This window comes from Cobetia sp. 1CM21F (assembly GCF_023161745.1).
GTDB lineage: Bacteria > Pseudomonadota > Gammaproteobacteria > Pseudomonadales > Halomonadaceae > Cobetia > Cobetia amphilecti.
On the sequence record NZ_JALNTQ010000007.1, the window covers coordinates 57,672 to 115,342 of the forward strand.

General features: G+C 65.3%; 44 protein-coding genes and 1 pseudogene (2 of these 45 cut by a window edge). 21 read left to right on the forward strand and 24 right to left on the reverse strand.

The genetic code is table 11. The annotated features are described in order from the left end of the window. A protein-coding gene (ptsP, locus tag MSG32_RS16735) for a phosphoenolpyruvate--protein phosphotransferase (RefSeq protein WP_248380889.1) crosses the window boundary here: on the reverse strand, nucleotides 1-3,026 show its 5' portion. It extends 31 nt beyond the left edge of the window; only the first 3,026 of its 3,057 coding nucleotides appear in the window; the start codon lies at nucleotides 3,024-3,026; its stop codon lies beyond the left edge, outside the window. A 387-nt stretch (nucleotides 3,027-3,413) separates the two neighbouring features. On the opposite strand from ptsP, the gene cra reads away from it, so the two are divergent. Continuing rightward, on the forward strand, nucleotides 3,414-4,421 hold the full coding sequence (gene cra / locus MSG32_RS16740) for a catabolite repressor/activator (protein ID WP_248380891.1): 1,008 nt from the start codon (nucleotides 3,414-3,416) through the stop codon (nucleotides 4,419-4,421). A 69-nt stretch (nucleotides 4,422-4,490) separates the two neighbouring features. Here cra and MSG32_RS16745 read toward each other — a convergent pair whose 3' ends face one another. After that, nucleotides 4,491-7,229, reverse strand: coding sequence for a sensor histidine kinase (locus tag MSG32_RS16745; protein ID WP_248380894.1), 2,739 nt, complete (start codon nucleotides 7,227-7,229; stop codon nucleotides 4,491-4,493). A gap of 51 nt (nucleotides 7,230-7,280) precedes the next feature. Next, a complete protein-coding gene (locus MSG32_RS16750) occupies nucleotides 7,281-7,937 on the reverse strand; it encodes an oxidoreductase (RefSeq protein ID WP_248380897.1) in 657 nt (218 codons plus the stop codon). A 260-nt stretch (nucleotides 7,938-8,197) separates the two neighbouring features. Here MSG32_RS16750 and MSG32_RS16755 point away from each other — a divergent pair, with 260 nt between their 5' ends. Continuing rightward, nucleotides 8,198-10,363, forward strand: a complete 2,166-nt coding sequence (locus tag MSG32_RS16755) for an alkaline phosphatase family protein (RefSeq protein ID WP_248380900.1) — start codon at nucleotides 8,198-8,200, stop codon at nucleotides 10,361-10,363. Then, nucleotides 10,347-11,321: a histone deacetylase gene (locus tag MSG32_RS16760; RefSeq protein ID WP_248380903.1), complete on the forward strand. Its 975-nt coding sequence runs from the start codon at nucleotides 10,347-10,349 to the stop codon at nucleotides 11,319-11,321. Before MSG32_RS16755 ends, MSG32_RS16760 begins: the two co-directional genes overlap by 17 nt. Nucleotides 11,322-11,444: 123 nt before the next feature. Here MSG32_RS16760 and MSG32_RS16765 read toward each other — a convergent pair whose 3' ends face one another. The 4 genes from MSG32_RS16765 to modA all read right to left on the reverse strand — a co-directional run bounded on the left by MSG32_RS16765 (nucleotide 11,445) and on the right by modA (nucleotide 15,363). Continuing rightward, the gene (locus tag MSG32_RS16765) at nucleotides 11,445-12,260 is read right to left on the reverse strand and encodes an MOSC N-terminal beta barrel domain-containing protein (RefSeq protein ID WP_248380906.1); all 816 of its coding nucleotides are present in this window, start codon (nucleotides 12,258-12,260) and stop codon (nucleotides 11,445-11,447) included. 63 nt (nucleotides 12,261-12,323) lie between these two features. Then, nucleotides 12,324-13,562: a molybdenum ABC transporter ATP-binding protein gene (modC, locus tag MSG32_RS16770; protein WP_248380909.1), complete on the reverse strand. Its 1,239-nt coding sequence runs from the start codon at nucleotides 13,560-13,562 to the stop codon at nucleotides 12,324-12,326. Beyond that, a complete protein-coding gene (gene modB / locus MSG32_RS16775; RefSeq protein ID WP_043334370.1) occupies nucleotides 13,555-14,247 on the reverse strand; it encodes a molybdate ABC transporter permease subunit in 693 nt (230 codons plus the stop codon). The genes modC and modB overlap by 8 nt, the downstream gene beginning before the upstream one ends. A 174-nt stretch (nucleotides 14,248-14,421) precedes the next feature. Further along, nucleotides 14,422-15,363 (reverse strand): molybdate ABC transporter substrate-binding protein, encoded by a 942-nt coding sequence (modA, locus tag MSG32_RS16780; RefSeq protein ID WP_248380911.1) that lies wholly within the window; start codon nucleotides 15,361-15,363, stop codon nucleotides 14,422-14,424. A 446-nt stretch (nucleotides 15,364-15,809) separates the two neighbouring features. Here modA and MSG32_RS16785 point away from each other — a divergent pair, with 446 nt between their 5' ends. Beyond that, the gene (locus tag MSG32_RS16785; RefSeq protein WP_248380913.1) at nucleotides 15,810-16,724 is read left to right on the forward strand and encodes a LysR family transcriptional regulator; all 915 of its coding nucleotides are present in this window, start codon (nucleotides 15,810-15,812) and stop codon (nucleotides 16,722-16,724) included. 106 nt (nucleotides 16,725-16,830) lie between these two features. On the opposite strand, the gene MSG32_RS16790 is transcribed toward MSG32_RS16785, so the two are convergent. Together MSG32_RS16790 and MSG32_RS16795 are read right to left on the reverse strand one after the other, a co-directional pair. Continuing rightward, nucleotides 16,831-17,520, reverse strand: a complete 690-nt coding sequence (locus tag MSG32_RS16790; protein WP_153636974.1) for a glutathione S-transferase C-terminal domain-containing protein — start codon at nucleotides 17,518-17,520, stop codon at nucleotides 16,831-16,833. Between the two features lie 86 nt (nucleotides 17,521-17,606). Continuing rightward, the gene (locus MSG32_RS16795) at nucleotides 17,607-18,326 is read right to left on the reverse strand and encodes a glutathione S-transferase N-terminal domain-containing protein (RefSeq protein ID WP_166020010.1); all 720 of its coding nucleotides are present in this window, start codon (nucleotides 18,324-18,326) and stop codon (nucleotides 17,607-17,609) included. Nucleotides 18,327-18,713: 387 nt separating this feature from the next. Here MSG32_RS16795 and MSG32_RS16800 point away from each other — a divergent pair, with 387 nt between their 5' ends. Both MSG32_RS16800 and MSG32_RS16805 read left to right on the forward strand, forming a co-directional pair. Then, entirely contained in the window at nucleotides 18,714-20,273 is a 1,560-nt protein-coding gene (locus MSG32_RS16800; protein WP_166020011.1) for a carbon-nitrogen hydrolase family protein, read from the forward strand. 4 nt (nucleotides 20,274-20,277) lie between these two features. After that, nucleotides 20,278-21,123, forward strand: a complete 846-nt coding sequence (locus MSG32_RS16805; protein WP_248380916.1) for a M90 family metallopeptidase — start codon at nucleotides 20,278-20,280, stop codon at nucleotides 21,121-21,123. A 266-nt stretch (nucleotides 21,124-21,389) separates the two neighbouring features. Here the strand turns inward: MSG32_RS16805 and MSG32_RS16810 are convergent, their stop codons facing one another. Then, nucleotides 21,390-22,313 (reverse strand): LysR family transcriptional regulator, encoded by a 924-nt coding sequence (locus tag MSG32_RS16810; protein ID WP_248380918.1) that lies wholly within the window; start codon nucleotides 22,311-22,313, stop codon nucleotides 21,390-21,392. Between the two features lie 199 nt (nucleotides 22,314-22,512). Between MSG32_RS16810 and MSG32_RS16815 the strand changes: the two genes are divergently transcribed. From MSG32_RS16815 to MSG32_RS16875, 13 genes are all read left to right on the forward strand, one after another. Next, entirely contained in the window at nucleotides 22,513-23,745 is a 1,233-nt protein-coding gene (locus MSG32_RS16815) for a TauD/TfdA family dioxygenase (protein WP_248380921.1), read from the forward strand. 131 nt (nucleotides 23,746-23,876) lie between these two features. After that, nucleotides 23,877-25,079: a GGDEF domain-containing protein gene (locus tag MSG32_RS16820; protein WP_248380924.1), complete on the forward strand. Its 1,203-nt coding sequence runs from the start codon at nucleotides 23,877-23,879 to the stop codon at nucleotides 25,077-25,079. A 181-nt stretch (nucleotides 25,080-25,260) separates the two neighbouring features. Then, nucleotides 25,261-25,818 carry a lipocalin family protein gene (locus MSG32_RS16825; protein ID WP_248380926.1) on the forward strand — a complete coding sequence of 186 codons (558 nt, stop codon included), beginning with the start codon at nucleotides 25,261-25,263 and terminating at the stop codon, nucleotides 25,816-25,818. Nucleotides 25,819-26,105: 287 nt separating this feature from the next. After that, nucleotides 26,106-26,924, forward strand: coding sequence for a DUF1338 domain-containing protein (locus tag MSG32_RS16830; protein ID WP_248380928.1), 819 nt, complete (start codon nucleotides 26,106-26,108; stop codon nucleotides 26,922-26,924). Beyond that, nucleotides 26,921-27,943, forward strand: a complete 1,023-nt coding sequence (locus tag MSG32_RS16835; protein ID WP_248380931.1) for a succinylglutamate desuccinylase — start codon at nucleotides 26,921-26,923, stop codon at nucleotides 27,941-27,943. The genes MSG32_RS16830 and MSG32_RS16835 overlap by 4 nt, the downstream gene beginning before the upstream one ends. A gap of 600 nt (nucleotides 27,944-28,543) precedes the next feature. Next, nucleotides 28,544-29,326 carry an ATP-binding cassette domain-containing protein gene (locus MSG32_RS16840; RefSeq protein ID WP_348983987.1) on the forward strand — a complete coding sequence of 261 codons (783 nt, stop codon included), beginning with the start codon at nucleotides 28,544-28,546 and terminating at the stop codon, nucleotides 29,324-29,326. Nucleotides 29,327-29,501: 175 nt separating this feature from the next. Next, nucleotides 29,502-30,326: a transporter substrate-binding domain-containing protein gene (locus tag MSG32_RS16845; RefSeq protein WP_043334394.1), complete on the forward strand. Its 825-nt coding sequence runs from the start codon at nucleotides 29,502-29,504 to the stop codon at nucleotides 30,324-30,326. Between the two features lie 41 nt (nucleotides 30,327-30,367). Then, a complete protein-coding gene (locus MSG32_RS16850) occupies nucleotides 30,368-31,084 on the forward strand; it encodes an ABC transporter permease (protein ID WP_043334396.1) in 717 nt (238 codons plus the stop codon). Nucleotides 31,085-31,125: 41 nt separating this feature from the next. Next, complete coding sequence (locus MSG32_RS16855) at nucleotides 31,126-31,878, forward strand: ABC transporter permease (RefSeq protein WP_043334458.1); 753 nt, start codon at nucleotides 31,126-31,128, stop codon at nucleotides 31,876-31,878. A 249-nt stretch (nucleotides 31,879-32,127) separates the two neighbouring features. Further along, a complete protein-coding gene (locus MSG32_RS16860; RefSeq protein ID WP_153636493.1) occupies nucleotides 32,128-32,892 on the forward strand; it encodes a transporter substrate-binding domain-containing protein in 765 nt (254 codons plus the stop codon). Nucleotides 32,893-33,191: 299 nt separating this feature from the next. After that, nucleotides 33,192-34,475 (forward strand): efflux RND transporter periplasmic adaptor subunit, encoded by a 1,284-nt coding sequence (locus tag MSG32_RS16865; protein ID WP_248380933.1) that lies wholly within the window; start codon nucleotides 33,192-33,194, stop codon nucleotides 34,473-34,475. Next, nucleotides 34,472-37,666 (forward strand): multidrug efflux RND transporter permease subunit, encoded by a 3,195-nt coding sequence (locus MSG32_RS16870; protein WP_248380936.1) that lies wholly within the window; start codon nucleotides 34,472-34,474, stop codon nucleotides 37,664-37,666. Before MSG32_RS16865 ends, MSG32_RS16870 begins: the two co-directional genes overlap by 4 nt. Before the next feature lie 214 nt (nucleotides 37,667-37,880). Continuing rightward, nucleotides 37,881-38,291, forward strand: coding sequence for a hypothetical protein (locus MSG32_RS16875; RefSeq protein WP_054555691.1), 411 nt, complete (start codon nucleotides 37,881-37,883; stop codon nucleotides 38,289-38,291). A gap of 123 nt (nucleotides 38,292-38,414) precedes the next feature. Here MSG32_RS16875 and MSG32_RS16880 read toward each other — a convergent pair whose 3' ends face one another. The 5 genes and pseudogenes from MSG32_RS16880 to MSG32_RS16900 form a co-directional block, all read right to left on the reverse strand. After that, nucleotides 38,415-39,029 (reverse strand): nucleotidyltransferase family protein, encoded by a 615-nt coding sequence (locus MSG32_RS16880; protein WP_248380939.1) that lies wholly within the window; start codon nucleotides 39,027-39,029, stop codon nucleotides 38,415-38,417. 34 nt (nucleotides 39,030-39,063) lie between these two features. After that, entirely contained in the window at nucleotides 39,064-40,089 is a 1,026-nt protein-coding gene (locus MSG32_RS16885; protein WP_248380941.1) for an XdhC family protein, read from the reverse strand. A gap of 103 nt (nucleotides 40,090-40,192) precedes the next feature. Next, the gene (locus MSG32_RS16890; protein ID WP_248380943.1) at nucleotides 40,193-42,577 is read right to left on the reverse strand and encodes a molybdopterin cofactor-binding domain-containing protein; all 2,385 of its coding nucleotides are present in this window, start codon (nucleotides 42,575-42,577) and stop codon (nucleotides 40,193-40,195) included. A gap of 133 nt (nucleotides 42,578-42,710) precedes the next feature. Further along, nucleotides 42,711-43,178 (reverse strand): annotated as a pseudogene (locus MSG32_RS16895) ((2Fe-2S)-binding protein); the annotation flags it as partial. A 457-nt stretch (nucleotides 43,179-43,635) separates the two neighbouring features. Next, the gene (locus MSG32_RS16900) at nucleotides 43,636-44,340 is read right to left on the reverse strand and encodes a gamma-glutamyl-gamma-aminobutyrate hydrolase family protein (protein ID WP_248380945.1); all 705 of its coding nucleotides are present in this window, start codon (nucleotides 44,338-44,340) and stop codon (nucleotides 43,636-43,638) included. A 229-nt stretch (nucleotides 44,341-44,569) separates the two neighbouring features. Between MSG32_RS16900 and MSG32_RS16905 the strand changes: the two genes are divergently transcribed. Then, nucleotides 44,570-45,763: an MFS transporter gene (locus tag MSG32_RS16905; protein ID WP_054555695.1), complete on the forward strand. Its 1,194-nt coding sequence runs from the start codon at nucleotides 44,570-44,572 to the stop codon at nucleotides 45,761-45,763. Between the two features lie 118 nt (nucleotides 45,764-45,881). Here MSG32_RS16905 and astB read toward each other — a convergent pair whose 3' ends face one another. The 7 genes from astB to fabV all read right to left on the reverse strand — a co-directional run bounded on the left by astB (nucleotide 45,882) and on the right by fabV (nucleotide 54,973). Continuing rightward, nucleotides 45,882-47,228 carry an N-succinylarginine dihydrolase gene (gene astB, locus MSG32_RS16910; RefSeq protein ID WP_248380948.1) on the reverse strand — a complete coding sequence of 449 codons (1,347 nt, stop codon included), beginning with the start codon at nucleotides 47,226-47,228 and terminating at the stop codon, nucleotides 45,882-45,884. 100 nt (nucleotides 47,229-47,328) lie between these two features. Next, on the reverse strand, nucleotides 47,329-48,828 hold the full coding sequence (astD, locus tag MSG32_RS16915; RefSeq protein ID WP_248380951.1) for a succinylglutamate-semialdehyde dehydrogenase: 1,500 nt from the start codon (nucleotides 48,826-48,828) through the stop codon (nucleotides 47,329-47,331). Nucleotides 48,829-48,979: 151 nt separating this feature from the next. After that, nucleotides 48,980-50,011 (reverse strand): arginine N-succinyltransferase, encoded by a 1,032-nt coding sequence (gene astA / locus MSG32_RS16920; protein WP_248380953.1) that lies wholly within the window; start codon nucleotides 50,009-50,011, stop codon nucleotides 48,980-48,982. Next, nucleotides 50,011-51,072 carry an arginine N-succinyltransferase gene (locus MSG32_RS16925; RefSeq protein ID WP_043334469.1) on the reverse strand — a complete coding sequence of 354 codons (1,062 nt, stop codon included), beginning with the start codon at nucleotides 51,070-51,072 and terminating at the stop codon, nucleotides 50,011-50,013. The genes astA and MSG32_RS16925 overlap by 1 nt, the downstream gene beginning before the upstream one ends. Before the next feature lie 23 nt (nucleotides 51,073-51,095). Continuing rightward, nucleotides 51,096-52,316, reverse strand: a complete 1,221-nt coding sequence (locus MSG32_RS16930) for an aspartate aminotransferase family protein (RefSeq protein ID WP_248380956.1) — start codon at nucleotides 52,314-52,316, stop codon at nucleotides 51,096-51,098. 156 nt (nucleotides 52,317-52,472) lie between these two features. Next, complete coding sequence (locus MSG32_RS16935) at nucleotides 52,473-53,474, reverse strand: GlxA family transcriptional regulator (RefSeq protein WP_172978721.1); 1,002 nt, start codon at nucleotides 53,472-53,474, stop codon at nucleotides 52,473-52,475. Between the two features lie 296 nt (nucleotides 53,475-53,770). Beyond that, entirely contained in the window at nucleotides 53,771-54,973 is a 1,203-nt protein-coding gene (gene fabV / locus MSG32_RS16940; protein ID WP_248380959.1) for an enoyl-ACP reductase FabV, read from the reverse strand. Between the two features lie 350 nt (nucleotides 54,974-55,323). Here fabV and MSG32_RS16945 point away from each other — a divergent pair, with 350 nt between their 5' ends. Then, on the forward strand, nucleotides 55,324-55,737 hold the full coding sequence (locus MSG32_RS16945; RefSeq protein WP_107336043.1) for a hypothetical protein: 414 nt from the start codon (nucleotides 55,324-55,326) through the stop codon (nucleotides 55,735-55,737). A 172-nt stretch (nucleotides 55,738-55,909) separates the two neighbouring features. Here MSG32_RS16945 and MSG32_RS16950 read toward each other — a convergent pair whose 3' ends face one another. Continuing rightward, a complete protein-coding gene (locus MSG32_RS16950; protein ID WP_248380961.1) occupies nucleotides 55,910-56,578 on the reverse strand; it encodes a transglutaminase-like cysteine peptidase in 669 nt (222 codons plus the stop codon). A gap of 22 nt (nucleotides 56,579-56,600) precedes the next feature. Then, nucleotides 56,601-57,671, reverse strand: the 3' portion of a protein-coding gene (locus MSG32_RS16955; RefSeq protein ID WP_153636504.1) for an EAL domain-containing protein. It continues 879 nt past the right edge of the window; only the last 1,071 of its 1,950 coding nucleotides appear in the window; the start codon falls outside the window, past its right edge; the stop codon is at nucleotides 56,601-56,603.

Here is a 57,671-nt window from a genome sequence, read left to right on the forward strand (position 1 = left end):
CTGTCCGGATTACTGGCCGCATCACTGGCCGCATTACTGGCCGCAGCGCCTGAGGTGGCCTCGGCAACCGAAGGCTCGCCCTGCTCGAGCAGCGCTTCCAGAGCACTGCGTACGTCTTCCGAGGTCGGCTGGGCCAACGCGACCCGCGCCTGCTCACGCGCCGTGGCCAGGTCCAGCTCGCGCACCCGCGCCTTGACCAGCGGAATCTGGCGGCTGGACACCGACAGCTCATCCACGCCCAGCCCGACCAGCACGCCGACGGCCTGGTCATCACTGGCCAGCTCACCGCAGACGCCGACCCAGGCACCGTGGGCGTGGGCGGCACTGACGGTCATCTCGATCAGGCGCAATACCGCCGGATGCAGGCCATCGGCCTGCGCCGAGAGGGTCGCATGGCCACGATCGATCGCCAGGGTGTATTGGGTCAGGTCATTGGTGCCCACCGAGAAGAAGTCGACTTCCGGCGCGATGCTGGCAGCAGTCAGCGCCGCCGAGGGGATCTCGATCATCACGCCGACCTGCACGTCGCGCACCGGCGGCTGGCCATGTTCGGCCGCGTAGGCGGCGTCCAGCTCGGCACGCACGCGATCGACGATGGCACGCGCGCCACGCAGTTCGGCCAGGTCCTTGACCATCGGGAACATCAGGCGAATCGGCCGCGCCCCGGCGGCCGTCAGCAGCGCCCGCACCTGGGTCTCGAGCACTTCCGGGCGCGTCAGGGCGAGGCGAATGCCACGCAGGCCGAGGAAAGGATTGTCCTCACGCGGCAGCGGCCAGTACGGCAGCGGCTTGTCGCCGCCGACATCCAGCGTGCGTGCCACCAGCGGCCGCCCCTCGAGCGCATCCAGCGCCTCACCGTACTGGGCGGTCTGGGTGGCGAGGTCCGGCGCCTGCGGGTGCGCCATGAACACGAATTCGGTGCGCAGCAGGCCGACACCCTCGGCACCGCGCTCGACGGCGTCGCCGGCATGGGCGGTGTTGCCCAGATTGGCGACTACCTCGACATGATGGCCATCCAGGGTCGTGGCGGGCGCCATGCGCGACTCCCAGGCGGCGGCCTGACGCTGCTCATGCCCGGCGATCGCCTCTTCGGCGCGCGCGCGGCGACTGGCCGAGGGCATCACGCTGACGCGGCCTCGTTCACCATCGACGATCAGCTCGCTGCCATCGGCGATCGCCAGCACGCTCGGGCCAGCCCCGACCACCGCCGGAATGCCCAGCGAGCGCGCCAGAATCGCGCTGTGCGAGGTCGCCCCGCCCAGCGCCGTGACCAGTCCACGCACGCGAGTGGTATCCAGGCGCGCCACATCCGACGGGCCGATGTCCTCGGTCACCAGCACATGCGGTGTCTCGGGGGCGCTGGGCAGCGGCGTATCGGTCAGCACGCCGAGCACCCGCCGCCCGACATCGCGCAGATCGGCGGCGCGTTCGGCCAGCAGGCGATCGGCGAGGTTCTCCTGGGCACTGGCGGCGCTGTCGATGGCCGACCACCACGCCGCTTCGGCGCTGTGGCCTTCATCGAGGCTTTCGCGCGCCGCGGCAAACAGCTCCGGATCGCCGAGCATCTCCTCGTGCATCGAGAGAATCTCGGCCATCTCGGCGCCTTCGGCGCGATTGACCAGCGCCAGCAACTGCTCGCGAGCGGTCTGGATACTGGCCACCAGGCGCTCGGCCTCACGATCGGCGCCGGCATCGCTGCGCGTCTCGTAGACGAAACGCGGCAGGCGCATCACCCAGCACGGCGCGATGGCCATGCCCGGCGAGGCGGCCACCGCGGGCACCACGCTGTCGGCGGCGGGAGCGGCCTGCTGGGTGTCGCCGGTGGCTTGCTGTTCGCCGGCCTCCAGCGGCGTGGCGGCGTCGGCGCGCCAATCGGCCAGCGGCTCCACCGCCTCGCCGAGACCGGCCTGCACCGCGCTCACCATCATGCTCAGCGCCGCCTGATTGGCCGCCGAGTCATCGCCGGAGGCGCTGAAGATCAGCGTCTGGCCGCGGCGTGCGCCCAGCCCCAGCACCTTGGTCAGACTGGCGGCACTGACCACACCGCTGTCATCGCCTTCCAGTCGCAGCGCCGGAATGACGCCATGCTGCTCTCCCGCCTCGCGCGCCGCCTGCACCAGCTGCTTGGCCGGACGCGCATGCAGGCCGTGGGCGTTGAGCAACACGACCTGAGCCAGCTGCGCCGTGGCGGATTCCCCCGACAGCCGCGCCAGCAGGGCGCTGGCCGACAGGCCCGGCAGGCTTTCGCCCGCACCCTCTTCCAACAGCGTCAGCAGGCGCTCCAGCAACGGCTGATGCTGGCCCTGCCGGGCATCGACTGCCAGACAGGCCAGCGCAGTGATGCGTCCGTGGCGCGTCTCCAGCGCCTTCTCCGGCGTGACGATGGCCAGCGCCGAGCGGGTGACATCCTGCTGCGACTGCGCCAGCCACACGCCCTGCCCCAGCGCTACCGGTTGGGCGGCGAGCATGGCCGAGATGAAACCATCACTGACACAGCCGGCCTGGCGCAGGCGCGCGGCCCCCGCCAGCACCAGCTCGTCACGATCGCGCGCGGGGAAGCCGCACAGCAGCGTCTCGGCATCCAGGCGCGGCGGCACCACCTCGCGGCCCAGCTCGCTCAGCACTTCCTCGGCGGTGGTCGCCGAGGCCAGGCGCTCACTGACGCCATCGCGATCCAGCACACGCGTCAGCGCACGCAGGATGTCGAGATGCTCATCGGACTGTGCCGCGATGGTCACCAGCAGGAAGACGCGATTGCCGTCGTGCCACTCCACGCCCTGCGGGAACTGCAGGACACGCACCCCGGTGGCCAGCACGGCCTCGCGGCTGTCCGGCGTGCCGTGGGGAATCGCGATCCCCTGCCCCAGGTAGGTGGAAGACTGGGCTTCACGCGCCAGCAGGCCCTCACGGTAGTCGGGCGTGGCGCGCCCACCGGCGACCAGAGCATCGGCGGCCTGTTGCAAGGCATCGCGCCAGTCGCTGGCATGGGCGGCGAGAAGAATGTCCTCGCGATCAAGACTGAGCATGGCTGGCTCCTTGAGGCTCCCTTCTGGTGAGGAGCCTGGATGTTGGCGGTGCGCTGCAAGCGTATCTTTCAGCTGCCGCGACACGTCACTTGGCGAGTTCCGACAGGGTAGCGGCGTCATGGCGTGATGACGAGCATGCTGAATCGTGTCACCTCAATAGGGCTCATGCTGGCCGTTTTCTTGCGCCCGATCAAGCGAACACAAACCGAAAACGTGCTTCTGGTGACTAGACATTGGGCGTAGAGCCGCCTGTGGCGCGGCCTCGAGAGGCGTCGAGCGAGGCGTGCCCGGCGCAGAGAGGATTTGCACCCGAGCCCACAAGTGCGCATCATTCCTCGCACATGGAGCACGCAGATCCCGTTCCCCCTTTCCAGCAAGGACAGTGGCATGACCCTGGCAGAAATCGCGCGTCTTGCAGGCGTTTCACGCACCACCGCCAGTTATGTGGTCAATGGGCAGGCACAGGCACGACGTATCAGCCCCCAGACGGTCGAGCGCGTCATGGCGGTGGTACAACGTCATCACTATCGGATCGATGCCCAGGCAGCCGCGCTACGGCGTGGTGAAAGCCGCACGTTGGGCTTCATGCTGCCGGACCTGGAGAACGCCAGTTATGCCCGCCTGGCCAAGTTGCTGGAGCGCGGGGCGCGTGAGCGCGACTATCAGCTGTTCATCGTCTGCTCCGACGATGAGCCGGAAACCGAGCGCGAGCTGGCGCGCATGCTCAAGGCGCGACGGGTCGATGCGCTGATCACCGCCAGCTGCCTGTCCCCCGATGACCCCTTCTACCGCGAACTGGCGCTGGATGGCTTCCCGGTCATCGGTGTCGATCGCGCGCTGGATACGCGCCACTTCGCCAGCGTGGTCAGCAACAATGAAGATGCCGCCCGCCAGCTGACCGAAGCCGTGCTGGAACACGCGCCGCAGCGACTGCTGTGGCTGGATGCCTTGCCGGAGATCGATATCACGCGGGCGCGCGCCAGCGGCATGCAGGCGGCGCTGACGCACTATCAGCAGCGCACCGGCAGCAGCGAGCTTGAGGCCACCACCCTGCATGCCGCGCGTTACGAGCGCGAGGCCGGTGCGGCGGCGCTGACCGAGCATCTCCGCCATTCACCGCTGCCGGACGCCATCGTCACCGCCTCCTACACCCTGATGGATGGCGTGCTCGATGTGCTGTTCGCCGAGGGGCCGCCGGCCAATCCGCCCAAGGCGATGGCCAGCTTCGGCGACGACCGCCTGCTCGACTTCCTGCCGCTACCGATCCATTCACTGCCCCAGCGACACCAGCAGATCGCAGATGCGACGCTGACGCTGGCGCTGCAGGGCATTCAGGGCCAGACCACGCCCGGCGTGACGCTGGTGGAACGCGAACTGCGCCGCCGCCAGCACTGAGGTGATGTCTTAGGTGATGCCTGAGGTGATGTGTCTGGCCGAGGGCGGCTTTGCTGGCGCCCACCATCACTAGCGCCAGGCTTGACCGGCATCGTGGGCGATGCGGTGATCACGAATTTCGGCCAGCAGCGCCGCCACCGCGGCTTCGATGCGGGTGCGCGGCGTATCGGATGCCAGCAGCAGCTCCAGCTGCAGGGCGGCGTCACGCAGCAGGTCGTGATCCAGGGTGGCGGCGCTGCCCTTGAGCAGATGGGCTTCATGCTGCAGCTGCTTCAGGTCCATATGATCCACCGCCCGCGACAGGCGCTGGGACTGCTGCTCGAGCTGCTCCTCGAAGGCCGCCTCGAGGGCCGCGATGCTGTCGGCATCCAGCTCATCCCGCAGCGCAGGCGTCGCGGCCTGTGCAAGCTCCGCCGCTGAGCCGCCAGATGTCCACGACTCCCCTGTGTTCATGCTCGTGTGCCCCTCTTTTTCCCCTTCCCGTTCGCTCTCGCCTTCGCTTTCATGTTCACGCCGCTCGACGCGATCAGCCGCCGCCGGCTCACTGACCTTGTCTGCTTCAGCTTCAGTCTCAGCTTCAGCTTCAGCCTCGGCCTCAGTGGCACGCGCCTGGGCCTCATGGATCATGCGACGCCTAGCAGCGGGGGAATCGAGTGATGCCACCAGTGACGCCGCACGCGCGAGTGCCTCACCGGTTTCCGGCGGTGCCTCGAAGTGGGGCGGCCGCTCAGTGGTAGGGGAATAGTTGATCGGGTCGAAGGGCTGGGTGCTGGCGAGGGCATTGACGCGCCATTCGCCGAGGTCCTGGCTGCCCGACTGCCAGCGCGCCAGCATGCTGGCGAGCTGCTGACGCCGGATCGGCTTGGACAGGAAGTCGTTCATGCCCGCCGAGAGGCAGCGCGCACGCTCCCCCGCCGCCACATTGGCCGTCATCGCGACGATAAGGCTCGGCGCGCGCCTGTCACTGTGCTCCATGGCACGCCAACGCCGCGCCACCGCAAATCCATCCAGTCCCGGCATGCGCAGGTCGAGCAGCACCAGCACCGTATCGCGCTGGCGCGCATACCACGCCAGCGCCGCCTCGCCACTGTCGACCGTCGTCACCGTGTAGCCCAGGCCACTGAGCATGGAGTGGGCCACTTCGCGATTGATGTGATTGTCGTCGACCACCAGAACATGCTCGCCACGGCTGAGCGGCAGGGGCGCGGAGGTGAAGGCCGGTCGCTTGAGCGCCGCGGCGCGTGGCAGCGGCAGCTCGAACCAGAAGCAGGCACCCTTGCCCGGGCGTTGCTTGAGGCCCAGTCGCCCACCCATCAGCTCGACCAGCCGCCGTGAGATCGAAAGCCCGAGTCCGGTACCGCCGAAGCGACGCGCAGTGGAGGCATCGCCCTGGGTAAAGGGCTCGAACAGCTGGGCGGCCTGTTCTTCACTGACCCCGATGCCGGTGTCATCGACCTCGAAGCGCACGCGCCCCGCCGGCAATGCCTCGACCAGCAGACAGACACGCCCCTGCTCGGTGAACTTGAAGGCATTGGAGAGCAGATTGAGCAGCACCTGACGCAGACGCACCGAATCGCCCATGACCTGCTCGGGCAGCTGGGCGGAGCGGCGGTCATCGAAGACGATGCGCGTGCTGTCCATCTGCGGCAGCAGCAGGTCGATCACGCCATCGATGGCCGTGTGCAGTTCGAAGGGGCGTCGTTCGACGCTGAGCTTGCCGGCCTCGATCTTGGAGAAGTCGAGGACATCATCCACCAGCCCCATCAGCACTTCGCCGCTGTCGCGCAGGCTGCTGGCATAGCGATGCGCACTGCTCTGCAGCGGTTCGGCCAGCAACAGCTCACTCATGCCGATCACGCCATTGAGCGGGGTGCGAATCTCGTGGCTCATGGTGGCAAGAAACTCGGACTTGGCGCGACTGGCCTGTTCGGCCCGCGCCGCCTCGTGCTTGAGGGCCGACGACATCGCCAGCATCTGCAGGCGGGCCTGTTCACGCCCGCGGGCCTGCAGCCAGACCTGACGGCAGACCATCAAGGTGGCCAGCAGCATCAGCGCCAGCAGCAGCAACATCAGCTGCACCAGGCTGTCGCGGCTCTGACGCTCGTGGGCCAGCTCCTCGGCCAGGCGTGCGCGTACCCGCAACAACAGCGTCTGGGTGGTATCGCCCAGTGCATCACTCAGCTGCTGGAACTCCGCCGCCTCGCGACCCTCGGGCCCCAGCACCTGGGAGCGCTGTGCAGCGTCAATGTCTGCGGAAGCGTCGTCAGCCTGGGCGCCCTGCACCGGGCCCGTGCCCTCGAACACCGGGCCATGCCGCCACTTCTCCAGCCGCAGATCGAGATACTCGATCTGGCTCATCAACTCATCGGCCAGCAGCGGCACGGCCGGCAGGGTCATCAGGTGGCGCTGGAAATCCCCCCGCCGGAAGATATAGGTGCGGCTGTAGAGCAGCTCGTAATTCTGCAGCACCTCATTCCAGATGCTGGCACGATCGGCTGGCCCGGCGACGCGATAGCGCGCTATCGAGGAAGAGAGGCTGACCGCCTCGCGATCCAGCTTGTAGATCGACCAGACGGCGTCATCGCGGGTGCGGTCTTCCAGGCTGACCTGGTTGTGCAGGATGGTGCCGCCGATGCCGATGGAGGCCAGCAGACACAGGATGCTGATCGCCATGCCCAGCCACAGCGGCCAGCGCGCGGGGGAATTGCCGCTTCCGCCCACACCCGACGCGGCAATGCCCTGATCAGCAAGGGACTGATCAGCAGCGGTGCCTGAAAGCGGGGATCTTTCATCCGGCGACTGATTCACTGCATGACTCCATGTCATCTTGCGCCTGAGGGGTCAGGCGCCAGCCCTCGCTCACTCCAGCGTCAGCCCGGTGACCTGCCAGACACTGCGAAAGCGTACCTGCTCATTGAGCAATTCCGGATGAGCATCGAAGGGATACAGCACGAACAAGGGCCCGAGGTCACGCACCGGCATGCGCTCGCCGTCGCGGCGCGTGGCCAGCAGGACATCGAAGTCCTCGATGTCGCTGAGGGGAATCTCGGCCACGAAGTCATTCAGTGCCCGCACCTTGAGCCCCCTGGCATCTTCAGACACCCGCGCCACCAGCTCGCGCAGCAGCGGGCCGGAGAAACTGACACGTCCCTGGGTCCAGGGGGTGTGGGTGGCCACCACGCGCGACGGCATGGCTTCGAGCATCGCCAGATCGAAACGCGCCCGCGGTGCCTGCAGGGAGCCGGCATTGCCACAGCTGACAGCGCCCTCGACCGTCAACACCACCGGCCCGCTGGGTGCGGGCAGGCAGTCATTGGCCGCCAGCACGTGGCGCTCGCCTGTCGCCAGCGACGCCTCGGCGGCCAGGGCCGCAGGGCTGAAGAGACTCGCAGACAGCCCAATAGCAAGACTTGCTGCCAGGGCGACCTTGCGCCAGATGGAGCTACGCGAGCCGTGCCCGCGGTTGACTGGCCTGGACAGCGGACTCACGAGGCGCTTCGCCGATGGATCATTCATGCCGGTTTCCCATGCTATTGTGCGAACGCCATGTGCATTCAAGGGCCCAACTTTACGCTAGCTCGCGCATGCTTTGCGAGCCTGCGAACCTCGCGCCACGACGAGTTGTCACACTCAACGCACGGAGCCACTCATACGCCCAAGCCCACGCCTGCGCCCATGACTGGTGTTCGTCGCCTGTTCCGCTGTTGCTTGTTAAGCGTCAGCTGATGATAGTCAGCTGACCGCTATCCGTCTCCACCTGCCATCGAGCCTGCTTCATGTCTGCCACTTCGTCCGCTTCGCTGCCTGCCAACGGCTCTCCCACACCGACTGCTGCCCTGCCCCGCGTGCTGGCAGGCCCGATATTGCGCCGTGTCACCGCCGAGGGCGTGATGCTGTGGCTGGTGACCTCTCGCCCACAGCAGGCACGGGTGTGGCTGCTGCCGGAGCAGGACGCGACACCTCCCACGCGAGGGGAGGATGGCCTGCCGACGACATCAAGCTGTCGGCTGACGGAGCATCTGGCGATGCCGCTGGGGGAGCACGCCTGGCTGCTGTTGATCGAAGCGCATCCCGACACGCCCTTGCCCGCCGACTGCGCCATCGCCTACGAGCTGGGCCTAGCGGAGCCGTCAGCGACAACGACAGCGTCATCGACAACGGAAGCGTCAGCATCATCGACAGACACGCTCGAATGGCAGGGCATCGCCGACTGGGCGCCACAGATCTGCTACCCCGGTGAAAGCCTGCCGCGCTTTCGACTGCCGTCACGCCTGACGCGTGTCGCGCATGGCAGTTGCCGCAAGCCGCACCACGGCTTGAGTGACGACGAGCAGCAGGCGCAGCAGAGTGCAGAAGACGCTGCGTCGACCGATCGCCTTGAGACGCCACCGCCCAAGGGCCCGGGTGGCGACGGACTGGTGGCGCTGGATCGCTGGTTGAGCGAGCGTCGTCACAGCGTCGCCGAGTGGCCGGAGGTGATGCTGTTCACCGGCGATCAGATCTACGCCGACGATGTCGCGGGGCCGATGCTGGGCGCGATCGATCAGCTGATCGCGGGGCTGGGGTTGCCGGAGGAGACGCTGATGGAGGCCGAGGTCTCCGACACTCGCGAGCTGCGCCAGCACCCCTCGCACCTCTACCACCGCCCGCAGCTGCTGCCGGACATGCCGGCCAACGAAGGTGTGGCCGCCAGCTTCTTCGGTGCCAAGCGCAAGCCCATCTTCACCTCCACCGGTGCCGACAACCACCTGATCGGCCTGTCGGAAGTCATCGCCATGTACCTGCTGGTGTGGTCTGACGTGCCGTGGGAGGCGCTGGGCATCACCCTGGAAGACCCCTCGGCGCTCGAGGGCCATGACGACGCCACCCGCGAGCGCCATGCCACCGAGGCCCGCCATCTGCGGCGCTTCTGTGGCGGACTCGGTCAGGTTCGTCGCCTGCTGGCCAATGTGCCCAGCCTGATGATCTTCGATGACCACGATGTCACCGATGACTGGAACCTCAGCGCCGCCTGGGAGGAAGCCGCCTATGGCCACCCCTTCTCGCGCCGCATCATCGGCAATGCGCTGACCGGCTATCTGCTGTGTCAGGCCGCCGGCAACGGGCCGGAGCCACTGGCGGAGCTGCTGGAGGAGACCCGGGCGCTGTTCACTCATGCCCTGACTGGCACTGACAGGGCCGCAGACGGCCATTTCGCTGTCGAGCGTCAGGAGGCGTTGATCGCCCACCTGCATCGCTGCGAGAGCTGGGATTATCAGCTCGACACCACGCCGCCGCTGATCGTGGCCGATACGCGCACCCGCCGCTGGCGCAGCGAGCGCAAGCTCTCGCATCCCTCGGGACTGATGGACTGGGAGGCGCTGAGCGAGCTTCAGCAACGCCTGGTCGGCCATCCGGCCGTGGTGCTGGTGTCCCCGGCGCCGATGTTCGGCGTCAAGCTGATCGAGAGCATCCAGAAGCTGTTCACGCTGGCCGGCAAGCCGTTGATGGTCGATGCCGAGAACTGGATGGCGCATCGCGGCGCGGCCAGCGTGATGCTCAACATCTTCCGCCACTCGCGCACGCCGCAGAACTTCGTGATCCTGTCCGGCGACGTGCACTACTCCTTCGCCTACGATGTACGCCTCAAGCATCGGCGTTCGAGCCCGAGCATCTGGCAGATCACCAGCAGCGGCATCCGCAATCGCTTCCCGGTCGGCCTGCTGGATGTGCTCGACCGTCTCAATCGCTGGCTGTACGCCCCGCGCTCACCGCTCAATCTGCTGACTCGCCGGCGCAACATGCGCGTCACGCCGCGCCGTCACGACGCGGCCAGTCAGGGCGAACGCCTGCTGAACGCCTGCGGCATCGGGCTGGTCGATCTGGACAGCGACGGCCGCCCCACCGCCATCCGCCAGCTGACCACCGACGGGCAGGAGGTGCACTTTGTGCCCCGTCGCTGATGCCCACTGCCCGCCGCTGGCGCTGATCCATCATCCCGGCTATCGAATCGCGCTGCCCGAGAAGCATCCCTTCCCGATGGACAAGTTCAGCGTGCTCAAGCGTCTGCTCGACCGCCAGCTGGCCGACTGCGCCTCGGCCGTCGACTGGGTGACGCCCGAGCCCGCCGAGGAGGATGACCTGCTCAGCGTGCATACCCGCCGCTATGTGCATGAGTTCCTCACTGGCAGCCTGAGCGCGCAGGCCCAGCGGCGCAGCGGTTTCGTGTGGAGCGAGGCACTGCGCGAGCGCAGCGTGCTGGCCGTGGGCGGCACCCTGACCACCGTACGCGAAGCGCTCAAGCGCGGACTGGCCTGCAATACCGCGGGCGGCACCCATCACGCCCACCCGGAGGCCGCCAGCGGCTATTGCCTGCTCAACGACATCGGCGTGGCGGCGCATCAGGCGCTGGAGGACGGCGTGAAGCGCGTGCTGATCGTCGATCTCGATGTGCATCAGGGCGATGGCACGGCGTTGATCTTCGCCGACGAGCCGCGGGTCTTCACGCTGTCACTTCATGCCGAGAGCAACTTCCCGGCGCGCAAGCAGCAAAGTGATCTGGACGTGCCCTTGCCCAGGGGCATGGGCGACGCGGACTATCTGGCGGTGCTGGAGCGTACGCTTACAGAGGTGCTGGCGCGGGTACGCCCGCAGCTGGTGATCTTCGATGCCGGTGTCGACCCGCATGCCGCGGACAGGCTCGGCCATCTCGAGTTGAGCGACAGCGGCCTCTACCACCGCGAGCGACATGTCATCCAGCGCTGTCGCGCGGCGGGCGCCGCCGTGGCCTGCGTGATCGGTGGCGGCTATGACCGCGATATCGAGGCATTGGCATGGCGTCACAGCCAGCTGCACCGTGCGGCGCTGGATGTCTGGCGCGAGGCGCATGGCCAACCTGCCCTGTTCGGGCCGCCGGGCTGAACTTGCCTACCGTCTTGCCAAGCGCCTCGCCAACTGTCTTGCCAAGCGTCCCTCAACGAAAACGCCCGCCATCGAGGGTGGCGGGCGTTTGCGTTCAGGCCTGTAGGCAAGATTCCAGCGACATCACTTGAAGGCGGTGACTTCCACCTCGTCGCCGACACGCAAGCTAGGCTTGCGCGAGGGGTCGAGCGCGACGAGGTTGTAGCCGAAGTGCACCTGGCCATCCGCGAAGCGGCGCACCCGTGCCAGCGTCTTGAGCGGCTCGCCGTCGCCACGCTTGTCGCCCGTCGCCGGGTCGACATTGACCATCGCACAGCGGGTGCAGGAGGACACCAGCGTGAAGCGTGCTTCGCCGATGCGCACTTCCTGCCAGCCATCCTCGGCCCATGCCTCGGCGCCGCTGATCACCAGATTGGGGCGGAACTGATCCATGCCATGGTCCGCACTCGGAGTCTGGGCGTTGAGCGCCGCCAACGAAGCCTGATTGGCCAGCAACAGCGGAAAGCCGTCGGCGGCGCTGACGCGCTGCGCGATGATCTCGCGATAGCGCTCCGAGCGCTCGCCCAGCCAGCTGAGCCTGACCGGCATGCCGACCTGCTCACTCAGCCAGGCATCGGCCTCAAGGCTCACGCTCAAGGCAGTGAACCGATCGGCCCACACCTGGATGTCGAGACGCTCGGCCTGGTCATCGGTGGCAAAGCTGACGCTGCCGCATTCGGGGCGATCAAGATGCCACAGTCGCCACTGGCCGCTGGCATCTTCGCGCAAGGCCAGTCGCTGCAGCTGGGGATGCGTACGCGCGGTGACGAACTTGCCTCGCGCCGCGACCACCACGAAGCGGCGGTCCTGCGTGAGACCTTCCTCGCCGAGCGTCGCTGTCTCAAGCGCCTCAGCGGCGCCGGACTTGAGGGGATAGCGCCACAGGTGGGTCAACTGCATGAGAGGTTTCCTTGCCAGAGTCCATCAATTCGAGAATTCAGCGAACGGTGCGTACGAGCGGCGTCAGCTCGCGGACGAAGCAGAGCCTGCGTCATCTGGCGCCTTGGCCTGTGCGGTATTTGTCTGTGTCGCATTCGGCTGGGCCACACTCGGCTGGGCCGCATTCACCACAGGGATGTCGTCATCCATGGCGTCCAGGCTGATCACGTCGGGGCCCGAGAGCGCCACGCTGGAGATCAGCGCCTTGACGCCCAGCCCGACCTTGAGGCCCAGCTCCTGACAGACCAGACGATCGACTCGCGCCCTCACCCGCTGGCCGGCGATGCCCAGCACCAGCTCGGCGCTGGCGTGGCCGCGCTCGCTCTCGATCTCGTGGATCACGGCCGGCAAGGCATTGCGCAGGCTGGTATGGGTCGGCGTCTCCAGCGCGATGCTGATGTCACGTGCCCGCAGTCGCAGTCGCACACGACGCCCCACCGGCATCGCCAGCCGCGCCAGCTTGAGGCTCAGCCCGGCGCCCAGCCCCAGACGCGTCAGCTGCCAGTCATCATCGTGCGACAGCACCTCGGCGGTCAGCAGCGAGCCCGCTTCGAAGCGGCCGGTCTGCGGTGCCAGGTCCAGCCGTGACAGCATGTCACCGATCTCGCCGCTGGCGGTGATGCGGCCGTTGTCCACCAGCGCCAGGCGGTCGGCGACCGCGAACAGCTCGCGGGTGTCATGACTGACGAACAGGATCGGAATCTCGATCTCGCGCGCCAGCCGCGCAATGTAGTGCAGCAGCTCCTGCTTGCGAGCGCCGTCGAGGCCGGTCAGCGGCTCATCCAGCAACAGCATGCGCGGGCGTGACAGCAGGGCGCGGCCGATCGCGACACGCCGCGCCTCGCCACCGGACAGCTGGCCGGGCATGCGCGACAGCAGGTCCTCGATGCCCAGCAGCGTCACCATCTCATGCAGACGTGACTGATTCTGTTGGCGCTGGGCGGGTGTCAGGGCGCGCGGCATGCCGTAGCGGAGGTTGCCGCGCACGCTGTAGTGCGGAAACAGGCGCGGCTCCTGGAAGACGACGCCGAGCCTGCGACGATGCGCCGGCACGAAGATATCGTTCTCGCCGCCCGTCAGGCACTCGCCGTCCAGGCGCAGATGGCCATGGTCGGGACGTTCGAGACCCGCGATCAGGCGCAGGATGGTGGTCTTGCCGCTGCCGGAGCGCCCGAAGAGTGCCGTGACGCCGCGCGCCGGCACCTTGAGCGTGGCATCCAGCGTGAAGGCGCCCTGCTGACGATGGAGATGGAAATCAAGCATCACGCCCCTCCATGCGCAGCCGCGCGCGACGCGCCAGCCACTCGGAGGCCAGCAGCGACAGCATCGCGATGACCACGGCGATGGCGCACAGCCTGGCCGCAGCGCCTTCCTGGCCCGGGGTCTGGATCAGGGTATAGAGCGCCAACGGCAGCGTGCGGGTCTCGCCGGGGATATTGGCGGCGAAGGTGATGGTGGCACCGAACTCCGACAGCGCGCGCGCGAAGGCCAGCATGCCGCCGGTGAGAATGCCCGGCAGCGCCAGCGGCATGGTCACCGTGAACAGCACGCGCAGCGGATTGGCCCCCAGGGTGCGGGCCGCGGCCTCCAGGCCCGGGTCGATGGCCTCCAGCGACAGGCGCATCGCGCGCACCATCAGCGGAAAGGCCATCACCGCCGCCGCCAGCGCCGCGCCCTGCCAGGTGAAGGGCAGCACGATATCGACCTTGGCCAGCCACTGGCCGATGGCACCATTGCGCCCGAAGGTGACCAGCAACAGGTAACCGACCACCACGGGCGGCAACACCAGCGGCAGATGCAGCAGACCATCGACCAGCGCCTTGCCACGAAACTCACGTCGCGCCAGCCACCAGGCCGCCGCAAAACCGGGAATCAGGCTCAGGCCGACCGCGACGCAAGCCACCTTGAGGCTCAGGCTCAGGGCTTCCCATTCCAGCGCACTCAGCATGGATCTTCCTCAGACGAAGACAGGTTCTCGCACATGACGTGACGCGAAGCGCCGGCAGACAGCCCTGCCCGCCTTGATCACGCCGATGTGACAGCAGGCTCCCAGTGTAGCGGCCTCATCTTGTCGATGACATGCCAGCGTATGACGCAAGGCACCTCGACGCTGATCCAGCGGCTAGTCGGCCTCTGGCTGCGCAGCAGGAGCCTGATGGGCGAGCGTGCTGAAGCCGAAGCGATGGAAGATGGCACCGGCCTCGTTGCTGGAGAGCCAGGCCGAGAAGGCCTCGGCCTGTGACGATGGCGCATCACCGCCACGACTGATCAAGGCGGCAGGATAGTGGATGGGATCATGGCTGCTGTCCGGCAGCAGGCCGATCTGATGCACCCGATGGCTGATGGCGGCGTCGGTGGCATAGACGATCCCCAGTGGGGCCTCGCCATGCTCGACCAGCGCCAGCGCGGCGCGCACGTCCTCGGCGCTGGCCAGGCGCGAGCGCAGCGTCTGCCACTGCCCCAGCGCTTCCAGCGACTGGCGCGCATAGATGCCCGCAGGCACGTGGTCGGGGTCGCCGACGGCCAGGCGAGTGTTGCTGCCGGTGGCGGCGAGACGCTCGGCCACATCGGTGACATCCTCGGCGTTGCTGACGCTGGCATCCAGCTGGCTGGGGCCGGGCGCGACCAGCGCGAGACGGTTGCCCAGCAGGTCGTGACGGCCGGTGACGACGATGCCGGCCTGCTGCTCCAGCCAGTCCATCCAGCGCTCATTGGCCGACAGATACAGCTGCGCCGGAGCCCCATTGGCCAGCTGACGCGCCAGGGTCGAGGACGAGGCGTAGACCGGCATGATGTCCACGTCGGCGAGACGCTCGTAGCGCGCCTCGATGGCATCCAGCGCATCATGCAGCGAGGCAGCGGCCATGACACGAATCTGGGGGCGCTCGTCTGCCTGAACCGGCGCGGCCAGCAGTGCCAGCATCAACGGGGCCGCCAGGCTGGCGGCCCTCAACAGCGCTGATGAAGAAGATAGCGCTGATGAAGGCGTTGGCGCTGATGACGCAAGCCGTAGCGGAGAGGCAAGCAAGGCGGCCCGGGCGCGCAAGCGGGTAGCGAATGACATCTACTGGGTCCTTGAACAGTGAGACGCAGCGACGAGGCCTGCTGCGCATTGATCTCGCCATGATGCCGCGCTCGCTCGCCATGTGCATCTCATGTGGGCGCAATTGCCGCGCGGGGCGCGGAAACCGTCAACCCTGATTGTCGAACGCCAGCGGCATGAGGCTCGCTTGAGGCTCGCTGGCTGCCTGTCAGCGCCCGTCTGCCATCAGCCACGGGCTGGTCAGCGGAAGCCGCCGGCTGGCGGTTGTTTCGCCGCATCCGGCTACAGGCAAACGCGAATCACTCACATGTATGCCATTCGCTCGACCAGATCGGCTACAATGCTGGCCAAAATGGCAGGGAGACGCTGGCCCACACCCCAGCAACGACGCGATTCCTGCTTTCATGCTTTCTTTCACGCTATTTGCCGCTTCAACGGCAGACAACAGCGGCGGGTGCCACCAAGTCATGCCTCCAGTACTTGACGAATTTCAGGGCCTCAGTGCCTTCGATGCCATCATGCGCTACGGCAATCTGGGCGCAGGAGCCGAGCATCTCGGTATCTCCAAGTCCACGCTCAGCCGCCGGATCAGCCATCTCGAACATCAACTCGGCCAGCCACTGCTGCACCGTCAGGCCAATCGCCTGATTCCCACCGAGGCCGGCACGCTGTTCTATCAGTACTGCCAGCAGATGCTGTCGCTGGGCGAGCGCTCGCAGATCGCGCTGGATGAACTGCGCGAGGAGATCAGCGGTGATATCACCGTCAGCGCGCACCCGCACTTCCTGCGTGGCTGGTTCAATCATGTGCTGACCGACTTCATCGAAGAGTATCCGGGCATTCGCCTGACCCTGACCGCCAACCATCTGCCGCCATCACGCGATGACGACCAGGTGATGCTGTGGCTGTGGGAAGGCCCGGCCAGGGACACCGGGCTGCGCGAGGAGATTCTGGGTCAGCAGCAGCAACATCTCTACGCTCACCCCAGCTATCTGCGCCAGCACGGCCATCCGCAGCACCCCAGCGAGCTGACCTCCCATGACTGGGTCAATCTGATCGACCGCCATCACCCCAATCTGGTGCTCAATCACCCCGAGGAAGGCGAGTATCGCCTGAGCCTGCCACCGTCACGCTTCACGGTCGACAACGTGGTGGTGCATGCCGACCATATCGCGCACGGCGCCGGTATCGGCCTGCTGCCGGACTACCACGTGCGCACCCGGGCGACGGCGCACCCGGGACAGTTCGAGGCCTGCCTGCCCGAGTGGAAGGGGCCGTCGATTCCGGTCAGCCTGCACTATCCCTTCGGGCACCCGCCGCGCAAGCTCGGCGCGCTGCTCGACCATATCCGCCGTCGTGTGCCGACGGACTGGACCCGCTGATCTGTCGGCCTGACAGCGCTGCAGGCCGACAGATCAACGGTTGCTTCAAACTTCTCAGCTCTACAATTTCACAGCTTCACGACTTCACAGCAGCACTGACTGCCCGTCAGGATTGCTGGCCGAACAGATGACGGCGCGCCTCCTCATCCATCGCGACATTGGCGGCCGGATTGATGTCATCGATACGCGTCATTGCCCGCTTGACGCCGTCACGCTCGGCGATGCGGGCGCGATAGGCGGCGACCGCCGGGAAGCGGGCCAGATCGATCTCCTGCTTCTCGGCCTTCAGCCACGGCCAGATGGCCATGTCGGCGATGCTCAACTCGTCCCCCGCCACGAAGTCACGCCCCGCAAGCTGGCGCTCCAGCACGCCGTAGAGGCGCTCGCCTTCCTTGTGATAGCGCTCGATGGCGTATTCCACCGGTTCTGGCGCGTAGTGCTTGAAGTGGTGCACCTGACCGAGCATCGGCCCCAGGCCGCCCATCTGCCAGTGCAACCACTGCAGCACATCATTACGCGCGCGCGTCTCGCGCGGCAGGAACTTGCCGCATTTGTCGGCCAGGTACTCCAGAATCGCGCCGGACTCGAACACCGAGATCGGCTCACCGCCATCAGCAGGCGCATGGTCGACGATCGCCGGCATGCGATTGTTGGGCGAGATGGCCAGAAACTCCGGCGCGAACTGCTCGCCCTTGCTGATGTTCACCGGAATGAGACGGTACTCGAGTCCGGCTTCCTCCAGAAAGATCGTGATCTTGTGGCCGTTGGGCGTGGTCCAGTAATACAGATCGATCATCATGGGCTCCTTGTCTGGAACAGCACGACATGGCCCGAACGCCCTTCAGCGTTCGGGCCATGAGAAAGGTCATCTCCGATGCGAGATTACTGCGCAATCTCGCTGGCACGTGGCGCCTTGCGCGCCATGCCGTCGTAGAGATCCATCATGCGCTCGCGCCACTGCACCAGCGGATCACTGGGGTCTTCCGTCTCGCCGAAGGGCGAGGTGTCAGAGACGATATGGGCCCAGATGAAGAAACCGAAGATCAGGTAATCTGCCGCCGCCGGGGCATCACCATCCATGAAAGGCTGATTGGCGAGCAGGCCACGCAGCGGCTTGAAGGCGCTGTCGAGAATGCCGCGCGCGATCTCGACGTTATGGAACTCCTCGAAGGACATGCCGAAGCGGGCTTCACGGGCGCTCTGGAAGTACTCGCGGTCATCCGGGTGAATGGCCTGCACCAGATCCAGCGCCACCAGGCGGAAGAAGCCGACGGCCATGACCTGCTCGGCATAGACCTTGACGAAATTCAGACGCGCCTGCGCCTGGGCATCACCGATCAGCGGGCCATTGCCGGCGTTCGGATAATGCGCGTCCAGATGCTTGAAGATGTCATAGCTGTCCATCGCCACGCCGTGCGCATCCTTGAGCACCGGCACCGTGGTGGAATCGCAGAAGTCGATCGGGCTCTTGTCGGTGAACAGCATCGGCACGAGTTCTGCCTCGATGCCCTTGTGCGCCAGGGCCAGACGTGCGCGCCAGCAGAACGGCGAGAAACGCAGGCGGTCATCACGGCCACGCAATTCATAGAGGACTGGGGTCATGCGGGACTCCTTGGGTGTCATTGAGGTCTGGTGTCACTAAGGCCTGAGGTCATTGGGGCCTGGTGTCTTTCAAGCTTGATATGAACGGCATGACTTCACTGCGCGCGCCCTGCCCTTGGCATTGTTTTGGACGTTGTGCCGCGCAAATGCAAGCAAAATGAGCATTCGTTCAACATCGCACTGAGCGCCACTCAAGGCGCGAAGGCTCGCTCACCCTTGCAGTGACGCGAGGTTGGACCCATTGATGAGGGTTGCGTGACCAGGGCCGGTCATTGACCAAAGGATATTGATGACACCCGGCCTCGACAGCGCGAATAATGGGACCCATCGCTTTCGCGCCAGCCACTTCCTGCCCTGATCCCCTCTTTCATTTTCCAAGGAGTCTCGATGTCCGTCGAAGACCTGCACCTGAACCTGCGCAACCTGCAGGAATCGGACTACCCCCAGCTCAAGCGCCTGATGGACGGCATCTACGACGACATCGGTGGCGCCTGGCCTGAGCACACCATCAACCGCCTGATCGCCGAATTCCCCGATGGCCAGATCGTGATCGAGGATGGCGACAGGCTGGTCGGTGTCGCCCTGACGGCGCTGGTGGATTACGACGCCTTCTCCAACCCGCACAAGTACGACGACCTGATCGGTCAGCGCGAGATCATCCTCAACAAGGAGGATGGCGATGCGCTTTACGGTCTGGATGTGCTGATCGACGTCGACTACCGCGGCTATCGCCTTGGTCGCCGCCTGTACGAGGCGCGCAAGGAGCTGTGCCGCTCGATGAATCTGCGCTCGATTCTGGCCGGCGGGCGCATTCCCCAGTACCACGAATATGCCGCCGAGCTCTCGCCCTCCGAGTACATCGACAAGGTGGAGCGTCGCGAGATCCATGACCCCATCCTGTCGTTCCAGCTGGCCAACGGCTTCCTGGTCAAGCGCCTGCTGCGTCAATATCTGCCGGAAGACGAGGATTCCCAGGGCTACGCCACGCTGCTGGAGTGGAGCAACATCCTGTTCGAGCCCGTCGAGCGCGTGCTGGAAAGTCGCAAGACGATGATTCGCGTCGGCGCCGTGCAGTGGCAGATGCGCAAGTTCGACAGTGTCGAATCCGTGCTGCAACAGGTCGAGTACTACGTCGACGCCCTGTCGGATTACCAGAGTGACTTCGCCGTCTTCCCGGAGCTGTTCAACACGCCGTTGATCGGCCTTTTGGAAGACCAGAGCGACCCGGTGCGCTGCATCCGCTACCTCGCCGGCTTCACCGAGCGCTTCAAGCAGGAAATCTCGCGCATGGCGGTGGCCTACAACATCAACATCGTGGCCGGCTCCATGGTCGAGATCGGTGACGACAACGAGCTCTACAACGTCACCTACCTGTGTCACCGCGATGGCGAGATCGACCGTCAGGCCAAGCTGCACATCACGCCGCAGGAGCGCCGCGACTGGATCATCAAGGGCGGTGACGAGCTGGCCGTGTTCGAGACCGACGCCGGACGCATCGGCATGTTGATCTGCTACGACGTGGAGTTCCCGGAACTGTCGCGTCTGCTGGCCGATCAGGACATGGATATCCTGATGGTGCCGTTCTGGACCGACACCAAGAACAGCTACCTGCGCGTGCGCAACTGCGCCCAGGCGCGTGCCATCGAGAACGAATGCTACGTGGTGGTCTGCGGCAGCGTCGGCAACCTGCCGTCGATCGAGAGCCTCGACATCCAGTACGCCCAGTCAGCGGTGTTCTCGCCGTCGGACTTCTCCTTCCCGCATGACGCGGTGATGGCCGAGACCACGCCGAACACCGAGATGATCATGTTCTCGGATCTCGACCTGGAGCGTCTCAAGGTGGTGCGCAGCGAAGGCTCGGTGACCAATCTGAAGGACCGCCGCAAGGACCTCTTCGAGCTGCGTCTGCGTGACTGGTCGTGGAAGTCCGGCAGCCGTCAGGACTGAGCCGATGACGCACTGGTGGCAACGGCTGTGGCAGCGCTCCAAGCGCCACGGCCGTGACAGCGCAGCCCCCGACGCCGGCGCTGTCTCGACCGCATCGCCAGATGGCGAGACAGCGCCGGATGAGGCGTGGCAGGCAGTCCGTGAGCGCCTGCCGATTCTCGAGGGGCTCGACGCCGAGGCACTGGCGCGTCTTGAGCGGCGCGCCCGCCATCAGCTGAGCGACTGGAAGCTGACCAGCGCCGAACCGCTCGCACCGGTCGAGGCGCTGGCGCTGGCCGCCCAGGCGATGCTGCTGCTCAACGGCTGGGCGCATGCCGAGCGCTGGCAGGACGCCGGCGCTCGCGTACACGAGATCATGCTGCCGCTGCAGGCCATCCGCCGTGAGGTGGAAGAGATGGATGACGCCGGTGTGGTGCATGTCTTCGAGGACACCCGCGCCGGCGAGACCTGGTACCAGGGGCCGGTGGTAGTCACCCGTGAAGACCTCTCCAATAGCGGTGACTGGAGCGGCTTCAACGTGGTGATCCATGAATTCGCCCACAAGCTCGACATGGCCAACGCCACCGATGCCGATGGCTTTCCGCCCCTGCCGCGCCATATCAGCGCGGCGGAGTGGCATACCACCTTCACTGCCGTGTGGGATGACCTGAGCGCGCGCCTGTCACGCGGTGAGCCGACGCCCATCGATGACTACGCCGCCAGCCACCCCGCCGAATGCTTCGCCGTCTGCTGCGAGTATTTCTTCAGCGCACCGGATACGCTCGATGCGGCCTACCCGGCGCTGTATACCCTGCTGGAGCGCTTCTTCCAACAGTCGCCATTGGCGCGCTGCCCGCCGCCTTCCGACTGACCACGCCTGGCAGATCTGACTACACGCTTGGAAGATATGTCCATCCGCTTGGCAGACAAGGCGCCAGCAAGGCGAGGAAATCGCGAGAGAGAAGCGATAGCGGTCGCTTACCGCGCCGGGCACCACCTCAAGCTAACGGTATATCATTCGAAAGCGCATCAGCAGACACGCCGACTCGATCAGCAGTGGCGCAAAAGTGGCGCCTGGATCAGAAGCGGCGCCTGGATCAGAAGCGGCGATTTGGCCAGAAGCGACGCCTGCATCGCTCACTGTGGCTCCGCCAACAGATAATCCCAGATACGCTGCGCGGTGGGCCGCATCGGGCGCTGATTGGAGCGCACCAGCCAGAAGTTCTGCTCGGCGGGGATCGTCAGCGCGAAGACCTGCTCCAGCCCGCCGTTGCCGGACGCCAGCCATTGCCGGAAATGGCCTTCATGCACCAGCGCCACCCCCATGCCGAGACGCGCCATTTCCAGCGTCATCACCTGGGTGTCACAGCTGATGGTGGAGGTCGTCTTCTCCAGCCCCAGTTGATCTGCCGCCACCAGCCAGCGCCGCCAGCCCACCGCGAAGCCTGCGGCATGCAGCAGCGTCATGCCGGCCAGGTCCGCTGCCGTGGTCAGCTGTGCGCTCAGCGCCGGACTCGCCACGACGGCCATTCTCTCCTGCCCTGCCCCCACCTGGATCGCCTCCACCTGTGGCCAGTCGCCCTGGCCGTAGCGCAGCTCGATATCCACCTGCTCGCCATCGAAGTCGCTCTGCCAGAAGGCACTGACCAGACGCAGCGCGATCTCGGGTTGATCACGATGGAAGTTCGCCAGCCGCGGCAACAGCCAGGCCTGCTGGCTCATCGGGGTCGCCCGCAGGCTGACCGGCGCGGCGCGCGAGGGGCCGAAGACTTCCAGCGTGCCTTCCTGCAGACGCTGAAAGCCATCCTGCAGCGCTGGCAACCAGGCCTGACCGGCCGGCGTCAGATTGAGGCTACGGGCGTGACGCACGAACAATGGCTGGCCAAGGCGGTCCTCCAGCTGGCGAATCCGCTGGCTAATGGCCGACTGGGTGACACTCAGCTCCTCGGCGGCACGCGTGAAGCTCATCAGGCGCGCAGCGGCTTCGAAGGCCTGCAACCAGGCCAGCGGCGGCAGGGGGCGCGGCAGGGCATTCGGCGTCGTGGGGGAAGGTTCGTGCATGGCTATCTCGCATCAGAGCATGAAGGTCAATCGGCACACATTAGCTCAGCTAAGTCATGGCCGTCATATTTCGCGTTGGCCAGCCGTGATGACGAGGGGGACAATGGTCTCATTCTCGGGTCACGGCTCGGCCATACGACCCAGCACGCGACACGCGTTGGCTCACCTGCTACTGCACACACGACATAGGACGGCGCCCATGGAGACTCTCATCGCATCTGCCCCTGACACCCAAGACACTGAAGCGTCACAGACACGCCATCAGTGGGACATGAAGGAATACCTGCCCCATCACGAGGGCGCGCCGCTGGTGAAGGCAGACCACGACGAGACCCTGGCGTCACTGGCATGGGCCAGCGGTGAGCAGACCCAACTGCCGCTGATCTGGCTGCGCGACCACTGCGCCTGCGATCTCTGCCGTCATCCGCAGACCTTCGAGCGCACCTTCATGCTGATGGACGACGCGGCCCTGACGGTGCATCAGATGCGTGTCGAGCAGGGCAATCTCGTCGTCGTCTGGCAGGACGGCCACACCAGCCGCTTCGATGCCGGCTGGTTGCTGCAACGTCGTCCGAGTGATGCGCCGCCGGCCACGCCGGTCCCCGCAAGCCAGGCCTGGCAGCAGGGCCATGAGCCTCACGTCACCGCCTTTGCCGATTACATGGCCGGTGGACAGGCGCGCCTGGGCTGGCTGGAAGCGCTGTGCCGCGACGGCTTCGCGATTCTGGATGCCGGCCCGACGGCAGGCGGCGAGATCGACCAGGTGGCCGCGACCATCGGCCCGATCCGCGCGACCAACTTCGGTGGCCGTTTCGAGGTTTTCTCCAAGCAGGCGCCCAACAATGCCGCCTACACGCCGATCGCGCTGGAGCTGCACACCGACCTGCCCAACTGGCGTCAGCCGCCGGACATCCAGATGCTCTATTGCCTGGCCAATGAGGCCGAAGGCGGTGACTCCATCTTCGGAGACGGCATGGCGGTCGCCGAAGCCCTGCGCGAGCGGGACCCGCAGGCCTTCAGGCTGCTGGCCGAGACCCCGGTGGACTTCCGCTTTGCCGACGAGACCACCGACCTGGTGGTGCGCGAGCCGGTGATCCACCTGGATGCCAACGACAAGGTCATCGAGGTGCGCTTCAACAACTGGATCCGCGACAGCCTGCGCCTGCCGCTGGAACAGATGCAGGCCTGGTACAGCGCCTATCGCCAGTACTGGAGCATCCTGCGGGAACCGGCCTTCCGCCTGCATCTCAAGCTGGAAGCCGGCCAGATGGTGGCCTTCGACAACCGCCGCGTGATGCACGGCCGCAAGTCCTTCGACCCGACGACCGGCCGCCGCCACCTGCAGGGCTGCTATGTGGATTACGACATGGTGGAATCCGCGCTGCGCGTCACGGCGCGCCAGCTGGCCGGTGCCAACCTCACTCAGTCGTGAGCACGAAAGACCTCATGCCGCGGAGTACTTGAAATAGCGTTGAACCGCAGGCAAAGGTTGCGGCGGTTCCTCCAGGGCATACCACGCAAGGCAGTGGCATCCTGAGAGTCTGGCAACTCAGGTATCGCCCCATGAATCCCATGACACTCTGCTTTGCGGATGACACCCTGGAACGACGTTATCGGCGTCGACAGATCGAGACCTCACACAAGCTCAGCCGGATCACCATCCCGCTGAGCTGTCTGCTGTTCGCGTCCTATGGGCTGATCGAGCTCAGTCTGCTGGAGCACTACGAGCCCTACCTGCTGCTGCGCACCAGCGTTCTGATCGGCGTGTTGGGCCTGTTCCTGCTGTCACGCCTCCCGCGTTTCCGACACCACGTCAACGGCATCCTGTGCCTGGCCTCGCTGGTGGCAGCGCTGGGGACGCTGGCGATGTTCCATGTGGGGGACGGTCACGCCGGAGAGCACCTGGTGGAGAGCCACGCCGCCGGACAGCATGAGGACGAGCATGGTGACTTCCCGGTCTACTTCGTCGCCCTGTTGCTGGTGGTCTTCTGGACCTACACCCTGCTGGGACTGCAGTTCATCTATGCCATGGCCTGCGGACTGCTGATATGGATGGGCTGCACCGTCAGCTGCGCGCTGATGCATCTTGGCTCCGATACACTAGTGGAGGTCAACGAGGCTTTCTTCATGATGGCCGTCAATATGCTGGCAGGCCTTAGCGCCTACTCGCGCGAGCGCCAGAGCCGGCAACTCTTCCTGCATGAATGCCATATCACCGGCGAGCGGGACGATCTGCGCGACCATGCGATGTGCGATTCGCTCACAGGGCTGCTCAACCGGCGCGCCCTGCTGACACGCCTCGACCAGATACTCGATATCCAGACCCCCGGCACGGTGCAGGCCGCGCTGTTCATCGACCTCGATGGCTTCAAGCCCGTCAATGACCGCCACGGCCATGCCATCGGCGATGAGGTGCTGCGCATCACCGGCGAGCGCCTGGGCAACACCCTGCGCGGCAACGATATCGTCGGTCGCCTGGGCGGCGATGAATTTCTGGTGCTGATCAGCCGTGAGGGCAACGGCCGCAAGGGCCCGGAGCAGCTGGCGGAACGTCTGATCGACGCCATCAGCCGTCCCATCACGCTGGAAGTCGATGGTGAACCGCTGATCATCGCCGTCAGTGCCAGCATCGGCATCAGCCTGTTCCCCTTCTCGGGCGCCACGCCGGAAACGGTCATCGCGCGCGCCGACAGCGCCATGTACGAGGCCAAGCAACGCGGGCGGGGCGTCGTCGTCACCGGCAATCCGCTCCGCCTGGTACTGTGACGCTCGACGCTCGATGCTCGACGTCTCCTCGAGCATGTCGCCGCGCCACCCTCCCTCTTGAGACAGCGGCAGACGCCCCAATGAGACAAGGATGCCGTTTCGTCCTTTTTCTCATGACCCGCATCACGCCAGAACGCCCCACGACTCATCAATGGGGCGTCCTGGCGCATGGAGCCTGCCAATGACACGCCTGCCGCATCTTGCCTTCTCTCTACTCGGTCTCGGTCTCCTCGGCGGCTGCGCCGGAGTCCCGTCCGGCACCCAGCCCGTCGAGAACTTCGAGCTCGAACGTTACTACGGCGAATGGCACGAGATCGCCCGCCTGCCCAACAGCTTCGAGGAGGGCCTGAGCTGCGTCAGTGCCGATTACTCGCCCCGCGAGGACGGCGGCGTGCGCGTCATCAATCGCGGCTACAACGCCGAGCAAGGGCAATGGAGCCAGGCCGAAGGTCGTGCCTACTTCACTCAGGGCAGCGAGACGGCGGCCCTCAAGGTCAGCTTCTTCGGCCCCTTCTATGGCGGTTACAACGTGTTGGCGCTGGATGACGACTATCAGTGGTCGCTGGTGGCCGGCGCCGATCGCGACTACCTGTGGATACTGGCGCGTGAGCCGCAGCTGGATGACGACACCTATCAGGCGCTGGTCGAGCAGGCCGCCGAGCTCGGCTTCGCGACCGACGCGCTGATCAAGGTCGAACAGGGCAACGCCTGCCCCTCTCCTGATGACACCGAACGCTGACACCGATAGCTGACACCGAATCCGTTCCCAAGACCCAAGGCCTGACACCAAGGCCTGACACCAAGGTCTAAACCGGCGCGTGACGTTTATATGGTGCGGACAGCCGCTTTCATCCAACCGACCTCGCATCTTGTCACGCGCGCGTGGCTCGCCAATGGTGAGCTGACAATCTTCCGGGGTAGCGCCTCGCCGAGTGCGCTGCCCTGATGCCAATCGTTTGATGCTGTCGCCCAGTGCCAGTGACGCCTCGCTGCACTGGGCAACTCAGTTCAGAGGGAGCCCGTGCCATGGATATCCAGCAGTTCTTCAGCGCCCTGTGGGATGACTACGTCGCCATGACGCCCCAGGCCCAAAAGATCCAGGATGCCTTCATCGCTGACGGCGAGACCATCGTCAACGACCACGTCGCCTTCCGCACCTTCGATCGCGGGCCGATCACCCTGAGCGCGCTGGAACCTCACCTGCTGGCGTTGGGCTATACCCGCTTCGCACCTTATGATTTCCGCGAGAAGAAACTGCGCGCCTTCGGCTATCTGCCGCCGTCACCCGACATGCCGCGCGTCTTCCTCTCCGAGCTGAAATGCCATGAGCTGTCCGAGCGCGCCCAGGCGATCATCGATGGCCTGGTCAGCCAGATCTCGCCGGATGCCGCCACCCAACCCTCCGTGCTGTGGTCGGGCCGCCTGTGGAAAGCGCCCAGTTTCGAGCAGTATCAACGCCTGATGGAAGAGAGCGAGTATGCGGCCTGGCTGTCGATCATCGGCCTGCGCGCCAACCACTTCACCATCAGCGTCAACGCGCTCAGCCATCACGACACCCTCGACAAGGTGCTGACGCGCGTCGAGTCGCTTGGCCTTGGCATCAATCCGGCCGGAGGGCGCATCAAGGGCTCGCCCGCGGTGCTGCTGGAGCAGGCCTCCACCCTTGCCGACCGCCAGACCTTCACCTTCGCCGGGGGCGATGAGCATGAGATCTCCACCTGCTACTACGAATTCGCGCGCCGCTATCCCGACGCCAATGGCGAGCTGTATCAGGGCTTCGTGGCGGCCAGCGCCGACAAGATCTTCGAATCCACCAATGTTCGCCAGGAGCCGACTGCCTCGTGATTGCCGACTGGCTAGACCTGACACTCGAAGGCCACGCCAGCGCCCGTGGCATGGGCCGTATTCCCGGCGGTCGCTATGAGATCGTCGCGCCCGGCGTGCTGGAGATCACCCCCGACGTCACGGGGCCCAAGGCGCGCCCGTGCGTGATCTCCGCCGGCATCCACGGCAACGAGACCGCCCCCATCGAGCTGCTCGGTGAGCTGATCGCGGGCCTGGAGAGCGGCCATCTGATCGTCGGGGCGCCGCTGTTGCTGATTCTGAGCAACCTGCCCGCCATCCGCAGTGGCGAGCGCTTCATCACCACCAATCTCAATCGGCTGTTCAAGCGCGCCGAGGCCAGCGTCACGGGCAACGACTGTCCGTCCGATGATGAGCCGGCGCGCGCGCGTCAGCTGATGGCGGCCGTGGACACCTTCTATGCTCGCTTCCCGCTGGCCGAGGGCACGCGCCGCCTGCACTACGACATGCACACCGCCATCCGCGACAGCCTCTATCCGCGCTTCGCGGTGGTGCCCTTCAGTGATGGCGACGCCATCAGCGCATCGCAGTGGCCGATATTGAGCGCCGCCGGCATCCAGGCCGTGCTGCACCAGCATCAGCACAGCTGGACCTTCTCGCACTATTCGCGCCACTACCATGATGCCGACGCCTTCACGCTGGAGCTGGGTCAGGTTCGCCCGTTCGGCGCCAACGACATGGCAGCACTCGCACCGATGAAAGCCCTGCTCGCGGCGCTGGCGACCGGCACGGCACCCGCCGAAGCAGACCCTGAGGCCATCGACTACTTCACGGTGGAAGTGGAACTGATGCGTCAGTCAGCCGACTTCACGCTGTGCTTCAGCGAGGATGTCGCCAACTTCACCGCCTTCGCCCCCGGCAGCGTGGTGGCCGAAGACGCCGCTGCTGGCCCCTGCATCATCGGCGATACGCCACTGCGGGTGGTGTTCCCCAACGCGAAGGTGGAGATAGGCGCCCGCGCCGCCCTGCTGCTGGCCGAGAGCTCGACACCGACAGACTGAGTCACCAGACACTGAACAAACCGGCACTGAGCCACAAGCGCCGGCGTTCTGCCCGCCCATCCCCCTCAGGGCGCAGCAAGATGCCGGCGCGATTGCACTGACGAAAGCCTTACTACAACGACAACAGGCGACCTTGATCATGAAGACTCCTCCCCCACGGCCGGACGGCATCCGCGTGCGTCCTTGCACGCTCCACCAAAGTCGTAACATTCCTCCACGCCAGATAGCGGTGAACCCTGCGTTGAGCTGGTAGAATCGGCCCCCTTTCCCGTCCACGACATGCAAGCACAGGCATTTTTCGCCTGTTGTAGACGGTCACTGGCAGCGAGAACGACGATCAATCGGACTGATCGTGAGGAACTGGCCATGCCCCTGACGGCATTCTCCGCCACTCCTCCCGTGCCACGCCTTGCCGCCTCATCACGTCTGCGTCGCGCAAGTCAGCGAGCGACAGTGAAAGGCAGTCCCAGGCAGCCGTGCCATGTCGGCAACGAACCTGTATCCCGAGCCCGACCGCCCCGCGGCGGACTCGTGGCGTGTCATTGCCCCCAGGGCTGGCAACGTCCGGATTGGAGTAACTGCATGACCATGAGATCTTCCGTGGCCGAGAGCCCGAGCAGCGACGCGCTGCCTCTCGAGGTCCGCAACATCACCAAGTCCTTCGGCACCAATCAGGTGCTCAAGGGCTTGTCACTGCAAGCACGCAAGGGCGATGTCATCACCCTGATCGGCGCGTCCGGTTCCGGCAAGAGCACCTTTCTGCGCTGCATGAACCTGCTGGAGCAGCCGGACGGCGGCGATATCTTCGTGCATGGCGAGCAGATCGGCTTCAAGGAAAGCCGCCGTGGCCGCGAACCGATGGACTGGCGTCAGGTCGAGCGCATGCGCGCGCGCCTGTCGATGGTGTTCCAGGGCTTCAACCTGTGGTCGCACATGACGCTGCTGGAAAATGTCATCGAGGCGCCGATCCACGTGCTCGGCAAGCCGAAGAAGGAAGCCATCGCCCACGCACGCAGTCTGCTGGACCGCGTCGGCCTGCTCGAGCGCGCCGACTACTATCCGGCGCAGATGTCCGGTGGCCAGCAGCAGCGCGGCGCCATCGCACGCGCGCTGGCGATGGAGCCGGAGGTGATGCTGTTCGACGAGCCGACCTCGGCCCTCGACCCGGAACTGGTCGGTGACGTGCTCAATGTCATGCGTGACCTGGCCGAGGAAGGCCGCACCATGGTGGTGGTGACCCACGAGATGAGCTTCGCGCGTGATGTCTCGAGCCAGGTGGTCTACCTGCATCAGGGACTGGTCGAGGAAGCCGGCAAGCCGGAAGACGTGCTGGGCAATCCCCAGTCGGAGCGCCTCAAGCAGTTCCTGGCGCCCAAGTACTGACAAAGCGCCCTGATCACCAGTACTGATGAATGGCCCTTGGCCCATCACTGAGCCTACCGCTCGGCCTGTGGCACATCCCGGCACGGTGATCCCGTGACCGGCACATGATTCAGCACCGCGAGCGCCACGCCAACGGCAGGCCTCGAGGTGTTCAAGACTTCAGGAATGACAAGTAATGAAACAGTTCGCGACACGTGCCCTGCTGGGCCTCACCCTCGGCCTCTCCACCTTCGCCATCACCACCAGCGCCGCTCAGGCGGCCGATGTGCCGGACCCGCTGCGCCTGGGCATCGACGTGCCCTACGCGCCCTTCGGCTACAAGCTGCCCAGCGGTGAGCTGACCGGTTTCGAGATCGAACTGGGCAACGCCATCTGCGCCCAGCTCGCCACTCATTGCGAATGGACCGAGCAGGACTTCGACGGCATCATCCCGGGCCTGATGGCGCGCAAGTACGACGTCATCATGTCGGCGCTGACCATCAACCCGGAGCGTGAGCGTCAGGTGCTGTTCTCCGAGCCCTACTTCACGCCGCCGTCCGGCTGGTTCGTCAAGGCGGACAGCCCGCTGGCGGGCGCGGATACCCTGGATGCCGAGGCGCTCGCGGGCAAGGTGATCGGGGTGCAGCGCGGCAACCTGCAGGATCACTACGTCACCGACCTCTACGGCCGCACGGCAGAAGTGCGCCGCTACACCAAGCTCGATGACCTGGTGCTGGACATGGACAGCGGCCGCGTCGATGTCGCCTTCCTGGACCTGCCGGTCGGTCAGGACACCCTGGTCAACGCCAACGACGGCAACTTCGTCAACACCGGCAGCGCCATCAGCGAGCCGAAGAAGTACTTCGGCGACGGCTTCGGCATCGCCATGAAGAAGCGCGACCGCGACCTCAAGAAGGCCATCGATGGTGCCCTGGAAGCGCTCAAGGCCGATGGCACGCTCAAGCGTCTCAACGACAAGTACTTCGCCAGCGCCGCCACTGCGTCCGACAACCACCAGTAAGCCGCTGAACGGGTTATTCGGCGCTTCACGGGAGATTTCCCATGATTGACCTACAAGGCTACGGGCCCAGCCTGCTGGAAGGTGCCTGGGTCACGGTGCAGCTGGCCGTGCTGGCCCAGCTGCTGGCCATCGCGCTGGGGCTATTGACGGCGACGGCCAAGATGTCGCGTTCCACGCCTCTGCGCTGGCTCGCGACGCTCTACACCACCATCATCCGCGGCGTCCCGGACATCGTGCTGATGCTGCTGCTGTTCTTCGGCGGCCAGATCGGCATCAACATGGTCACCGACTGGCTGTACGACAGCTACGACATCGACGTCTTCGTCAATGTCGATGAGTTCACTGCCGGCGTCGTCACCATCGGCTTCATCTTCGGTGCCTACATGGGCGAGACCTTCCGTGGCGCCTTCATGGCGGTGGATGCCGGGCAGATCGAGGCCGGGCGTGCCTATGGCATGAACGACTGGAAGGTCTTCAAGCGCATTCGCTTCCCGCTGATGATGCGCCACGCCCTGCCGGGGCTGGGCAACAACTGGATGGTGCTGCTCAAGACCACCGCCCTGGTGTCGGTGATCGGGCTGGTCGACATGGTGCGTGTCGCCAGTGAGGCTGCCAAGGCGACCCACGAGCCTTTCACCTTCCTGTTGCCGGTCGCGGCGGGCTATCTGCTGATCGCCACCGTGTCCGAATGGGGGCTGGCACGTCTCAAGAAGCGCTATAACGCCGGATTCGGGGAGGCCAGCGCATGGAACAACTGAATGATGCAGGCTCCTCAGGCGTCATCGCCCAGCTGGGCCAGATGCTCGAGGATGCGCTGAGCGACAACTACATCTTTACCGCGACCACTCTGTGGCACTACTGGGAAGGGCTGGTCACCACCGTGCAGCTGGTGTGCCTGGCGCTGCTCATCGGCCTGATACTGGCCGTGCCGCTGGCGATCCTGCGCGGCTCGCGTCGTCGCTGGGTGAAGATGCCGGTCTATCTCTACACCTACGTCTTCCGCGGCACGCCACTGCTGATCCAGCTCTACCTGATCTACTACGGCGTGGTGTTCTTCGACGGCTTCGACATCTCGCTGGGCGTGACCAGCGTGCATGTGCCCAGCATCCAGGAGACCTGGCTGTGGGATTACTTCCGTGATCCCTTCGTGCCGGCGCTGCTGGCCTTCGTGCTCAATACCGCGGCCTACACCACCGAGATCTTCCACGGTGCCATCCAGTCCACCCCCAAGGGCGAGATGGAGGCAGCGCGTGCCTACGGCATGTCACGTGGCAAGATGATGCGTCGCATCATTCTGCCCAGTGCCTTCCGCCGGGCGCTGCCGGCCTACGGCAATGAAGTCATCTTCATGCTGCATGCCAGTGCCATCTGCAGCGTGGTGACGCTTCTGGACCTCACCGGCGCCGCGCGTGACATCTACGCACGCTTCTACGCGCCCTTCGAGGCCTTCCTGTTCGTCGCCGCCATCTACCTGTGTCTGACCTTCACCATCATTGCCATATTCCGGCAACTGGAGAAACGCCTGCTGGCGCACTTGAAACCGTTAAGCTGAACGTCAAAAGCGCCCTTTGTAGGGCGCTTTTTTCATATCAGGATATAACGGCAGGAATTCATCTCGTTTAACGACCGTTTGAATTTGTCCATTGACCCTCTTCACCACAGCCTCGGTCTGGGCTAGTGTGGAGCCACTGGCATGACACGCCCCCTTATGTCCGCGGCTCAGATGGCTGGTGTTCAGGAGGGAGTGTCTGATGCCACTGATCAGCCAGTATGACCAACAACAATGATGGATGGGACTGACATGAAGAAGCTTCTGGGAATCTCCCTGCTGGGTGCAGCATTGATGGCCGGTGGCGCTCAGGCGGCCGAATCGCTGCGCATCGGCGTCGACGTGCCCTACGAGCCGATGGAATACAAGACGCCCGACGGTGAGCTGACCGGTTTCGATATCGAACTGGGCAATGCCATCTGCGCGAAGATCAACCGCGACTGCGAGTGGGTCATCCAGGCGTGGGACGGCATCATTCCCGGCCTGATGGCGCGCAAGTACGACGCCATCATGTCCTCGATGACCATCAATGAGGAACGCCGCGAGAAGGTGCTGTTCTCCGACACCTACATCACCCCGCCGTCCGCCTGGTTCGCCCCGTCCGACAGCGAGCTGAGCGCCACCTCCCAGGAAGCCCTGGCTGACAAGGCCATCGGCGTGCAGCGCGGCACCCTGCAGGACAACTACGTCACCGATCTCTACGGCAAGAATGCCGAGGTCAAGCGCTACACCACCGCCGATGACCTGGTGCTGGACATGGAAGCGGGTCGCCTCGACATCGCCTTCCTCGACTTCCCGGTCGGCAAGTCCACCCTGATCGACGGCGGCAACGGCAACTACAAGGCCGTCGGTGAAGTGGTCACCGAGCCCAAGAAGTACTTCGGCGACGGCTTCGGTATCGCCATGCGCAAGCGTGACAAGGACCTGGCCGAGCAGATCAACGGCGCCCTGGCCGAGCTGAAGGCCGATGGCACCTACGACACCATCCACACCAAGTACTTCGGCGAGAAGCAGTAAGGTCTCCTCAAGCGGCATGCCAGCCATGCCGTGATGCCTGTGCCGAGATGCCTGTGCCGAGATGCCTGCACAGTGAGTTGAGCGGCAGCAGACGCAAGTGACATGTACGACAACAAGCCCCGCTGGCATTCGCCGCGGGGCTTTTGCGTTGACCCTTGCTCAAGCGCAGCAGTCAGCCAGCGCGCCATCTGCACAATTGGTGCATATTCAGAATCAAAGCGGTGTGCTCCAAGGGGCTTATCCGTCGCAGGCCGGCTCTCTAGGATGCCGAGCCAACTATCCTGCAACGGAAAATTCCCATGTCGAGACTGAACTTACGTCCGGCGCGCCTTCCTCGTATCGCTTCTTCCCTGCTGCTGACCCTTGGCGGCCTTCTGGCGCTCAGTGCCTGCAGCGAGGGCAACAGTGAAGAAAACGGCAACGCGCAACAGACTCCCCCGACGATGGAAGTCGTCGCCGCCCAGTCGCAGCCGGTCGCGGCTTGGCATACCTACACCACACGTCTGGAATCTCCCCAGCGCGTGCAACTGCGCCCACGCGTGAGCGGCGAAGTCGAAGAAGTGCTGTTCACCGAAGGCAGTCAGGTAAGCGCCGGCACGCCGCTGGTGCGTCTTGATCAACGCCCCTTCAAGGCCGAGGTCCAGCGTCTGGAAGCGGAAGTCGCACGCATCAAGGCTGAGCTGGCCAATGCCCGCAGCGAGTCCGGTCGCGCCGCCAGTCTGGTCAAGCGCAACCTGATCTCGCGCGAGGAAGCCGATTCGCGCAGCACAACCGCCACCGGCCTCAATGCACAGCTCAAGGGCGCCATCGCCCAGCTGGAGCGTGCCCGTCTGGATCTGGACTACGCCACCATCCGCGCCCCGATCGATGGCCGCCTGTCCAATGCGCGCATCACGCGTGGCAACACCGTGCAGGCTGGCCAGAGCGTGCTGACCACGCTGGTCGAGACCCGCCAGCTGGACGCCTATATCGACATCAGCGAGCTGACCTGGAACCAGGACTTCGCGAACGTCAGCGCCGATGACCACCTGCCGGTCGAACTGCAGCTGGCCGGTCAGCAGGATTTCCCCTTCCACGGTGAGCTCGACTTCATCGACAACAGTGTCGACATCGATACCGGCACCTTGCGCATCGGCACCACCTTCAATGCCGATGATCCCGCTCTGCGTCCGGGTGCCTTCGCGCGCCTGCGTATCGCCTCACCCGAGATCCGTGATGCCGTACTGATTCCGGAACGCGCCATCGGCACCGATCTGGACCGTCAGTTCGTGCTGGTGGTCGGTGAGGACAACACCCTCGCCTACCGCGGCATCACCACCGGCCCGCGCTTCGGCCCGCTGCGTGCCGTCACCGATGGCCTGGCCGCCGGTGACCGCGTGCTGGCCGCGGGGCCTGCCAAGGCAGGTCCGGGCATGCCGATCACCCCCAAGCTGGTCGAGATGCCCGATGACGGTGCCCTCAAGGCACTCGCCGCGCGTATCTCGCGCCTGCAGCAGACCGCCCAGCCGCTGGATCAGGACAACGACCAGGACGCCGCGACACTGGCCGAGGCTGACCGTCAGGCAGCCGGAGGCCGTTCGTGAATATCTCCAGCTTCTTCATCAAGCGCCCGGTCTTCGCCGCGGTGCTGTCGATCCTGATCGTCATCTCCGGGATGCTGTCGCTGTTCCAGCTGCCCATCTCCGAGTATCCGGAAGTCGTGCCGCCCACCGTGGTGGTGCGCGCCAACTACCCGGGTGCCAACCCCGAAGTCATCGGGGCCACCGTCGCCACGCCGCTGGAGCAGGAAATCACCGGCGTCGAAAGCATGCTGTACATGGATTCCCAGGCGACCTCCGACGGCAACCTGACCCTGACGGTGACCTTCGCGCTGGGCACTGACCTGGACAAGGCCCAGGTGCAGGTGCAGAACCGTGTGGCCCGCGCCACGCCGCGACTGCCGCAGGAGGTGCAGCAGCTCGGCATCACCACCGAGAAGGCCTCGCCCAACCTGACGATGGTGGTCCACCTGACTTCCCCGGATGGCCGCTATGACCAGCTGTGGCTGTCCAACTACGCGCGCCTGAACCTGAAGGACAATCTCGCCCGCCTCGAGGGGGTCGGCGACGTGCAGCTGTTCGGTGCCGGCGAGTACTCGATGCGCGTGTGGCTCGACCCGGACGCCGTGGCGGCGCGGGGCCTGTCTGCCGGTGACATCATCAGTGCCCTGCGGGCCCAGAATCAGCAGGTCGCCGCCGGTTCCGTCGGTGCCCAGCCCTCGCCTGACGACAACCAGTTCCAGCGCCTGCTCAATGTGCGGGGCCGCCTGGAGAGCGCCGAGGAATTCGAGAACATCGTCATCCGTGTCGATGAAGACGGCCGTCTGACACGCCTGGAGGATGTGGCGCGCGTCGAACTGGGCGCCGACAGCTATTCGCTGCGCGCGCAGCTGGATGGCAAGGACGCCGTGGCGATGCCGATCTTCCAGCGTCCCGGCTCGAATGCCATCGCGCTGTCGGATTCCGTGCGCGAGAGCATGAGCGAGATGTCCGAGGCCTTCCCGGATGGCGTCAGCTACGACATCGTCTACGACCCGACGGTCTTCGTGCGCGGCTCCATCGAGGCGGTCATCGACACCCTGTTCGAGGCCATCCTGCTGGTCGTGATCGTGGTGATCCTGTTCCTGCAGACCTGGCGGGCCTCGATCATTCCGCTGATCGCGGTACCGGTCTCGCTGATCGGCACGTTTGCGGTCATGCAGCTGATGGGCGTGTCGATCAATACGCTGTCGCTGTTCGGGCTGGTGCTCGCCATCGGTATCGTCGTCGATGACGCCATCGTGGTGGTGGAGAATGTCGAGCGCAACATCGAGCTGGGCCACTCGCCCATCGAGGCCACCCAGATCGCCATGCGTGAGGTGACCGGCCCGATCATCGCCATCGCGCTGGTACTGACGGCGGTATTCGTGCCGACGGCCTTCATCAGCGGCCTGAGCGGTCAGTTCTACAAGCAGTTCGCGCTGACCATCACCATCTCGACGCTGATCTCGGCCTTCAACTCGCTGACGCTGTCACCGGCGCTGTCGGCTCTGCTGCTCAAGCCCCACGGTGCCAAGCCTGACTGGCTGACCCGCGTCATCGATGGCCTGTTCGGGCGCTGGCTGTTCGCGCCGTTCAACCGCGCCTTCAGTGCGATGGCCAACGGCTATACCGGCCTGATCAAGAAGCTGCTGCGCTTCGGTGTCATCGTCGGCCTGCTGTATGTCGTGCTGCTCGGCGCCACCGGCAAGCTGTTCGACAGCGTGCCCGGCGGCTTCATCCCGGGGCAGGACAAGCAGTACCTGGTCGCGATGGCCCAGCTGCCGGACGCCGCCAGCCTCGACCGCACCTCCGAGGTCATCGACGAGATGCAGGCACTGGCGCTGGACACACCGGGCGTGGCGCACACCGTGGCCTTCCCGGGGCTCTCCGTGAACGGCTTCGTCAATGCCTCCAACTCCGGCATCGTGTTCGCGACCCTGGCGGACTTCGATGAGCGACAGTCGCCCGAGCTTTCCGGTCAGGCGATCGCCGCTCAGCTGAACCAGAAATTCGCGGGGATCGACGAGGCCTTCGTCGCCGTCTTCCCGCCGCCACCGATTCTGGGCCTGGGCACTACGGGGGGCTTCAAGTTGCAGCTGCAGGACCGCGGCAACAAGGGCTTCGATGAGCTGTTCTCCGCCGTGCAGACCATCACCGCCAAGGGCAACGCTGACCCGCGTCTGAGCAGTGTCTACTCCAGCTTCCGCATCCAGGTGCCGCAGTACGACATCGATCTGGATCGCGAGCAGGCGATGATCATGGGCGTGCCGGTGGAACGTGCCTTCGAGACTCTGCAGGTGTACATGGGCTCGCTGTACGTCAATGACTTCAACCGCTTCGGGCGTACCTATCAGGTGCGCGCCCAGGCCGAGCAGTCGGCGCGTCTCGACCCGGATGACATCCGCAACCTCAAGGTGCGCAGCGACAACGGCCGCATGATTCCGCTGGGCAGCTTCGTCAAGGTGACACCGACCACCGGCCCGGACCGCGTGATGCACTACAACACCTTCGTCAGCGCCGATATCAACGGCTCGCCGGCGCCGGGCGTCTCCAGCGATCAGGCCAAGGCCGCCATCGAGGAAGTGCTGGCCGGCAACCTGCCACAGGGGATCGGCTACGAGTGGACGGAGGTGACCTACCAGCAGGTGCTGGCCGGCAACACCATGATCTACATCTTCCCGCTGGTGGTATTGCTGGTGTTCCTGGTGCTGGCCGCCCAGTACGAGAGCTGGTCGCTGCCGCTGGCGATCATCCTGATCGTGCCGATGACACTGCTGTCGGCGCTGGCCGGTGTCTGGCTGACGGGGGGCGACAACAACATCTTCACGCGCATCGGCTTGATCGTGCTGGTGGCGCTGGCGTGCAAGAACGCGATCCTGCTGGTCGAGTTCGCTCGTGAGCAGCAGCATGCTGGCCAGAGTCGTCTGGACGCCGTGCTGACGGCCTGTCGCCTGCGCCTGCGCCCCATCCTGATGACGTCGGTGGCCTTCACCGCGGGCGTGGTGCCGCTGGTACTGGCCACCGGTGCCGGCAGCGAGATGCGGCAGGCGATGGGCGTGGCGGTGTTCTCCGGCATGATCGGCGTCACCGTGTTCGGTCTGCTGCTGACACCGCTGTTCTATGTCGGTATCCGTCGCCTGGTCGAGAAACGTGAAGCGCATCAGGACGCTGTCACGCCGGACAGCAATGCCGAGTCAGGCCGCCACAGTCATTGATACGACTACTGATACGGCCACTGAGCCATCCACTGATACGACCACTCTGCCGAGAGATCGAGGACAGGCAAACGCCACGGGGCGTCGCGGCTTCAGTAACCACTGAAGCATTGACTCCCCGTTGGCAACACTGCCATTCCGTTCGTGGCATGTTTACTGCTCACGACTCTCGGCATAATGCCCATCAATATTTACCCACTCGGGAGCAGGTGCCATGTACGCCGATACCTTCAATGATCTGGCCCTCGAGGCCGAACTCGAAAACTTCGCGCACCGCTGGTTCTCCATGCTCAACCGCATGGCGCCTGCTATCGAACTGGCGGAACTGCTGGGCGAGGAGGCTTCCATCCAGCTGCTGGATGAAACCCTGACCGGCAGCGAGTACCTGGCCAACTGGGAGCAGCGTCGCAGCGAGCTGCTGGTCAATGGCCATGCACTCGGCTGGGTGCGTGCGCAGCGCAACAGCCTCGACAGCGCCACCCTGCGCATGGGCGGTGAGCACCGCGCCGCCATGCGTGATGGCAGTGTGTTGCACACGCATTTCGACGCCGAGTGGGTGCTCGACCTGAGCTGGGGCGAGCCGCGCATCCAGAGCATCAAGCTGCTGGATATGCGCACGCTGTAACGCGAAAGGCAGACAGCAAAAGGCCCCGTCACTCCAAGGTGACGGGGCCTTTTGCTGTCTGGAGGGGCCTGTTTCCAGCGCACGTGACTTCTTTCAATTTCAGTTTCAGTTTCAGTTTATGTCTCAGCCTCTAAGCTTCAGCATCGCTGGCGTGTCGATGTCGTGATGGATACCGGCATCACCGACTGCCACCTCACGCAGCGCCTCGCGATGTCGCGCGATCACCTCGCGCGCGCCCTCGCCGCCTTCAAGCGCCGCAAGCTCTGCCCACAGCGCCCGCCCGAACAGCACCGGGTGCCCGGGGCCGCCCTCGTCTTCAAGCCTCGGTCGCACGATATGCACGCCATCGGCCTGAGCCTCGGCCCGAAGGGCATGAAAGGTCTGCGCCGTGATCTGCGCCATGTCCGCCAGCCATACCGCCGCCACCTGCACATGCGTCAATCCAGCCTCATCTTCCAGCTGACGGAAGGCATCGCCGAGACTGGCACCGAGCCCATTGCCCGCCTGCGGCGCACGCCAGAACCGCCCGGCATGCTCACGCGCGAACGCCTCTCCCAGCAGTGCGGCGGGATCATCGTCCTCACGCAGCAGCAGACGCCAGTCCACCTCACAGGACATGACCCGCGACAGCGTCGCCATCAGCAGTGTCTGGCCATCCGCCAGACGCGCCTGACGCTTGTCACTGCCGAAGCGGCGACTCTGCCCCGCGGCCATGACCAGAATGATCGACTCATTCATGGGCGACCTCTCTGCCTGCCCCCCCTGAGCGCCTTCACAGGCTCTCGCGAGCGCGGCCACGGCGGATGCGCACGATATCGGCCATCACCGCCAGCGCGATCTCGGCCGGTGTCTTGCTGCCCAGATTCAGCCCGATCGGCATCACGATGCGCGCGATCTCCTCGGCGCTGAGCCCACCGCTACGCGCCAGCCGCTCGGCGCGCGCCTGCGAGGTACGCAGCGAGCCCATCACGCCGATATAGAACGCGGGCTGGCGTACCGCCTCGATCATCGCCAGGTCATCGATACGCGGGTCGTGGGTCAGCGCGACCACGGCGGTGGCGGCATGACAGCCGCCGGCGGCGATGAAGCGTGACGGCAGCTCACGGCGCAGGCTGACGCCCTCGAGCGGCGCCTTGCGGGCATCCCAGTCGGCCAGCACTTCCTCGCGCGGCTCGCAGATGATCACCTCGAAGCCGAGGCTGACGGCGAAGGCCGCGCAGGCTTCCGCCACCGGCGAGAGCCCCGCCAGCAGCAGACGCGCCACCGGCCCGACCCGCAGCTGATAGCCGCACGCCTCACCCGCGTGGCCCTTGAGCGGCTCGACCCGCTCCCCCAGCCCGCTGTCGTGCTGAAGCGTACGCGCGCCATCCCCCTCCAGCATCACCTGACGCAGACGCGGCGTCTGGCCCTCGAGCGCCGCGCGCAACGCCTCGAGATGCGCGATGTCTGCGTCACAGGCCGTGAAGCGCTCGACCAGTACGTCCAGAATGCCGCCACAGGGCAAGGCGATCCCCGCACCCTGATGGCCGCCCTCGCCATAGCGGATCACCTGGGCGGGCGCGGTGAATTCCCCGTCAGCCAGGCGTGCCAGAAAGTCCTCCTCGACACAGCCGCCGGACAGCGAACCACGATGCTGCCCATCGGCGCGCGCCACCAGCCAGGTGCCCGGCTCACGTGGTGAGGAGCCGAAGGTGGCCAGCACCGTGCACAGCCAGATCGGGCGCGCGGATGGCTCGCCATCTGCGGGTGCCAGCCAGTCGATCGCCTGATGGATCACTTCAAGATCAAGGTGTTGCATCAATAATCTCTCATATCAGAAGCCTGCGCGCGGTCTGAAGACACGAAACCCGCCACCCGGGCATGCCGGAGTGGCGGGTATCAGAGGCATTCACCGGTGAGGATCAGGCCTCGCTGAGCGCGGCCTTGAGCGCCGCCGGACGCATCGGCAGGTCACGCAGGCGCACGCCGACCGCATGCTGAATGGCGTTGGCGATCGCCGGTGCGACCACCGTGGTGCCCGGCTCGCCGAGACCGACCGGCATCTCGGTGCTGTCGACGAACTCGAGATCCATCTGCGGCACCTGGTGCATGCGCAGCGGCTGGTAGGCGCCCAGATTCTGCGCCACCGGGCCGCCCTCACGGTACTCGGTGCCTTCGTGCATCGCCATCGAGACGCCCCACAGGAGCGAGCCTTCCAGCTGCGCCATGGCACCATCCGGATGCGCCAGCGTTCCGGCATCGACCACGCTGGTCAGCTTCTCGAGCTTGACCTCGCCCGTGGCGCGATCGACCTTGACCCGTGCCACGCAGGCCACCCAGGTCGGCATGCTGCGTTCCTGACCGAAGCTCAGTGCCACGCCCATGCCGGTGTCTGCCGGCAGGCTGTCGCGCTCGCTCCAGCCGGACTTCTCCATCACGCGCTTGAGCACGTTGCGCAGACGCTCGGCACCGCCGGTGCTGACCGGCGCCTTGCCGGCATTGCGGCCTTCGGCGTCCAGCAGTGCGAGACGGAATTCGGCCGGGTCCTGCTCGGCCGCCAGCGCCAGCTCATCGATATGCTGTTCGACCGCCCACAGCGTCCAGCCCGGTGCGACGGAGCGCAGGTAGCCGGGCACGAAGGCCTCGTGAGCGACCTTGTTCTGCTGCGCCCAGACACGCTGGGTGCCGACGTTGTACCAATGGTCCGCGCCGCTGATGGAGAAGGAATCCAGCTTGCCACCACCTTCGATGGCTTCTGCCATGAAGGCCGGCATCAAGGCTGCCGTCGGCCAGCCGGCGGCGGCGGCGTGCTCGGAGGCCACGACACGCCCCTCGGCATCGAGACCGGAACGCAGACGCTGCACCGAGGGCGAGCGCACGCAATCGAAGCGGCTGTCATCGGGGCGCGTGAAGATCATCTTCACCGGACGCCCCACGGCCTTGGAGGCCAGCGCGGCCGGCACGGCGTAGTCACCGTGCAGACGACGCCCGAAACCACCGCCCAGATACAGCTGGTGATGGGTGACCTTGCCTTCCTCGAGCTCCAGCGCCTTGGTGACCAGTGAGGTCAGCAGGGACTGCTGCTGGTTGCCGCAGTGGATGTGCCAGTGGCCATCTTCTTCGTAGGCCAGCGCATTGGCCGGTTCCAGCGTGAAGTGCAGCACGCTTGAGGTGGTGAAGGTGGATTCCACCGTGGTGGCGGCATTCTCGAGCAGCGGCGCAGGGTCGCCCTGATCCACCAGCAGCGAGCCATTGTCGCGGCTCGGCGAGCTGACCAGACGCTGGCCCTCGGCCTGGATCGCCGTCTCGTCGACCTGATAGCTGTCGCCCTTGCTCCACTCGACCTTGAGCAGGTCGGTGGCGCGCATCGCCGCCGAGAAGTTGTCGGCGATGACCGCAAGCCAGCCCTGACAGATGCCGGACGGGTCCTTGAGTTCGATGGTCTGGCGATAGCCGATGACCTTGCGGGCCTCGCTGTCATCGACGGCGGTGACCTTGCAGCCGAAGCGGCTCGGCGGCATCACCGGACGCGCATGCAATGTCTTGCCGACACGCGCCTCGATATCTTCCGGCAGGGTGTAGTCGATGCCGTAGACGGCCTGACCGTTGGTCTTGGGCGGCACGTCCAGCGCGTTGCCTTTGGTGCCCAGCACGCGACGCTCGGAGGCCGGCTTGAGCTCGATGGCCGCAAGCTCCTCCTCGGAGAAGCTGCGCTCCAGCCCCGCCGCGACGATCTCGCCATAGCTCAGCGACTGATCGCCACTGATGACGCGTCCCTTGCGCGCCTTGCAGCTCTCGACCGCCACGCCCATCTGCTGAGCGCCCGCCTCGATCAGCGCGATACGTCCCGCCGCGCCGGCCTGTGACAGCGGCTGGTAGCTCTGGTGAACCGACCAGCTGCCGCCTGTGATCATGTAGCCCCACTTGGGGGCGCTGTCGACGTAATCGACCTTGACGCTGTCCCAGTCGGCTTCCAGCTCCTCGACCACCAGACGCGCGAGGCTGGTGGCGACGTGCTGGCCCATCTCGGACTTGGTGATATGCACGGTGACGGTGCCATCAGTGGCGATGGCGTACCACATGGTCGGCTCGAAGGCCCCGGCGGACAGCGTCTCGCTGGCCGAGCCCTTGCCGTCTGCCCCGGCAGCCAGCGCCGCGCCGGACACACCGAAGGCCAGCATGGTGGAACCCGCCACACTGCCGATCAGGAAGCCACGCCGCGTGATACCGCCGCGGCTCGAGGAAGTCTTGTGCGCGGCAGCAAGCTCGCGCTGATGCGCGGCCAGCTTGTCATCAAACCTTGCCATGAGACGTCTCCTCGACAGCAGAATGGGACACGGTGCCTGCCGTGGCACGCGGATCGAAGGTGCCGACGCCGGCAGTCGCGGCCGTGGCGTCGGTCTGCTGACCGCTCACCTGGCTGGTGGCACGCTCATTGGCGATGGTGGCGGCACGCTTCACTGCGCGATGGATGCGCACGTAGGCCATGCAGCGACACAGGTTGCCGGCCATGGCGGCGGTGACCTGCTCATCGGTGGGGTCGGGCGTGTTCTTGAGGAAGTCGGCGGCCTGCATGATCTGGCCGGACTGGCAGTAACCGCACTGCGGCACCTGCTCCTCGACCCAGGCCTGCTGCAGCGGGTGGTCATCGTTCTCGGCCAGCCCCTCGATGGTGACGATGTCACCACCTTCGGCGGCCAGCACCGGCAGGACACAGGTACGCGCCGCTGTGCCGTTCAGGTGCACGGTACAGGCGCCGCACTGGGCGATGCCGCAACCGAACTTGGTGCCGGTCAGACCCAGGTGCTCACGCAGCACCCATAACAGCGGGGTTTGCGGATCGACCTCGAGACTGACGGCCTTGCCGTTCAGAGTGAAGTTGGCCAAGGGGCTTCTCCTCAGGAGCATGAAGCAGGGACAGGATTGGGATACAGAGCTGGGATACAGAGCGGCGCGACGGCATGACTCGACATGGCGTCAGTAGACTGACGCTGCGTGTGTCCGGTGTCAGGGGGCGAACGGCACGTTGCATGTCGGGCAGGCTGCGCGATTGGCATACCCCGAATGGCGAAATTCTACAGGTCACGACTCAGCACCATGGTGCCAAACGGGAAACAGTGTGGTGTCGCGAGACCGGAGCATGCCACCAGGCCGGGATATGGCACCCGCCATGGTAAACAGCGCATGTGACATGCATGACAGTATAGCGTTTCGCGGGGTGCGATCGGCAGTGGATTCCACGCAAGCCGGGCACGGTTCGTCACCGATGCCTGGCGGCGCCTGACAGCTGACAGTCCCTGCCCGTTCCTGAGGCTTTTGCTCGTTCCTGACGCCTCGTGAAAAAGCGCCCTGCGCTGGTCAGACCTCAACGCCAGTGGCGAATGAAGGCCAGCATCCATTGCGTCATCACGGCGCTGTCTGGCGCGACACTCAGGGAGGCTTCGCCCTCGCGCACGCGATGTTCGCCGATCTGTTCGCGACGCAGCCTCATCAGGTCACGTGAGTAGGCGGCACTGAACTCGGGATGCCCCTGCACGCCGAGGCAGCTGCCCACCTCGATCAGATAGAAGGCACAGAAGGCGCTGTCCGCCAGCACCCGGGCATCGGCAGGCAGGACACTGACCTGATCCTGATGGCTGACGATGAGATCCAGCCCTGCTTGCGGCGGTTGCATCCAGGGGCGTCGCGCACGGACACGATTGAACGACAGGCCGACACCCCAGCCGCGCGCATGTTTCTCCACCTCACCCCCCAAGGCCCTGGCGATCACCTGATGGCCGAAGCAGACACCGACCAGCGGCAGCTTTGCCGCATGCACGCGCCGAACGAACTCGCACAGTGTCGTGATCCAGGCGAGCCCATCATTGACGCCATGTTTTGACCCCGTGATCAGCCAGCCATCGCAGGCATCCAGCTGCTCGGGAAACTCGCCATCCAGGCAGCGCCAGACGCTGAGCCGGATATCCGGGTCGCTGCGCGTGAGCAGGGCCTGGAACATGGCGGGATAGTTGCCGTGCCGCTCGATGAGGGCCGGATTGACGTCATCGCATTGCAGCAGACCGATATGCATCACTACCTCCTGAGGTGGCGGGATCGACGACGTCCGCGCCACGACCGCGGCACAACCGTACGTGACAAGCAACGACTGCGCTGTCGCTTCTGCTACCGTCGTTGACGTATTCGGGATGCGCCCATCCATGAGAATAAAGTGGAATATAGAGACCAAGGTCTCAAGGTGATCTTCTGCCCACAGGCAACGGAATCCGCAGCACAATGATAACGACAGGGGTGGGCCAGACATGCAACTGAACTGGAAGGCAGCGATCGCGTTGGCAGCGCTGATTCTCGCCATCAATACCGGCGCGCGGCAGGCCATGGGCTTCATGCTGCCACCGATGGCCAGCGAACTCACCTGGGGCATGGGGAGTCTGTCATTCGCGCTTGCCATCCAGAATCTGGTCTTCGGGCTGGCCGCGCCCATCGCCAGCAAGCTGTCGGACCGCTTCGGCACGCTCAGCGTCTTCCTCGTCGGTAGCCTGTGCTATGCGGTCGGCATGGGCGTCACCGCCCTCTGGCCGACCCCGACGGTGTGGATGCTGGGCGCCGGCGTGCTGGCCGGTATCGGCATCGGCGCGACCACCTTCCCGCTGGTGCTGGCTGCCGTCACGCGCGTGGTCCCCATTCAGCATCGTGGCATCGGGCTGGGCATCGCCTCGGCCGGCGGCTCCTTCGGGCAGCTGATCTACTCGGTCGCGACCCCGATGCTGGTGCTGATCGACTGGAAGATCGCCATGCTGGCTCTCGGCGCCAGCTGTCTGCTGCTGATTCCCATGGCTCTGCCCTTGCTGCGTCGCCCGCCGGCCGGCAGTGAGGCACCAGCGGAGGAGGATATCCCGAGCCAGGGCCCGCTGCTGCAGGACCGGCGCTTTCTGGCGCTCGCCGGCGGCTTCTTCGTCTGCGGTGTGCACGTCGCCTTCATCGCCACCCACCTGCCCAATTTCGTGGTCGCCTGCGGCCTGCCCCTGAACGTGGCCGGCAACACGCTGGCGATCATCGGCGCGCTCAATATCGCCGGCACCATCCTGTTCGGTGCCTGGGGCGGCCGTCGTCACCCGCCGCAGCTGTTGATGCTGATCTATCTGTGCCGCGCCGCGCTGGTGATGGCGATGGTGGTCATCCCGCCCAGCAGCATGCTGCTCTACGCCTTCGGCGCGATCATGGGCATTCTGTGGCTGTCGACGGTGCCGCTGACCAGCCAGGCCGTCGCGCTCTACTTCGGCCAGAAGCGTCAGGCCTTCGTGTTCGGCATGGTGCTGGCCGCCCATCAGGTCGGCGCCTTCCTGGGGGCCTGGGGCGGTGGCGTCGTCTATCAGCTGACCGGCAGCTACGACCTGCTGTGGATCTCCAGCGGCATCTTCGGTCTGCTGGCCGCCATCGTGCATTGGCCGGTGCGTCGCGAGCCCACGCGCGTGATCCAGCCACAACTGGCCTGAGTCGCGCCACGGCATCCGCCTCTCAGATCTCAACTCTCAGACCACATATCCACAACGACACAGCCCCCACCGGCAAGACCGATGGGGGCTGTGTCGTTCAGGACTTCAGCGAGGGCGATCAGCGCTGGAAGGCGTAGACATTGCCGACCTTCAGCAACCGCGTCAGCTCATCCAGTGCCGCCAAGGTTTCCTCGGCCAGCTGCGGGTCGGCGAGGTCTGCCGGTGTCAGGCTGTCACGGTAGTGACGCTTGACCCAGTCACCCAGCTCGGCGTGCAGCGTATCGCTCATCATCACGCGCCCGGACAGCGCGGCGCGCTCGGCGTCGCTGAGCACCACGCGCAGACGCAGACAAGCCGGGCCGCCACCATTGCGCATGCTCTGCTTCACGTCCTTGACCAGCACTTCGCCGATCGGATTCGGGCCGGCCAGAATCGCATTCTGCAGCGCGTTCCATACCGCCTCGTTCTCCTGACACTCGCCCGGCACCACCAGCGTCATGCTGCCATCGTCGTTGGAGAGCAGCTGCGAGTTGAACAGATAGGACGACACGGCATCCTCGAGGCTGACGGCTTCCAGCGGCACGCGGATCGGGATCAGCGGCGTGGACAGCTTGGCGCGAATCTCATCAAGCACCGCCTCTTCATCGCGGAAGGCCAGCTCGTGATAGAACAGCACCGGGCCATTGCCCACCGCGATGACGTCGTTGTGGAAGACGCCGGCATCGATAGCGTCCGGGTGCTGCTGGGCGAACACCACCTGCTCTTCGCTCAGGCCATGCTGACGCGCGACGGCCTGACTGGCTTCCAGCGTCTGGCGCGCCGGATAGCGACGCGGTTCGACGCCATCACCGCCGAAGGCCTGACGGCCATAGACGTAGAGATGCACGCCCGGCCCGCCGTGGCCATCGCACAGCCGCGTATGGTTGGCGGCGCCCTCATCGGAGAAGGCCGGGGTTGCGGGCAGCGCGGGGTGATGCGCAAAGTGGCCATCGTCGGCGAAGATGGCGCCCAGGATGCGTCCGGTGGTCGCCGGCTCCAGGTAGCGGTGGAAGCTGGATTGCAGGTTGGCCGGCGTGAAATGCACGCGGCCATCACCACTGTCGCGCGACGGCGTGACGGTGGCGGCGTTGGCTGTCCACATGCTGGAGGCGGAACACACCGCACGCAGAAGCTGCGGTGCCTGCTCGCTGGCCGCCTTCAACACCTGGGCGTTGCTGCCGGTGAAGCCGAGATCACGCAGTGCGCCAAGGTCCGGGCGCTGTTGCGGCAGTAAAATCCCCTGTGCATAACCCAGATCCGCCAGCGACTTCATCTTGTCGAGGCCCTGCAGCGCCGCTTCGCGCGGGTTGGAGGCCAGCCCGCCGTGGCGCATCGAGGCCACGTTGCCATGCGCCAGACCGGCGTAGTTGTGGGTCGGGCCGACCAGGCCATCGAAATTGATCTCTTGATACGGGGTATCGGACATGAAGGTCTCCTGCCACGACGCCTTGCCAGCTCAGCAAACAGGCACGGCGGGCGTCGTGGTCAACAATGGGTAAGCGGCAACGGTGCCCGAACGGACGGCCTTACAGACGGATACCGGCCGGCAGGTTCGCGGGCAGCGCCAGCTCCTCGGCTTCCATCGAGGCGACCGGATAGCTGACATAGTCGGCGGCGTAATAGGCGCTGGGGCGATGGTTGCCGCTGTCACCGATGCCACCGAAGGGCGCGTCGCCGGAGGCGCCGGTGGTCTGGCGGTTCCAGTTGACGATGCCTGCGCGAATGCGCAGCAGGAAGTCGTCCCAGTCAGCACGCTCACCCCCGATCAGCCCGGCCGAGAGGCCGTAGCGGGTGTCATTGGCCAGCGCGATGGCGTCGTCCCAATCGGTGTAGCGGTGGATCTTGAGCAGCGGACCGAAGAATTCCTCGTCCTCGAGCGCAAGGCCGGTGACATCGATCAGCGCCGGGCTGAGTAGACTGGTGCCCTCTTCCACCTGCTGCATGCGCACGATGACGTTGCCGCCCAGCGCTTCGAGATCGTCCTGCGCCTTGAGCAGCCCCTCGGCCGCGGTGACGCTGGCCAGGCCGCCATAGAAGGGGGCGTCCTGCGCGAACTGCCCCGCCACCCGCAGCTCACGCAGCGCCGTGGCCAGTGTCTCGATCAGACGATCACCGACCTCGCCCTGCGGCACGATCAGGCGTCGCGCACAGGTACAGCGCTGACCGCCCGAGGCGAAGGCCGACTGGATGATCGCCAGTACCGCGGCGGTTTCATCCTGCACATCGCGCACCACCAGCGGGTTGTTGCCGCCCAGTTCCAGCGCCAGCAGCTTGCCGACCTGACCGGCGAACTGACGGTGCAGCAGCTTGCCGACCTTGGCACTGCCGGTGAACAGCAGCCCATCGATGCCCTCGGACTGGGACAGGGCTTGGCCGACTTCCGCCGCGCCCTGCACCAGATTGATCACGCCGGCCGGCAGGCCCGCGGCCTCCCAGCACTGCAGGGTGAGATCGGCGGTGGCCGGGGTCAGCTCGGAGGGCTTGAACACACAGGCATTGCCCGCCAGCAGCGCCGGCACCATGTGGCCGTTGGGCAGATGGCCCGGGAAGTTGTAGGGGCCGAAGACCGCCATCACACCGTGCGGACGGTGGCGCAGGACTGCCTGGGTGCCCGCGACATCCTTGGCGCGCTCGCCGGTACGCTCGTGATAGGCCTTCACCGAGATCGCGATCTTGCCGATCATCGCACCGACCTCGGTGCGCGCTTCCCACAGCGGCTTGCCGGTTTCGCTGGCGATGCTGATCGCCAGCGCTTCACGATGCTGCTCCAGCTGATCGCGGAAGCGCTCCACCACCGCCAGACGCGCCTCGAAACCCAGGCGCGCCCAGGTCGGGAATGCCTGACGCGCTGCCGCGACGGCCTGCTCGACCTGCTCGGCAGTGGCAGCGGCGCCCTGCCACAGACATGCGTGGGAGACGGGGTCGGTCTTGGTGAAGGATGCGGCCTCGCCCGCTTGCCACGCGCCGTCGATGAAGAGCTGTTGACGCACGTTGAGTGTGGCGGGAGTTGAATTCGTAGTGGTCATGGCATGCCTCATCGAAAGGGCGCGCCGCGCGAGCGACGCTGAACAAGGAGTAACGGGGCAGTTGGCGATCTGCCCCGCTGATGGCAAAAGGACGCAAGGCGGTGTGCGCCTGCGAGGTGGCGCGAAGAAGCGGATGCCCGTGGCGGACGCTTCAGCCGGCCAGCACACGCAGCGTGTCACCGCCGGTGACGCCGAGGCGTTCGGCCTCATCACGGTGCAGACGCACATGGCAGGCGCCGGAGTCGTCCCGGGTGACGTCGTGATTGATCCAGCTGGCACGGAAGTCTGCCATGCCGGTGGTGGCGGCCATCACGGCGGGACGCTCGCAGGCCGGGGCATCACCCGCGATGACCTCGACACTCGCCAGTTGGCTGTCACGCACGGCACGCACGTCATCGATATAGGCCTCGACCGTCGGGCCGCCATCGAAGATGTCGACGTAGCCTTCCCAGCGCAGCCCTTCCTTCTTGAGCATCGCCACCGCCGGTCGGGTGTGCTCATGCACCTGCCCGATGGCGGCCCGTGCGGGCTCGGAGAGAAACGGCGTATAGATCGGGAACTTGGGCATCAGCTCGCCGATGAAGCTCTTCTGGCCCATGCCGGTGAGGCGGTCGGCCTCATTGAAGTCCATCGGGAAGAAGTGGCTGCCCAGACACTCCCAGAACGGGCTGCGCCCTTCGGGCGTGAAGACACCGCGCATCTCAGCCAGAACCTTGTCGGGGAAGGCCGCGCGGAACTGGGCCATGAACAGCCAGCGCACCTTGGAGAGCAGCGCGCCGTTGCGGTCCTTGCGCCAGCCCTCACGCAGGAACAGCGAGCAGACCTCGGCATCGCCGGTGTGGTCGGAGCACAGCGTCAGCGTATCCAGGGTGCGATGCAGATCGAGCTGCACCGAGGAGTGCGCCAGCGAACCGAGACGGTAGTGATAGAACGGCGCATCGGTGCCCACGCAGGCCTCGATGGCGCAGCAGCCCGCGATGCTGCCATCGCGATCATCCTCGAGCACGAAGAAGTACAGACGATCATCGCTGGGTTCGCGGCCCTCGAAGGCGGCCAGGGTGCGCTCTATCTTGGCGCTGAGAAACTCATGATTGTCCGGCAGCGAGGTGAAGCCGACACCGGTTTCCCGCGCCAGTACCTTGAGGCCTTCGATATCGTGTCGAGCGATAGGACGAATGCGCATTACAACTCTCCCTCATCCATCGTCGGCAATGGCATCGGCACGGCAAGCACCGCACGCCCCTCTTCCACGCCCAGCACCTCGGCCTGCTGCGGCGTCAACATCAGCTGGCCGGTCGGCGTCAGGGCATAGCGCGCCAGCACGCAGCGGAAATCGCCGAGACGCTGGTTGGCCACCATCGCCGGTACCGCATCCGGCAGGCTTTCCTGCGGGCGGATACGCACCGGATGCCAACCGCACTGCTTGAAGGTGTGCAGACGCTCGCACTCCGCCAGCAGCAAGGGGCCGGCATCGAAGATGTCGACATGACGCGAGCGCGAGAAGCCCTCGGCGAGCATCTCCTGCATGGCGTACTCATGGCGCGGATTCTCACGCCCGATGGCGGCGCGCGCCTGGGGGGTGAGCAGCGGCAGATAGAGCGGGAACGGCGGCATGACCTCGGCGATGAAGCTCTTGGAGCGCACCCCTGCCATCTGATTGATTTCATTGAAATCACGATCAAAGAAGTGCTGGCCGACGCTGTCCCAGAACGGACTGACCTGACGCTCGTCGCGCGTTTCCAGATAGCCCGGGAAGGCCACCGCCAGTTCGGTGGCGAAGCGCTCCGGGTACTGGGCGATGAACATCAGGCGTGCGCGGCGCAGCAGGCTGTCCGCATCCGTCTCGCGATAGCGGGCATCCAGCGACAGCGCGCACAGCAGCGTGGCATCCGACACCTCATGCGACAGCGACAGCGTCTGCACTTCGTGGCGCACATTGAGCTGCTGCGAGGCGTGGATCAGCGTTTCCTGACGATAGGTGTAGTAGGCCTCCCGCGCGCCAGCCTCGGCGCGCAGAGAGGCGGTACCGACCACTTCGCCGGTGTCGAGATCTTCCAGCACGAAGCAGTAGATCTCGTCGCCCGGGAAGTCGATCTCGGCGCGCAGACTGCGCTGGGAGCGCAGAATGCGCTCCTCGAGGCGGTCACGATGTGCCGGCAGATTGGTCAGGCGAGGCGTGGCCGTGGCCGCGAGCCGCTCGAGGGCGAGCAGATCGCGGCTTTCGGCAGGCCGTACCACCAGCATCGGGGCACTGCTCATGGCGCTGCTCATGCAGATGCAGAGGCGGCGACGAAGTTCGCCACGGCGCGGTCGAGCTTGTCGAGACCGCTCTGGATCTCCTCTTCGCTGATCACCAGCGACGGCGCCAGACGCAGCACGTCAGGACCGGCGATCAGCACCATCAGGCCTTCTTCCATCGCCAGGTTGAGAATGTCCTTGGCACGTCCCGCGTAGTCCGGCGCCATCTGGGCACCGATCAACAGGCCCATGCCACGTACTTCCTTGAAGACACCGTGACGCTTGGCGATGCCTTCCAGGCCGTTGCGCAGCAGCTGGTGGCGGTGCGCGACGCCGTCGAGGGTTTCCGGGGTATCGATGGTCTCGAGCGCCGCCAGACCCACGGCACACGCCAGCGGGTTGCCGCCGTAGGTGGAACCGTGAGTGCCGATGGCCATGGCCGGTGCGATGCGATCGGTGGTCAGCATGGCGCCCAGCGGGAAGCCGCCGCCGATGCCCTTGGCGGTGGTCAGGATGTCCGGCACCACACCGAAGTGCTGGTAGGCGTACAGGTGGCCGGTACGCCCGGCACCGCTCTGGACTTCATCAAAGATCAGCAGCGCATCGTGCTGGTCGCACAGCTCACGCAGTCCTTCCAGGAAAGCCTGCTCGCCCGGGATGATGCCACCCTCGCCCTGCAGTGGCTCGACGATGATCGCGCAGGTGTCATCGCCCATCAGCTCGCGCACGGAGTCGAGATTGTTGAATTCGGCGTGCTGGATGCCGCCCGGAATCGGCCCGAAGCCCTGGGAATACTTGGGCTGGCCGCCGACGCTGACGGTGAAGAAGGTGCGGCCATGGAAGGACTGACGGAAGGAGATGATCTTGTCCTTCTTCTCGCCATGGGTGTCGTGGGCGAAACGACGCGCCAGCTTGAGCGCGGCCTCGTTGGCCTCACCACCGGAGGAGCAGAAGTAGACCTTGTCGGCGAAGGTGCGCTCGGTCAGCGCCTTGGCCAGCGCCAGTGCCGGCTCGTTGGTGTAGACGTTGGACAGGTGCCAGACCTTGTCGGCCTGGTCCTTGAGCGCCTTGACCAGCGCCGGGTGGCAGTGACCCAGCGAGGTGACGGCGATGCCACCGGCGAAGTCGATGTACTCGCGACCTTCCTGATCCCACAGACGGCTACCCTCGCCGCGCACCGGAATGGCAGCCTGGGGTGCGTAGTTGGGCACCATGGTATGGTCGAAATCGGCACGGGTCAGCTGGGTCATCGTCTCTTCCTCATCGCGGGGTCTTGGCGTGGCCGGCCGATGATCGGCAAGCCACGGGTCATGACACTCGAGTATAGGGAGGCGAGATGACAAAGACTTTCAGCGAAAGGACGACGACTTATGTCAGGAGGCGACTTTTGTCATCCAGGGCAGGTGTCAGGCCTGCAGCATGAGACGTTCGTCGCGGGGGCTGCGCCCGAAATGGTTGCGAAACGCCGTGGAGAAGTGAGCGGCGCTGGAAAAGCCGGTGGCCAGTGCGATCTCGCCGATCGGCTGATCGCTCTCGCGCAGCAGCTGGCGCGAGCGCGCCAGACGCAGATCCAGATAGTAGCGGCTAGGCACCGCCTGCAGATGCTTCTTGAACAGCCGCTCCAGCTGACGCCGCGAGATGCCGAGGTGCTCGCCGATCTCGTGGGTAGAGAGCGGCTCCTCGATATTGGCCTCCATCAGCGTCACGGCCTCCACCAGCGGCTGGGGCGCATGGGCGAAACGGTTCTTGAGCGGCACGTGCTGCGGCTCGTCCGCCAGCCGGATACGCTCGCAGACGAAGTGCTCGGAGACCTTCTCGGCCAGCGCGCGGCCATGCTGCTGGGCGATCAGCGTCATCATCATGTCCATCGCCGCGGTACCACCGCCGCAGGTGACACGATCACGGTCCAGCTCATAAAGCTGATGGGAGACGTTGACCTGCGGGAAATCGCGGCGGAAGGATTCGGCGCGCTGCCAGTGGATCGTCGCACGATAGCCATCGAGCAACCCGGCGCGGGCCAGCTCACGGGTGCCGGTGGAGATGCCGCCCAGCATCACACCACGCTCGGCCAGACGCTTGAGCCAGGCCAGCAGCGCGGGATTAGAGGCTACCTCCTGCAGGCTCGCCTCGCCCGCCGGCTGAGCACCGCACACGAACAGGGCATCCAGATGGCGCGAATCACTGGCGACCAGACTGTCCGGCGAGAGACTCAAGCCCGCCGCGGATGCCACGCCACGCCCGTCAAGCGCGAAGGTGACGGCCCGATAGAGTGTCTGCCCCGCGAGCTGATTGGCCACCTGCAGGGGCTCCAGCGCACAGGCCTGGGACAACAACGAGAAGCCGGGCAGCAGCACGAAGCCTATCTGGCGTTGCTGGGCCTGGGGGGAAACCAGTGAATCCACGGGCATGAGTGTGAGTCGAGGTCCGTCGCGTGAGGGTGGCGCCATATTGTGCCATGCCTCTGGCACTTGTGCCTGGCCCGGACTGGCATGACGCTCGAGATGAGACCACCAAACGCGACGACGCCACCCCGAAGGATGGCGTCATCAGTGCTCAGCTGTCAGTGCTCAACGTGCAGTGCTCAGCGGTCAGTGCTCAGCGGGCAGCGCTCAGGTCTCAGTGGGCAGCGCTCAGCGAGCTGCCAAGACCTCTGCGCTTATGCCGAGGCGCGCTTATGCTGAGGCGCGCTTATGTTGAAACGCTCTTACATCTGAACGACATCGAACTCGACATCGGTGGCGACATCGGCATCGTAGTCGACGTCATCACGGGTGAAGCCGAACAGCTTTAAGAATTCCTGCTTGTAGCTGGCGTAGTCGGTGATGTCGAACAGGTTGTCGCTGGTGACCTGCGGCCACAGTTCCTGACAGGCCTGCTGGACGTCGTCCTTCAGCTCCCAGTCGTCGAGACGCAGACGGCCGGACTCGTCGGTGGCGATCTCGCCTTCGCCATAGAAGCGCTCGGCGTAGAAGCGGTTGAGCTGCTCGATGGTGCCTTCGTGCAGGCCCTTCTCCTTCATGATCTTGTAGACCATGGAGATGTAGAGCGGCATGACCGGGATCGCGGCGCTGGCCTGGGTGACCACGGACTTGAGCACGGCCACGTGAGCACGACCGCCCTTGGCGGACAGCTTCTCGTGGATGCTGCCGGCGGCGCGGTCCAGATCTTCCTTGGCGCGACCCAGCGCACCGTGCCAGTAGATCGGCCAGGTGATCTCGGTACCGATGTAACTGAAGGCGACGGAGCGGGCGCCCTTAGCCAGCACGCCGGCGTCGTCCAGCGCCTGCATCCACAGCTCCCAATCCTGACCACCCATCACGGTGACGGTATCTTCGATTTCCTGCTCGGTGGCCGGCTCGACCTCCGCTTCGATGATGGTGTCCTTGTTGGTGTCGATGGCAGTCGCGCGGTAGGTCTCGCCGATCGGCTTGAGCACGGAGCGCTTCACTTCACCGCTGTCCGGCAGCTTGCGCACCGGAGAGGCCAGCGAGTAGACGACGAGGTCGACTTCGCCCATGTTGGCCTTGATCAGCTCGATGGCCTTGGCGCGTGTCTCGTGCGAGAAGGCATCACCGTTGATGGCCTGGCTGTAGAGGCCTTCCTGCTTGGCGAACTTGTCGAAGGCGGCAGAGTTGTACCAGCCTGCGGTGCCGGCCTTCTTCTCGGTGCCCGGCTTCTCGAAGAACACGCCCAGGGTATCGGCGCCATAACCGAAGGCTGCCGTGATGCGTGCCGCGAGGCCATAGCCACTGGAAGAACCGATCACCAGCACCTTCTTCGGACCACCGTCACGCTTGTCACCGACTGTCTTGCGGGTGATGGCGATCTGCTCGGCGACATTCTGCTCGCAGCCCTTGGGATGTGTGGTGGTGCAGATGAAGCCACGAACCTTGGGTTTGATGATCACGTAAAGAACCTCGTTTGCTGTTGGCCCGGCGTGTACCCGCCGATGCGATACTCGCTTCACCCTGACAGCAGGCAATGGCCGTCCTTGGATGGTGAAGCGTATCGTGAAATAGGGCGTTCGAATCCCGTAAAGCAGGCTCAGTGCCAGCTCATGGGCGCTATTCTAGCGGCTGTCGGCGACGCTGTCCGCCCTGCCGTCATGATCCGCCATCTGCCTGCATATCACTGGAGCCGGCCGCGGCGGCTGCCGTATCATGTAGGCCTTTTCACGTACTGCCATTCCACTGCCGTCCTGCATTCGCCGCTGATTGCCAGCCGCACTGTCCGACAGGCTCTGCCCAGGATGTTTTCATGAACGATCAGAACGCTCACCTCGCCCCCGATGTGGCCGCCCTGCTCGAGCGCCGACAGGACATCTGGCTGGCGCTGTCTCCACTGTGGCTGGAGCGCGAACCGCGTGAAGCCGAGTATCAGCACATGGCAGAAGTCGTCGAAGCCCAGGGGCTGAGCTTCCAGGAACTGGAAAAGCTCTATCGGCTGGAGATGGCCCCGGTACTGGTGCGAGAACAGGTCAGCATGACGCCCAACTTCAAGGGCTTCGATGACAGCCAGCTGCTGTCACGGCTGCTGCAGCATACGCATCGTCTGACACGTGGCCGGCGCATGTTCTGGCTGCTCTTTTCGGGGCTGGCCACGATGCCGAGTCGCCATCGCTACGGCAATCTGCTCGAGATCCTGCACCTGCGCGGCAATACGCCCCGCTAGCGCCCCGCCCGCAACCTGCATGGGGCAGCTGACGAGGGCTCTGGCCTGCAACGCCCGAATGGCAAGACACCCCGCGACCGGAAGGTCACGGGGTGTCTTGTCGTGCTGTAGTGCTTAATAGTGCTTGGCAGAGCTAAATCGCCATTCCTCGAGGGGGCTTACGCCGCCAGGCTCATGGCCGTTTGTGGCGCGGCACTCTCAGCACCCCTTGTGCGCGGCGCTTCTGCCAATCAGACAGACTTGAAAGGCCTCGGCTGTCGCTGATGCGCTGGCCCCCTTCCAGACGTTTGCTCATCCACAGCGCACTGCCATTGAAACTATAGATAGGCAGCAGGTCCGTGCGCTCACTGGCCGGCAGGATGGAACTGTTCAGGTTGTCCAGTACATCAGGATTGCGCGTATTGGCGCCCTGATAGGTCACGACCATGTGGAACTGGTTGAGGCTGAGCGCCTTGACGTAGTGCAGACGCAGGCGGTCTTCCGGTACGCCAAGCTCGCGTAGAGTCAGGTACTTGGCCATGGCGAAGTCATCGCAATCACCGGCCCCTGCCCCCAGAAACTCCTGCGGCGTCGCCCAGTAATCGGTCGCTCCCCAGATGCTGAGGTCATCGGTGAAGTTGAGACGATTGAAGAAATCGTTCACTTCGCTCAACTGACGCCTGACCGGCGCGCCCTCCAGACGCTGCAACAGTTGCTGCCATTGCTGCACACGATTCCAGCCACCTGTCCCGTAGATCTGGATGAACTGGCGGGAATCCACCGCCTGTGCCAGACCCGCACCGAGCGACAACGCCAGCAGCACCCCGACCGCAAGACCCTCCCACCAGCGGCGATGATTCATGTCGAGGCACCCTGAATGTCACTTAGCGAGGCATATCTTCTGCTGGATTGGCGAGCCTTGCCATGACATCGACTGCCGGTGACACGAAGCCCTGATAGCCATCTGCGCCCAGCGACATCGCCCGCTCCTGATCCGCCTCGGACTCGACGCGGGTCACGATGACCTGCGACTCGACCTGATGCGCGGTCATGCACAGACTCTGCAACAGCTCGGTGTCGACGTCTTCGCGCTTGAAGAACGCCTGGTCGATCTTGACGTAATCAGGCCGCAGCGCCGACAGATAGCTGAGCTCCTTCAGCTCTCGGGCGAAGCGGTCGATGCCGCCCCGCGCGCCCAGCCGACGAGCATGCCGGAACAGCATCTTGATACGCTCCTGATGCCTGAGGGCGATGCTTTCGGACACCTCGATATCCAGACGCTTGCACAGGCGCGGATGCGCCGCCAACCAGTTGAGCAGACCAATATAACTGGCTTCATCGTCGAAGGTTTCTTCGGTCAGGTTGAGCGCCAGCCTGGGCACTTCAATCCTGTCGATATAGGACGCCAGCCACTCCAGAGCGCGCAGATCGAACTGCGCCCCCATGCGGAAATGGCGAATCACGGGCAGGAAATCACCCGCACGATGCAGTTCATCACCATCGCGCAGACGGGCAAACAGCTCGCGGTGAAGCTCACCACCATCATTGAGCAACACCGGCTGAGCGACGAAATCGAGTCCCTTGGGGGAATCCAGGGCCTTTTCGATGATCTCGCGCCACTCGCCTCGCGGACGCGCACGGCCGCCCGCAGGGGCCAGCTCCACGCCCGATCCTTGCTCTATGGCCTGACGAAGCGTGGCATCTGCAACGGCATACATCTGGGTACGCTGCATGCCCGGCTCACGCCGAACGGCGCCAAGGGCACAGTTCTCCGGCGGAGTATCCACCAGCGGATTGGCATCCAGCAGGTTGTCGATGTCCTCCGCCAATAGCGTGAGAAACTCCTGAAGCCGAGTCTCATCGGTTTCCGGCAGCAACAGGCCAAAATCGCTATTGGCCAGACGCGCGGCAATGATCGCCTCACCCGCCAGTTCGCGATCTTCCAGCTTGCGCGC

Excerpts from the sequence above, each read along its gene's own strand:
- cra (WP_248380891.1), top strand. The coding sequence starts at position 3,414 with ATGACCCTGGCAGAAATCGCGCGTCTTGCAGGCGTTTCACGCACCACC.
- MSG32_RS16750 (WP_248380897.1), bottom strand. The coding sequence starts at position 7,937 with ATGAATGATCCATCGGCGAAGCGCCTCGTGAGTCCGCTGTCCAGGCCA.
- MSG32_RS16755 (WP_248380900.1), top strand. The coding sequence starts at position 8,198 with ATGTCTGCCACTTCGTCCGCTTCGCTGCCTGCCAACGGCTCTCCCACA.
- MSG32_RS16765 (WP_248380906.1), bottom strand. The coding sequence starts at position 12,260 with ATGCAGTTGACCCACCTGTGGCGCTATCCCCTCAAGTCCGGCGCCGCT.
- modC (WP_248380909.1), bottom strand. The coding sequence starts at position 13,562 with ATGCTTGATTTCCATCTCCATCGTCAGCAGGGCGCCTTCACGCTGGAT.
- modB (WP_043334370.1), bottom strand. The coding sequence starts at position 14,247 with ATGCTGAGTGCGCTGGAATGGGAAGCCCTGAGCCTGAGCCTCAAGGTG.
- modA (WP_248380911.1), bottom strand. The coding sequence starts at position 15,363 with ATGTCATTCGCTACCCGCTTGCGCGCCCGGGCCGCCTTGCTTGCCTCT.
- MSG32_RS16785 (WP_248380913.1), top strand. The coding sequence starts at position 15,810 with ATGCCTCCAGTACTTGACGAATTTCAGGGCCTCAGTGCCTTCGATGCC.
- MSG32_RS16790 (WP_153636974.1), bottom strand. The coding sequence starts at position 17,520 with ATGATCGATCTGTATTACTGGACCACGCCCAACGGCCACAAGATCACG.
- MSG32_RS16795 (WP_166020010.1), bottom strand. The coding sequence starts at position 18,326 with ATGACCCCAGTCCTCTATGAATTGCGTGGCCGTGATGACCGCCTGCGT.
- MSG32_RS16800 (WP_166020011.1), top strand. The coding sequence starts at position 18,714 with ATGTCCGTCGAAGACCTGCACCTGAACCTGCGCAACCTGCAGGAATCG.
- MSG32_RS16805 (WP_248380916.1), top strand. The coding sequence starts at position 20,278 with ATGACGCACTGGTGGCAACGGCTGTGGCAGCGCTCCAAGCGCCACGGC.
- MSG32_RS16810 (WP_248380918.1), bottom strand. The coding sequence starts at position 22,313 with ATGCACGAACCTTCCCCCACGACGCCGAATGCCCTGCCGCGCCCCCTG.
- MSG32_RS16815 (WP_248380921.1), top strand. The coding sequence starts at position 22,513 with ATGGAGACTCTCATCGCATCTGCCCCTGACACCCAAGACACTGAAGCG.
- MSG32_RS16820 (WP_248380924.1), top strand. The coding sequence starts at position 23,877 with ATGAATCCCATGACACTCTGCTTTGCGGATGACACCCTGGAACGACGT.
- MSG32_RS16825 (WP_248380926.1), top strand. The coding sequence starts at position 25,261 with ATGACACGCCTGCCGCATCTTGCCTTCTCTCTACTCGGTCTCGGTCTC.
- MSG32_RS16830 (WP_248380928.1), top strand. The coding sequence starts at position 26,106 with ATGGATATCCAGCAGTTCTTCAGCGCCCTGTGGGATGACTACGTCGCC.
- MSG32_RS16845 (WP_043334394.1), top strand. The coding sequence starts at position 29,502 with ATGAAACAGTTCGCGACACGTGCCCTGCTGGGCCTCACCCTCGGCCTC.
- MSG32_RS16850 (WP_043334396.1), top strand. The coding sequence starts at position 30,368 with ATGATTGACCTACAAGGCTACGGGCCCAGCCTGCTGGAAGGTGCCTGG.
- MSG32_RS16855 (WP_043334458.1), top strand. The coding sequence starts at position 31,126 with ATGCTCGAGGATGCGCTGAGCGACAACTACATCTTTACCGCGACCACT.
- MSG32_RS16860 (WP_153636493.1), top strand. The coding sequence starts at position 32,128 with ATGAAGAAGCTTCTGGGAATCTCCCTGCTGGGTGCAGCATTGATGGCC.
- MSG32_RS16865 (WP_248380933.1), top strand. The coding sequence starts at position 33,192 with ATGTCGAGACTGAACTTACGTCCGGCGCGCCTTCCTCGTATCGCTTCT.
- MSG32_RS16875 (WP_054555691.1), top strand. The coding sequence starts at position 37,881 with ATGTACGCCGATACCTTCAATGATCTGGCCCTCGAGGCCGAACTCGAA.
- MSG32_RS16880 (WP_248380939.1), bottom strand. The coding sequence starts at position 39,029 with ATGAATGAGTCGATCATTCTGGTCATGGCCGCGGGGCAGAGTCGCCGC.
- MSG32_RS16885 (WP_248380941.1), bottom strand. The coding sequence starts at position 40,089 with ATGCAACACCTTGATCTTGAAGTGATCCATCAGGCGATCGACTGGCTG.
- MSG32_RS16890 (WP_248380943.1), bottom strand. The coding sequence starts at position 42,577 with ATGGCAAGGTTTGATGACAAGCTGGCCGCGCATCAGCGCGAGCTTGCT.
- MSG32_RS16900 (WP_248380945.1), bottom strand. The coding sequence starts at position 44,340 with ATGCATATCGGTCTGCTGCAATGCGATGACGTCAATCCGGCCCTCATC.
- MSG32_RS16905 (WP_054555695.1), top strand. The coding sequence starts at position 44,570 with ATGCAACTGAACTGGAAGGCAGCGATCGCGTTGGCAGCGCTGATTCTC.
- astB (WP_248380948.1), bottom strand. The coding sequence starts at position 47,228 with ATGTCCGATACCCCGTATCAAGAGATCAATTTCGATGGCCTGGTCGGC.
- astD (WP_248380951.1), bottom strand. The coding sequence starts at position 48,828 with ATGACCACTACGAATTCAACTCCCGCCACACTCAACGTGCGTCAACAG.
- astA (WP_248380953.1), bottom strand. The coding sequence starts at position 50,011 with ATGCGCATTCGTCCTATCGCTCGACACGATATCGAAGGCCTCAAGGTA.
- MSG32_RS16925 (WP_043334469.1), bottom strand. The coding sequence starts at position 51,072 with ATGCTGGTGGTACGGCCTGCCGAAAGCCGCGATCTGCTCGCCCTCGAG.
- MSG32_RS16930 (WP_248380956.1), bottom strand. The coding sequence starts at position 52,316 with ATGACCCAGCTGACCCGTGCCGATTTCGACCATACCATGGTGCCCAAC.
- MSG32_RS16935 (WP_172978721.1), bottom strand. The coding sequence starts at position 53,474 with ATGCCCGTGGATTCACTGGTTTCCCCCCAGGCCCAGCAACGCCAGATA.
- MSG32_RS16945 (WP_107336043.1), top strand. The coding sequence starts at position 55,324 with ATGAACGATCAGAACGCTCACCTCGCCCCCGATGTGGCCGCCCTGCTC.
- MSG32_RS16950 (WP_248380961.1), bottom strand. The coding sequence starts at position 56,578 with ATGAATCATCGCCGCTGGTGGGAGGGTCTTGCGGTCGGGGTGCTGCTG.